General features: G+C 71.8%; 56 protein-coding genes, 1 tRNA gene and 3 pseudogenes (1 of these 60 only partly in view). 26 read left to right on the top strand and 34 right to left on the bottom strand.

Translation table 11 applies throughout. From position 1 onward, the window contains the following. From ACZ7EC_RS05145 to ACZ7EC_RS05130, 4 genes are all read right to left on the bottom strand, one after another. Window positions 1-235, bottom strand: partial view of a fumarylacetoacetate hydrolase family protein gene (locus ACZ7EC_RS05145; RefSeq protein ID WP_471058203.1) — the start only. 623 nt of this gene lie to the left of the window's left edge; the window shows 235 of its 858 coding nt (coding positions 1-235); the start codon lies at window positions 233-235; its stop codon lies off the left edge, out of view. Window positions 236-369: 134 nt separating this feature from the next. Further along, window positions 370-1,089 carry a YidC/Oxa1 family membrane protein insertase gene (locus ACZ7EC_RS05140; RefSeq protein ID WP_471058200.1) on the bottom strand — a complete coding sequence of 240 codons (720 nt, stop codon included), beginning with the start codon at window positions 1,087-1,089 and terminating at the stop codon, window positions 370-372. A gap of 90 nt (window positions 1,090-1,179) precedes the next feature. Then, entirely contained in the window at window positions 1,180-1,494 is a 315-nt protein-coding gene (locus tag ACZ7EC_RS05135; RefSeq protein ID WP_471058197.1) for a DUF6412 domain-containing protein, read from the bottom strand. Between the two features lie 93 nt (window positions 1,495-1,587). Further along, window positions 1,588-2,115: a winged helix-turn-helix transcriptional regulator gene (locus ACZ7EC_RS05130; RefSeq protein WP_471058194.1), complete on the bottom strand. Its 528-nt coding sequence runs from the start codon at window positions 2,113-2,115 to the stop codon at window positions 1,588-1,590. 103 nt (window positions 2,116-2,218) lie between these two features. Between ACZ7EC_RS05130 and ACZ7EC_RS05125 the strand changes: the two genes are divergently transcribed. Beyond that, window positions 2,219-3,745 carry an MFS transporter gene (locus tag ACZ7EC_RS05125; protein WP_471058191.1) on the top strand — a complete coding sequence of 509 codons (1,527 nt, stop codon included), beginning with the start codon at window positions 2,219-2,221 and terminating at the stop codon, window positions 3,743-3,745. Between the two features lie 14 nt (window positions 3,746-3,759). Here the strand turns inward: ACZ7EC_RS05125 and ACZ7EC_RS05120 are convergent. Continuing rightward, a pseudogene (locus tag ACZ7EC_RS05120) lies at window positions 3,760-4,152 on the bottom strand (TIGR03943 family putative permease subunit); the annotation flags it as partial. Between the two features lie 272 nt (window positions 4,153-4,424). Here ACZ7EC_RS05120 and ACZ7EC_RS05115 point away from each other — a divergent pair. Next, the gene (locus ACZ7EC_RS05115; RefSeq protein WP_471058188.1) at window positions 4,425-5,435 is read left to right on the top strand and encodes a hypothetical protein; all 1,011 of its coding nucleotides are present in this window, start codon (window positions 4,425-4,427) and stop codon (window positions 5,433-5,435) included. Between the two features lie 54 nt (window positions 5,436-5,489). After that, window positions 5,490-5,918 (top strand): very short patch repair endonuclease, encoded by a 429-nt coding sequence (locus tag ACZ7EC_RS05110; protein ID WP_471058185.1) that lies wholly within the window; start codon window positions 5,490-5,492, stop codon window positions 5,916-5,918. Between the two features lie 66 nt (window positions 5,919-5,984). Here the strand turns inward: ACZ7EC_RS05110 and ACZ7EC_RS05105 are convergent, their stop codons facing one another. Both ACZ7EC_RS05105 and ACZ7EC_RS05100 read right to left on the bottom strand, forming a co-directional pair. Further along, window positions 5,985-6,488, bottom strand: a complete 504-nt coding sequence (locus ACZ7EC_RS05105) for a DUF2267 domain-containing protein (protein ID WP_471059716.1) — start codon at window positions 6,486-6,488, stop codon at window positions 5,985-5,987. A 299-nt stretch (window positions 6,489-6,787) separates the two neighbouring features. Further along, window positions 6,788-7,213: an Hsp20/alpha crystallin family protein gene (locus ACZ7EC_RS05100; protein ID WP_471058182.1), complete on the bottom strand. Its 426-nt coding sequence runs from the start codon at window positions 7,211-7,213 to the stop codon at window positions 6,788-6,790. A 155-nt stretch (window positions 7,214-7,368) separates the two neighbouring features. Between ACZ7EC_RS05100 and ACZ7EC_RS05095 the strand changes: the two genes are divergently transcribed. After that, a complete protein-coding gene (locus ACZ7EC_RS05095) occupies window positions 7,369-7,671 on the top strand; it encodes a hypothetical protein (RefSeq protein ID WP_471058179.1) in 303 nt (100 codons plus the stop codon). A gap of 93 nt (window positions 7,672-7,764) precedes the next feature. Here the strand turns inward: ACZ7EC_RS05095 and ACZ7EC_RS05090 are convergent, their stop codons facing one another. Next, window positions 7,765-9,246, bottom strand: a complete 1,482-nt coding sequence (locus ACZ7EC_RS05090; protein WP_471058176.1) for an MFS transporter — start codon at window positions 9,244-9,246, stop codon at window positions 7,765-7,767. A gap of 231 nt (window positions 9,247-9,477) precedes the next feature. Then, window positions 9,478-10,833, bottom strand: a complete 1,356-nt coding sequence (locus ACZ7EC_RS05085) for a DUF445 domain-containing protein (protein WP_471058173.1) — start codon at window positions 10,831-10,833, stop codon at window positions 9,478-9,480. A gap of 271 nt (window positions 10,834-11,104) precedes the next feature. Here ACZ7EC_RS05085 and ACZ7EC_RS05080 point away from each other — a divergent pair, with 271 nt between their 5' ends. Both ACZ7EC_RS05080 and rdgB read left to right on the top strand, forming a co-directional pair. Then, window positions 11,105-12,412: an SGNH/GDSL hydrolase family protein gene (locus tag ACZ7EC_RS05080; protein WP_471059714.1), complete on the top strand. Its 1,308-nt coding sequence runs from the start codon at window positions 11,105-11,107 to the stop codon at window positions 12,410-12,412. Window positions 12,413-12,533: 121 nt separating this feature from the next. Continuing rightward, on the top strand, window positions 12,534-13,136 hold the full coding sequence (rdgB, locus tag ACZ7EC_RS05075) for an RdgB/HAM1 family non-canonical purine NTP pyrophosphatase (protein WP_471058171.1): 603 nt from the start codon (window positions 12,534-12,536) through the stop codon (window positions 13,134-13,136). Window positions 13,137-13,191: 55 nt separating this feature from the next. Here the strand turns inward: rdgB and ACZ7EC_RS05070 are convergent. The 4 genes from ACZ7EC_RS05070 to bcp form a co-directional block, all read right to left on the bottom strand. After that, a tRNA-Leu gene (locus ACZ7EC_RS05070) sits at window positions 13,192-13,264 on the bottom strand. A 25-nt stretch (window positions 13,265-13,289) separates the two neighbouring features. Further along, window positions 13,290-13,955: an HNH endonuclease gene (locus tag ACZ7EC_RS05065; protein ID WP_471058168.1), complete on the bottom strand. Its 666-nt coding sequence runs from the start codon at window positions 13,953-13,955 to the stop codon at window positions 13,290-13,292. Then, window positions 13,952-14,611, bottom strand: a complete 660-nt coding sequence (locus ACZ7EC_RS05060; RefSeq protein ID WP_471058165.1) for an HNH endonuclease signature motif containing protein — start codon at window positions 14,609-14,611, stop codon at window positions 13,952-13,954. Before ACZ7EC_RS05060 ends, ACZ7EC_RS05065 begins: the two co-directional genes overlap by 4 nt. Window positions 14,612-14,748: 137 nt before the next feature. After that, window positions 14,749-15,216 (bottom strand): thioredoxin-dependent thiol peroxidase, encoded by a 468-nt coding sequence (gene bcp / locus ACZ7EC_RS05055; protein ID WP_471058162.1) that lies wholly within the window; start codon window positions 15,214-15,216, stop codon window positions 14,749-14,751. 102 nt (window positions 15,217-15,318) lie between these two features. On the opposite strand from bcp, the gene ACZ7EC_RS05050 reads away from it, so the two are divergent. From ACZ7EC_RS05050 to ACZ7EC_RS05040, 3 genes are all read left to right on the top strand, one after another. Beyond that, a complete protein-coding gene (locus ACZ7EC_RS05050) occupies window positions 15,319-15,645 on the top strand; it encodes a DUF3618 domain-containing protein (protein WP_471058159.1) in 327 nt (108 codons plus the stop codon). Window positions 15,646-15,714: 69 nt separating this feature from the next. Continuing rightward, a complete protein-coding gene (locus ACZ7EC_RS05045; RefSeq protein WP_037651486.1) occupies window positions 15,715-16,074 on the top strand; it encodes a GroES family chaperonin in 360 nt (119 codons plus the stop codon). A gap of 189 nt (window positions 16,075-16,263) precedes the next feature. Then, window positions 16,264-16,581: a DMT family transporter gene (locus ACZ7EC_RS05040; RefSeq protein ID WP_471058156.1), complete on the top strand. Its 318-nt coding sequence runs from the start codon at window positions 16,264-16,266 to the stop codon at window positions 16,579-16,581. A gap of 14 nt (window positions 16,582-16,595) precedes the next feature. Here the strand turns inward: ACZ7EC_RS05040 and ACZ7EC_RS05035 are convergent, their stop codons facing one another. Further along, window positions 16,596-19,295 carry a transglycosylase domain-containing protein gene (locus tag ACZ7EC_RS05035; RefSeq protein WP_471059712.1) on the bottom strand — a complete coding sequence of 900 codons (2,700 nt, stop codon included), beginning with the start codon at window positions 19,293-19,295 and terminating at the stop codon, window positions 16,596-16,598. Window positions 19,296-20,248: 953 nt separating this feature from the next. Between ACZ7EC_RS05035 and ACZ7EC_RS05030 the strand changes: the two genes are divergently transcribed. From ACZ7EC_RS05030 to ACZ7EC_RS05015, 4 genes are read left to right on the top strand one after another with little or no spacing between them, the layout of a single operon-like run. Then, window positions 20,249-21,049 (top strand): ABC transporter permease, encoded by an 801-nt coding sequence (locus tag ACZ7EC_RS05030; protein ID WP_471058153.1) that lies wholly within the window; start codon window positions 20,249-20,251, stop codon window positions 21,047-21,049. A gap of 49 nt (window positions 21,050-21,098) precedes the next feature. Continuing rightward, on the top strand, window positions 21,099-21,863 hold the full coding sequence (locus tag ACZ7EC_RS05025) for an ABC transporter permease (RefSeq protein WP_471059710.1): 765 nt from the start codon (window positions 21,099-21,101) through the stop codon (window positions 21,861-21,863). Between the two features lie 6 nt (window positions 21,864-21,869). Then, entirely contained in the window at window positions 21,870-22,841 is a 972-nt protein-coding gene (locus ACZ7EC_RS05020; protein WP_471058150.1) for an ABC transporter ATP-binding protein, read from the top strand. 9 nt (window positions 22,842-22,850) lie between these two features. Continuing rightward, window positions 22,851-23,489, top strand: coding sequence for a DUF1707 SHOCT-like domain-containing protein (locus ACZ7EC_RS05015; RefSeq protein ID WP_471058147.1), 639 nt, complete (start codon window positions 22,851-22,853; stop codon window positions 23,487-23,489). A gap of 18 nt (window positions 23,490-23,507) precedes the next feature. On the opposite strand, the gene ACZ7EC_RS05010 is transcribed toward ACZ7EC_RS05015, so the two are convergent. The 3 genes from ACZ7EC_RS05010 to ACZ7EC_RS05000 all read right to left on the bottom strand — a co-directional run bounded on the left by ACZ7EC_RS05010 (window position 23,508) and on the right by ACZ7EC_RS05000 (window position 25,026). After that, window positions 23,508-23,894 carry a hypothetical protein gene (locus tag ACZ7EC_RS05010; RefSeq protein ID WP_471058144.1) on the bottom strand — a complete coding sequence of 129 codons (387 nt, stop codon included), beginning with the start codon at window positions 23,892-23,894 and terminating at the stop codon, window positions 23,508-23,510. 76 nt (window positions 23,895-23,970) lie between these two features. Next, window positions 23,971-24,705, bottom strand: coding sequence for a ribonuclease PH (gene rph / locus ACZ7EC_RS05005; protein WP_471058141.1), 735 nt, complete (start codon window positions 24,703-24,705; stop codon window positions 23,971-23,973). Window positions 24,706-24,792: 87 nt separating this feature from the next. Then, the gene (locus tag ACZ7EC_RS05000; RefSeq protein WP_361248011.1) at window positions 24,793-25,026 is read right to left on the bottom strand and encodes a PTS sugar transporter subunit IIB; all 234 of its coding nucleotides are present in this window, start codon (window positions 25,024-25,026) and stop codon (window positions 24,793-24,795) included. 195 nt (window positions 25,027-25,221) lie between these two features. Here ACZ7EC_RS05000 and ACZ7EC_RS04995 point away from each other — a divergent pair, with 195 nt between their 5' ends. Continuing rightward, window positions 25,222-26,502, top strand: coding sequence for a PTS transporter subunit EIIC (locus tag ACZ7EC_RS04995; RefSeq protein WP_471058137.1), 1,281 nt, complete (start codon window positions 25,222-25,224; stop codon window positions 26,500-26,502). 179 nt (window positions 26,503-26,681) lie between these two features. Next, window positions 26,682-27,947: a PTS transporter subunit EIIC gene (locus ACZ7EC_RS04990; protein ID WP_471058135.1), complete on the top strand. Its 1,266-nt coding sequence runs from the start codon at window positions 26,682-26,684 to the stop codon at window positions 27,945-27,947. Window positions 27,948-28,012: 65 nt separating this feature from the next. Here the strand turns inward: ACZ7EC_RS04990 and ACZ7EC_RS04985 are convergent, their stop codons facing one another. Next, on the bottom strand, window positions 28,013-28,765 hold the full coding sequence (locus tag ACZ7EC_RS04985) for an MBL fold metallo-hydrolase (RefSeq protein WP_471058132.1): 753 nt from the start codon (window positions 28,763-28,765) through the stop codon (window positions 28,013-28,015). Between the two features lie 243 nt (window positions 28,766-29,008). Between ACZ7EC_RS04985 and ACZ7EC_RS04980 the strand changes: the two genes are divergently transcribed. Next, window positions 29,009-29,482 (top strand): type II toxin-antitoxin system PemK/MazF family toxin, encoded by a 474-nt coding sequence (locus ACZ7EC_RS04980; RefSeq protein WP_471058129.1) that lies wholly within the window; start codon window positions 29,009-29,011, stop codon window positions 29,480-29,482. A 61-nt stretch (window positions 29,483-29,543) separates the two neighbouring features. On the opposite strand, the gene ACZ7EC_RS04975 is transcribed toward ACZ7EC_RS04980, so the two are convergent. The 8 genes from ACZ7EC_RS04975 to clpS form a co-directional block, all read right to left on the bottom strand. Continuing rightward, window positions 29,544-29,978 (bottom strand): hypothetical protein, encoded by a 435-nt coding sequence (locus tag ACZ7EC_RS04975; protein WP_471058126.1) that lies wholly within the window; start codon window positions 29,976-29,978, stop codon window positions 29,544-29,546. A 185-nt stretch (window positions 29,979-30,163) separates the two neighbouring features. Further along, entirely contained in the window at window positions 30,164-32,251 is a 2,088-nt protein-coding gene (locus ACZ7EC_RS04970) for a putative Ig domain-containing protein (RefSeq protein WP_471058123.1), read from the bottom strand. 268 nt (window positions 32,252-32,519) lie between these two features. After that, complete coding sequence (locus ACZ7EC_RS04965) at window positions 32,520-33,470, bottom strand: PLP-dependent cysteine synthase family protein (protein WP_471058120.1); 951 nt, start codon at window positions 33,468-33,470, stop codon at window positions 32,520-32,522. Between the two features lie 16 nt (window positions 33,471-33,486). Continuing rightward, complete coding sequence (locus ACZ7EC_RS04960; protein ID WP_471058117.1) at window positions 33,487-33,765, bottom strand: MoaD/ThiS family protein; 279 nt, start codon at window positions 33,763-33,765, stop codon at window positions 33,487-33,489. 185 nt (window positions 33,766-33,950) lie between these two features. After that, a complete protein-coding gene (locus ACZ7EC_RS04955) occupies window positions 33,951-34,373 on the bottom strand; it encodes a M67 family metallopeptidase (RefSeq protein WP_471058115.1) in 423 nt (140 codons plus the stop codon). A gap of 144 nt (window positions 34,374-34,517) precedes the next feature. Then, on the bottom strand, window positions 34,518-35,951 hold the full coding sequence (locus ACZ7EC_RS04950) for an amino acid permease (RefSeq protein WP_471058112.1): 1,434 nt from the start codon (window positions 35,949-35,951) through the stop codon (window positions 34,518-34,520). A gap of 328 nt (window positions 35,952-36,279) precedes the next feature. Continuing rightward, complete coding sequence (locus ACZ7EC_RS04945) at window positions 36,280-36,885, bottom strand: DUF2017 domain-containing protein (RefSeq protein WP_471058110.1); 606 nt, start codon at window positions 36,883-36,885, stop codon at window positions 36,280-36,282. A 12-nt stretch (window positions 36,886-36,897) separates the two neighbouring features. Continuing rightward, complete coding sequence (gene clpS / locus ACZ7EC_RS04940; RefSeq protein WP_059249785.1) at window positions 36,898-37,215, bottom strand: ATP-dependent Clp protease adapter ClpS; 318 nt, start codon at window positions 37,213-37,215, stop codon at window positions 36,898-36,900. A gap of 56 nt (window positions 37,216-37,271) precedes the next feature. On the opposite strand from clpS, the gene ACZ7EC_RS04935 reads away from it, so the two are divergent. Beyond that, complete coding sequence (locus tag ACZ7EC_RS04935) at window positions 37,272-38,618, top strand: nicotinate phosphoribosyltransferase (protein WP_471058107.1); 1,347 nt, start codon at window positions 37,272-37,274, stop codon at window positions 38,616-38,618. Between the two features lie 84 nt (window positions 38,619-38,702). Next, window positions 38,703-39,296, top strand: coding sequence for a nicotinamidase (locus ACZ7EC_RS04930; protein ID WP_471058105.1), 594 nt, complete (start codon window positions 38,703-38,705; stop codon window positions 39,294-39,296). Between the two features lie 4 nt (window positions 39,297-39,300). On the opposite strand, the gene ACZ7EC_RS04925 is transcribed toward ACZ7EC_RS04930, so the two are convergent. Next, a complete protein-coding gene (locus ACZ7EC_RS04925; RefSeq protein WP_471058102.1) occupies window positions 39,301-39,621 on the bottom strand; it encodes a hypothetical protein in 321 nt (106 codons plus the stop codon). A 121-nt stretch (window positions 39,622-39,742) separates the two neighbouring features. After that, complete coding sequence (locus ACZ7EC_RS04920; RefSeq protein WP_471058099.1) at window positions 39,743-42,100, bottom strand: immune inhibitor A domain-containing protein; 2,358 nt, start codon at window positions 42,098-42,100, stop codon at window positions 39,743-39,745. 317 nt (window positions 42,101-42,417) lie between these two features. Here ACZ7EC_RS04920 and ACZ7EC_RS04915 point away from each other — a divergent pair, with 317 nt between their 5' ends. Next, a complete protein-coding gene (locus ACZ7EC_RS04915) occupies window positions 42,418-42,654 on the top strand; it encodes a hypothetical protein (protein ID WP_471058096.1) in 237 nt (78 codons plus the stop codon). Window positions 42,655-42,664: 10 nt separating this feature from the next. On the opposite strand, the gene ACZ7EC_RS04910 is transcribed toward ACZ7EC_RS04915, so the two are convergent. Next, window positions 42,665-43,438: an RDD family protein gene (locus tag ACZ7EC_RS04910; protein ID WP_471058093.1), complete on the bottom strand. Its 774-nt coding sequence runs from the start codon at window positions 43,436-43,438 to the stop codon at window positions 42,665-42,667. Window positions 43,439-43,533: 95 nt separating this feature from the next. Beyond that, the gene (locus ACZ7EC_RS04905) at window positions 43,534-45,123 is read right to left on the bottom strand and encodes an RDD family protein (RefSeq protein WP_471058090.1); all 1,590 of its coding nucleotides are present in this window, start codon (window positions 45,121-45,123) and stop codon (window positions 43,534-43,536) included. Window positions 45,124-45,358: 235 nt separating this feature from the next. Here ACZ7EC_RS04905 and ACZ7EC_RS04900 point away from each other — a divergent pair, with 235 nt between their 5' ends. Next, entirely contained in the window at window positions 45,359-45,772 is a 414-nt protein-coding gene (locus ACZ7EC_RS04900) for an SsgA family sporulation/cell division regulator (protein ID WP_471058087.1), read from the top strand. Window positions 45,773-45,801: 29 nt separating this feature from the next. Here the strand turns inward: ACZ7EC_RS04900 and ACZ7EC_RS04895 are convergent, their stop codons facing one another. After that, window positions 45,802-47,217 carry an FAD-binding oxidoreductase gene (locus ACZ7EC_RS04895; protein ID WP_471058084.1) on the bottom strand — a complete coding sequence of 472 codons (1,416 nt, stop codon included), beginning with the start codon at window positions 47,215-47,217 and terminating at the stop codon, window positions 45,802-45,804. 92 nt (window positions 47,218-47,309) lie between these two features. Here ACZ7EC_RS04895 and ACZ7EC_RS04890 point away from each other — a divergent pair, with 92 nt between their 5' ends. Next, on the top strand, window positions 47,310-48,800 hold the full coding sequence (locus ACZ7EC_RS04890) for a tetratricopeptide repeat protein (protein WP_471058081.1): 1,491 nt from the start codon (window positions 47,310-47,312) through the stop codon (window positions 48,798-48,800). Between the two features lie 115 nt (window positions 48,801-48,915). On the opposite strand, the gene hppD is transcribed toward ACZ7EC_RS04890, so the two are convergent. Then, complete coding sequence (gene hppD, locus ACZ7EC_RS04885) at window positions 48,916-50,064, bottom strand: 4-hydroxyphenylpyruvate dioxygenase (RefSeq protein ID WP_471058080.1); 1,149 nt, start codon at window positions 50,062-50,064, stop codon at window positions 48,916-48,918. Window positions 50,065-50,186: 122 nt separating this feature from the next. Here hppD and ACZ7EC_RS04880 point away from each other — a divergent pair, with 122 nt between their 5' ends. The 4 genes from ACZ7EC_RS04880 to ACZ7EC_RS04865 all read left to right on the top strand — a co-directional run bounded on the left by ACZ7EC_RS04880 (window position 50,187) and on the right by ACZ7EC_RS04865 (window position 52,033). Then, on the top strand, window positions 50,187-50,654 hold the full coding sequence (locus ACZ7EC_RS04880; RefSeq protein ID WP_046423174.1) for an Lrp/AsnC family transcriptional regulator: 468 nt from the start codon (window positions 50,187-50,189) through the stop codon (window positions 50,652-50,654). 116 nt (window positions 50,655-50,770) lie between these two features. Further along, window positions 50,771-51,352 carry an ArsR/SmtB family transcription factor gene (locus ACZ7EC_RS04875; protein ID WP_471058078.1) on the top strand — a complete coding sequence of 194 codons (582 nt, stop codon included), beginning with the start codon at window positions 50,771-50,773 and terminating at the stop codon, window positions 51,350-51,352. A gap of 41 nt (window positions 51,353-51,393) precedes the next feature. Next, window positions 51,394-51,594 (top strand): hypothetical protein, encoded by a 201-nt coding sequence (locus tag ACZ7EC_RS04870; protein ID WP_471058076.1) that lies wholly within the window; start codon window positions 51,394-51,396, stop codon window positions 51,592-51,594. A 94-nt stretch (window positions 51,595-51,688) separates the two neighbouring features. Beyond that, a complete protein-coding gene (locus ACZ7EC_RS04865) occupies window positions 51,689-52,033 on the top strand; it encodes a hypothetical protein (RefSeq protein ID WP_471058074.1) in 345 nt (114 codons plus the stop codon). A gap of 42 nt (window positions 52,034-52,075) precedes the next feature. On the opposite strand, the gene ACZ7EC_RS04860 is transcribed toward ACZ7EC_RS04865, so the two are convergent. After that, window positions 52,076-52,867, bottom strand: coding sequence for a S16 family serine protease (locus tag ACZ7EC_RS04860; protein WP_471058072.1), 792 nt, complete (start codon window positions 52,865-52,867; stop codon window positions 52,076-52,078). 73 nt (window positions 52,868-52,940) lie between these two features. Here ACZ7EC_RS04860 and ACZ7EC_RS04855 point away from each other — a divergent pair. Further along, window positions 52,941-53,299 (top strand): annotated as a pseudogene (locus ACZ7EC_RS04855) (lipid II flippase MurJ); the annotation flags it as partial. Between the two features lie 119 nt (window positions 53,300-53,418). Here the strand turns inward: ACZ7EC_RS04855 and ACZ7EC_RS04850 are convergent. Then, window positions 53,419-53,708: pseudogene (locus tag ACZ7EC_RS04850) on the bottom strand (hypothetical protein); the annotation flags it as partial.

Raw genomic sequence — 53,708 nt, 5'->3', positions numbered from 1 at the left:
TGCACACGATCTTCCCGATCCGCCCGAGCGGCGGCCCGATCCGGAGCCCCGCCGCGTCCAGGACGGGCAGTTCACCGGCGGCGGCCGCGTCCCGCACCCGCCCGAGCGCGGCGGCGTCGGCGAGCAGCGCCCCGTCGATGTCGCTCACGAGCGGGGACAGGTCGCGCAGGGTTCCGTCGGCGGCGAGCAGCGCGGGCCGCTCGGCCCCCGCCGCACCGACTCGCAGCAGCTTCATGGTCACCATCTCCCTCGATCGCGGGCGCCCGGCGGACGGATGCGGCCGTCGACAGGGCTGGACGATCCTCCAATCACCCCGTCCACCCGGCAAGACCCTGTTCACGTACTGGACCGTAACTCCGGGTCGCCGGGCTACGACTGCCGGTACAGCGCGGCCCGCTCCACCGCGCTCCACGTCGTACTGGTGACGACGTACAACGCGGCGGCGAGCGGTACGACCGCCACGCTGACCAGCGTGAGGAAGGACAGGAACGGCATCACCTTGCCGACCGCCCCGAGCCCCGGCACCTGCTCCCCGCCAGCGGCGGCGGCCATGACCGGGTTCTGCGCCATCTGCCGCTTCGTCCGCAGGTAGTTGGCCGTGGCGACGCCCGCGACCAGGGCGAAGAGGCCCAGGTAGACCAGCCCGGCACCACCGAACACCCCGCCCCCGGCGAGCGCGTCGGCCCAGCGTCCGCCGAGCGGCGCCGCGAACAGCCGGTGGTCGAGCAGCGCGTTGCCGGAGGTGCTGGAGAAGAGGTGGTAGAGGAGGAAGAACGCGGGGAGCTGGAGCAGGCTCGGCAGGATGCCGGACAGCGGCGACACCTGTTCCGCCGTGTGCAGCTCCAGGATCGCCGACCGCAGCCGCTCGGGGTCCTTCGCGTGCCGCTTCCGCAGCTCCGCGATCTTCGGCTGGAGCGCGGCGCGGGCCCGCTGCCCGCGCGCGGCGGCGCGGGAGAGGGGGTGGACGAGGAGTCGTACGAGTGCGGTGAACAGGACGATCGCGGCGGCGGTCGCGGAGCCGTGGCAGAGCGGTGCGAGCAGGTCGGCGAGCCGCTCGACCAGGTGTGCGAAAACGGAGAAGACGGACATGGGTGAGCCCTCCGGGGGTCTCGTCGTGCCGGGAGAAGGAGATTGCGGCAGGACGACCCGCGCGGGGCCGGGAACTACGGGGGTTCGGCCCTACGCGGCGGTCGCCGGAAGGGCCCGTCCGGGCGCCCGCGGCCTGCGGCGGCCGCGCGCGTCGGGATCACGCTGGGGCAGGAAGGCCGTGCGCCGGTCGCGGTCGCGTATCGCCGTACGGATCCGGGTGGGCGGTACGGCGGGGGCGCAGCCGGCGGCGAGCAGGGTGCACAGGGCGAGCGCGGAACCGGCGGCGGCGGTCGCGGCGAGGGCGACGGCGGTGGTCAGGCCGCCGGTGTCGAGGAAAGCGAGGGGGAGCAGAAAGAGCAGGGGGGCCAGCAGGAACGCGACGGCACGGCCGGTTCCGCGGCTCATGGGCCGGCTCATCGTCATCCCCCCTCCCTGCTCGGCGCTTGTCCCGCATTCGGCGGTACCGGCTCGATTATGCCTGTTCGCCGCGCGCCCGTTCTACGCCGGTCCGATCTCCATGGGCTCCAGCAGCCGCTTCGGCTTGAGCAGGGCGCGGCTGACCGGGTCCGCCGGGTCCGGATCGAGTCCGGGGCCCGGCTCCATGACGACGTCGCCGGCCGGCACGATGGTTCCGCACCGGACGCATTCGCCGTACGGCCCGATCTCGGCGCCGCACCCGGCATGCCGGAAGGAGCGCAGCCGGACGCCGACGACATGCTCGCGGCCCCAGGCGGCGAGGGCGCGCAGGGTGGGCCACAGGGCGATGCCGCGCTCGGTGAGCACGTACTCGTCCCGCGGCGGCGACTCCTGGTACCGGCGCTTCTCCAGGATGCCCTCCGCGGTCAGCGTCTGGAGCCGGGCGGCGAGGACGGCGCGCGGGATGCCGAGGTGGACGAGGAAGTCGTTGTAGCGCCGTACGCCGTAGAGCGCGTCCCGGACGACGAGCAGCGTCCAGCGCTCGCCGACGACCTCCAGCGCGCGGGCGATGGCGCACTCCTGTGCCGCGTAGTCCTTGCCCAGTGCCATGCCCCCCACTGTAGCCACTTTCCGACGCTCGGTTCATTCACCGAACCGACGGTGTTACGGTGGCCGGGACAGCTAGGTTCATTGACCGAACTGAGGACGTGCCATGACCGGGCCCGATTCCGCCGCCGTGGGCGAGGCGCGAGAGACGCAGGGAGCGCGAGAGATGGTGCGCGGGGCCCGCGAGGCGCCGGGGGCGAACGACCCCCGCGGGTCACGCGCGGCGCGCACCGGCGGGGCACCGCCCCCGGAAGCCGGCTCCCCCGCACCCCCACCCGCCCGCTCCCGCGCCACCCTCGCCCTCGTCAGCGCGGCGACCGCCGTGACCCTGATGAACTACACGGCCCCGATGGTCACCCTCCCGCAGACGGCGGCCGCCCTGCACACCCCGCTCTCGGGCCAGGCATGGCTCCTGAACGGCACCCCGCTGGGCCTCGCCGCCCTGCTCCTGGTGGCCGGCAGCCTCGCCGACGACTACGGCCGGCGCCGGGTCTTCCTCGCCGGCACCCTGGCCCTCGGCCTGACCACCGCCCTCGGCGCGCTGACCACGTCGACCTGGCAGTTCACCCTGGCCCGCATCGCCCAGGGCGCGGCCGGCGCGGCCGTGCTGGCCAGCGCCCTCGGCCTGATCGTGCACGCCTTCCCCAGTCCGCGCGGCCGGCTGCACGCGGCCGGGGTGTGGGGCGCGTTCGTCAGCGGCGGCATCGCGGCGGGCCCCCTGGTCGCGGCCTCACTGCCCGACTGGCGCGCCGGCTACGGCGTCCTCGGCGCCGGGGCCCTGCTGCTGGCCGCGCTCGGCACCCGCACCCTCGCCGAGTCCCGCGCCCCCCGCGCCGGCCGCCCGGACATACCCGGCGCGCTGACCTTCGGCCTCGCCCTCATCGCCCTGGTGGCGGCGCTGACGCTGGGCCGGGACGGCTGGCTGCGGGCACCGGTGGGGCTGCTCCTGGCGGCGGCCGTGGCGCTGCTGGCCCTCTTCGTCGCCGTCGAACGGCGCTCCCGTACCCCGATGATCGACCTGGGCCTGCTGCGCCACGCCCGTTTCCTGGCCTCTTCGGCGGGCGGCCTGTTCACGGGCCTCGCGGTCATCGGCGTCTTCAGCTATCTGCCCGCGGTGGCCCAGCAGACGATGCGCCTCTCCCCGCTCGCCACGGCCGGTCTGCTGCTGCTCTGGTCCGGTCTGAGCTGCGCGGTCGCCTTCCAGGTCAAGCGCCTGCCCGTCCCCCCGCGCGGCCAACTCGCCCTGGGCTTCGCCCTGCACGCCGCCGGCGCCCTGACCATGCTCGGTGCCATCGGCTCCGGCTCCTGGACCCGGCTGCTCCCCGGTCTGATCATCGGCGGGCTGGGCAGCGGCCTCCTCAACGGCGCCCTCCCGCTCCTCGCCGTCGACTCCGTCCCCCGCGCCCGCGCCGCCATGGGCTCCGGCGCGCAGCAGACCCTGCGCTACATCGGCTCCAGCGTCGGCGTCGCCCTCACCATCGCCCTCGCCACCTCCGGCGGCCACCTCGCCCACGGCATGAACCTCGCCCTGCTGGTCTCGGCGGGCCTGGCGACGACGGCCGCGATCGGGGTGCTGGCGCTGCGGGAGGGGAAGCAGTCCGGCGGGAGGGCCGGAGCGACTCGCCCAGAGTGACGCCTCCCCGGCTTTCAGGGAGTGCGCGTGGTGGGCAGCGGGAGGGCGTCCTGGTAGCCGTTGACGGGCCGGGGCACCTTCTCGACGGTACGGGCGTCCAGCGCGACCGCCGCGGAAGCGGTGCCGAGCGTGCCGCCGGGGTGCCAGGTCCCGGTGACGGTGACCCAGGTGTCGGCGGCCAGCGCGGGCCCGCCGTAGACCCGTACCTTCACCGACTGGGCGTCCGCCGCGCAGAAGTTGATGATGATCCGGGTGAGATCCCAGCCGCCGTTCCGGTGCGGCGTGACGATGCCGGTCATCAGGACGGTGCGCCCCCTGACGGCCCGCGAGCGGTCCTGCCGGACCCGGCTGGTGAAGTCGGACAGGGTCATCGGCAGCGGCGAGCCGGCCGCCAGCGGCGCGAACTCGCAGCCGGGCAGCGCCATCCCGGCCACCCCGGCCACCGGCACCGCGAGCAGGGGCCGCCGGGGCAGCGCACTCGCTCCGGCCTCGCTGCAGGCACAGAAGATAGCGAGCGGTCCTGTGCGACAGGGGGTGAGTGGTCCCTTGGGGCGGGGGCGGGGGCCCGACGGACCCGTATATCCCTCCAGGGCCCGGTATATGCGAGGTGTCCCCCTCAAGCATCACCCCCACCGGACCGCCCTGACGTTTGTCGGCGCCCGGCAGTACGGTGTCCCCCATGCGCCCCGACACGCCTGCCGAGAACGTCGACCACACCGCCGAAGCGGCACGCCTGGAGCGGACCGCCGGCCTGTACCCGGAGGACGCCGAGGCCCTGCTCCTGCGGGCGGCGGCCCACCTGGAGCTGTCCGGCGACCGCCCCGCCGCCACCACCCTCTACGACCGCCTGCTGTCCACCCCGGCCACCCTGGAGGACCCGTCGCTGGTACGGGCCCTGAAGGCGGCCAACCTCTGGGAGTACGGCCACGAGGCCGAGGCACGGGCGATCATCGAGGGCATCCGTACGACGGCCCCGCGCGAGCCCGGCCCCTGGGTGATCATCGCGGAGTCCCTGGAGTCCCACGACGAGCTGGAGTCGGCGGAGGAGACGTTCACGGAGGCGGCACGCCTGCTGCTCCCGGACACCGCGGAACCCCCGGCCCCCCTCCACCCGCTCCTCTACGGCCGCCACCGCGTCCGCCGCATGCGGGGCCTGCCGCACGACGACTGGGACACCCTGGCCGACACCCTGCACACCGCGCCGGTCACCCTGGACGAGCTGCACGACCCCAAGCGCGTCTGGTCCCTCGGCTCGGACAACCCGGCCGAGCTGGAGGCCGAGATCTCCCGCCTGCGCACGGAACTGGGCGCCTACCGCGAGGCCCTCTCCCGCCCCTTCCCGGTCGCCGTCCTCCACTGGCCGGCCCCGGAACTGGCCGAACTCCTCTCGGCCTACCCGGCCCTCGCCGCGGAGTACCCCTCGCACGCCGCCCACCTCGCGACCATAGAGTCCTCCCTCCGCGAACTCTCCACCTCCGGCACCGACAACCTCGGCATCGTCACCGGCACGGTCCCCTCCTACGAAGCCTTCGCCGCCTCCGAAGCAACCACCCCGGACGACCCGGCCCTCCTCCCCCAATACGCCACCACCCTCGCCGCAAGGGGCCGCGCGACGGCGTGGCCGCCGGGGGGTGGGGCGGAGTGCTGGTGCGCCTCGGGCCGGGTGTACGACGCCTGCCACGGCTCGTGAGGGGCGAAGGACCCACGGCGACGTTCCCGATACGACGGAAAGACACGACGGACGGTGGACACCACACCTGAGACCCGCGCCCGGATGAGCCGGCAGAAAAGCCGGAACACGCAGGTGGAAATCGCCCTGCGCCGGGCCCTGTTCGCCGCGGGTCTGCGATACCGGGTACATCGCCGACCCTTGAAGGGCGTGCGCCGCGAGGCCGACGTGGTGTTCGGGCCGGCGAAGGTCGCCGTCTTCGTGGACGGGTGCTTCTGGCACGGCTGCCCGGTGCACGCGACCTGGCCGAAGAACAACTCCGACTTCTGGCGCACGAAGATCGAGACCAACCGTCGGCGGGACCGGGACACGGATCAACGCCTGACATCGGCCGGCTGGCTGCCCGTACGAGTCTGGGAGCACGAAGACCCGGCCGAGGCCGCCGCCCGCGTGCTCGCCTTGGTGACGGCACGCCGGGCACAGGGCGATCCGCTTCGCCCCTGACCGCTGAGCACCTTCATTCGGCACCCGTTCCATGAGCGGGGTTGCGGCGCAGGGGATGTGTCCGGGTCACGCCATAGGCGCCAGTTCCGCCCTGCCGAACAGCAGCGCGTAGCCGGGCGGGAGTTGGGAGAGGATGCGGTCGGTCAGGTCGGGGGTGAGGTGGGTGGAGAGGGTGGTCAGGACCGAGCTGACGTCCCAGCGGGCGGTTGCCGGGGTCGAGTCGGGGATCCGGGTGGACACCGAGTCCACGAACTCGCGGGCCGTCAGGGGGTGGGGGACCGGGATCTGAGCGGCGATCAGGCGGCCGGCCTCGGAGGGCAGGGACTGGGCCAGGGCGACGCGTTCGTCACCGGTGACGTGGCTGCCGAGGGCGGACAGGACGATGCGGGTGATGCGTTCGGCCTCCGCTCGGGTCGGGTAGCGGCCCGCCTCGCGGACGGCCTCGGTCAGGTCCTCCCAGAGCGCCGCGTCGTCCGGGCTCGGGTGAGGCTTCGGCAGGGGCACCGCCGTGGCCCCTGCCGGGGCCGGCGTCGCCGGGGAGGTCGCCGATATCACCGTCGTGGCCGCCATCTTGGTCGTCGTATGCGTCGCCGTCTTCGGTGTCGCGATCGCCGCCGTCTTGTGCGTCGCGTTCGTCGCCTGCTCGGGCGCCGCGGTGGTCGCCGTGGTGGTCATCGTCAAGGCTCCTTCTCGGGGACACGTCGGACGGGTGCCGGGTGTCCGGTTGATCCAGAGGTTCGGTACCCCGTCGCGGGGCGGGCAGGCCGGGACGGGTGGGCAGGATTCCGGGCCGGACGGCCCGGCGCGGGGCGGGACGTCCGGGCCTCCGGGGTTCCGGAGGTCCGGGTCCCGCCCCGCGTCGGGGGGGGTCAGCCGGCGATCTGCTTGCGGGAGGGGGACCCGCCGGTGATCTGGATACGGCGCGGCTTCGCCTGCTCGGCGACCGGGATGCGCAGTGTCAGGACGCCGGACTCGTAGGAGGCGTCGATGCGGTCCGTGTCGAGGGTGTCACCGAGGAAAAGCTGGCGGGTGAAGGTACCTGTCGGCCGCTCCGCGACCAGCGTCTCCGCGTTCTCCGGGGCGGGACTGCGGCGCTCGGCGCGGACATTGAGGACGTTGCGCTCGACGTCCAGCTCGATGGTCTCCGGATCGACGCCGGGGAGGTCGAAGTGGACCAGGAAGTCGTCACCGGCACGGTAGGCGTCCATCGGCATCGCGGACGGACGGGCGGTGCTGCCGAGGACCTGCTGCGCGAGTCGGTCGAATTCGCGGAACGGGTCGGTGCGCATGAGCATCACGGGTCACTCCCTTCTTTCAGGTGCTGGGTGCGATGCCCTATGGCTATTTATATAGCTCGGAGACGGAAAGTTGACAACCCTCGACTCAGGTTAGGTAAGCGTCTCCGCCTGCGCGTTAGCCTCGGCACCCTCTACGACATTCGGAGGCATGCATGGCCAGGATCCCCAGCGCTGTCGTCGCCGCGAGCGGACTCGTCGGCGGGTACGGAGTCGCCCGGTGGACGAAGAGGCGGCCGCTCGGCGGGGCCGTGCTCGCCGTCGCCGGTGCCGCCGCCGCGCAGCAGTGGCGCAAGCAGGCCGGGAACGCCGCCGCCGGCGCGCTCACCGCCGCCTACGTCGGCGCCTTCGCCGGCTCCCACCCGCTCGCGAAGAAGGTCGGCGCCTGGCCCTCCGTCCTCGGCGTCGCCGGTGCCGTCGCCCTCGCCTCCTGGGCCGTCGCCGACCGCAACGCCTGAGCCGGGGGACGGGGCCGTAGGCGCAGCCCCTCTGCCCTTCCCAGCGCCCGGCCCCTCCGCCGTCACCCCGCCCCCACCGTCACTCCCCCAAGTTCACCCCTCCACCGCCGTCAGCGGCGTCGCCACGTCCTCCAGCGACCGCCGCTCCGCCCGTACCGCCAGCGCCGCCGCCACCAGCCCGGCCGCGCACATCAGCGCCGCTCCGATGGAGAAGGCCAGGACCGTGTCGCCGACCCTGCCGGTGCCGGTGAGATCGGCGAACAGCAGCGGGCCGCTGATGCCGCCGGCCGCCGTGCCCAGGGCGTAGAAGAAGGCGATGGACATCGCCCGCGTCTCCATCGGGAAGATCTCCGAGACCGTCAGGTACGCGCTGGACGCGCCCGCCGAGGCGAAGAAGAGGACCACGCACCAGCACGCCGTCAGCGTCGTCGCGTCGAGCGCGCCCCGGCCGAACAGCCATGCCGTGCCGAACAGCAGCAGGCCCGACAGCAGGTAGGTCGAGGAGATCATCACCCGGCGGCCGACCGTGTCGAACAGCTTGCCCAGCAGCAGCGGGCCGAAGAAGTTTCCGACGGCGATGACCGCGAAGTAGTAGCCCGTACGGTCCGTCGGCACCCCGAAGAACTTCGTCAGGATCGCGCCGAAGCCGAAGGTGATCGCGTTGTACAGGAACGCCTGCCCGATGAAGAGGGAGAAGCCGAGCACCGCGCGCTTGCGGTACTGGCCGAAGACCGTGCGGGCGATCTCCCCGAAGGTGACGCTCTTGCGCTGGTGGATGCTCAGGTGCGCGTCCACCGTCGGCAGCCGGGTGCCCTTCTCCGCCTCCACCTGCTGTTCGATGCCGGCGACGATTTCCTCCGCCTCCTCGTCCCGGCCGTGGATCAGCAGCCACCTCGGGCTCTCCGGGACGTGCCGGCGTACGAGCAGGATCACCAGCGCGAGTACGGCGCCCAGCGCGAAGGTCAGCCGCCAGCCCACGTTCGCCGGCAGCAGGCCGGTGTTCAGCACGACGACGGACAGCAGCGAGCCGCCCACCGCGCCCAGCCAGAAGCTGCCGTTGATGACCAGGTCGACGCGGCCGCGGTAGTGGGCCGGGATCAGCTCGTCGATCGCGGAGTTGATCGCCGCGTACTCGCCGCCGATGCCGAAGCCGGTCAGGAAGCGGAAGAGGAAGAACCACCAGGCTTCCCAGGAGACGGCGGTCAGGGCCGTCGCCACCAGGTACACCCCGAGGGTGATCATGAACAGCTTCTTGCGGCCGTAACGGTCGGTCAGCCGGCCCCAGAACAGGGCGCCCAGGCACGCGCCCGCGACGTACAGCGCGGCGGCCACGCCGGTGATCTGGCCGGAGGTGATCGGCAGGCCACTGCCCGGCTCGGCCAGACGGCTGGCGATGTTGCCGACGACCGTGACCTCCAGACCGTCCAGGATCCATACGGTGCCCAGGCCGATCACGATCGTCCAGTGCCAGCGGGACCAGGGAAGGCGGTCGAGGCGGGCCGGGATGTCGGTGCTGATGGTCCGGCCACCGCCACCCGCCCGGTCACCGCCACCCGCCTGGTCACCGCCACCCACTCGGCCGCGGTCACCCGCCGGAACGCCGCCGGTACCCGACCGGCCACCCTCGCCCGCCGGAACGCCACCGTCACCCGTCCGGCCGGTCCCACCCGGCTCACCGAGTCCCCGCGACGCCTTCTCGGCTCCTGTCATCGGCTCCCTCCTCGTCGAGGACGCCCCCCGAAGCGGAGGGACGGCAGGACGACGGATACCCCCGCGCCGCGGTTCCAGGCGCCGGACGGCGCCGCGTCAGCCGCCCACCGCCCGCGACACGGTGAAGATCAGCAGTCCCGCCAGTGATCCCACCACCGTGCCATTGATCCGGATGAACTGCAGATCACGCCCGATGTGCGCCTCGATCTTCCGGGTGGTGTGCTCGGCGTCCCAGCCCGCCACCGTGTCCGTGATCAGCGAGGTGATCTCCGCCCGGTAGGTCGTCACGACGTGCACCGCCGCGCCCTCCAGCCAGCTGTCCACCTTCTCCTGCATCTTCGGCTCGTTCGCCATCCGCGTGCCCAGGGACAGCAGCGCCGACCGCAGCCGCGTGCGCAGCTCGCTGCGCTCGTCCTCCGCCGCCGCGACGATCATCGACCGTACGGCCGTCCACGCGGACGCGATCAGATCCTGCACCTCCCCGCGGCCCAGCACCTCTCCCTTGAGCCGCTCCACCCGCGCACGGGTCTCCGTGTCCGACTGGAGATCGGAGGCGAAGTCGGTGAGGAAACGGTCCAGCGCACCGCGCGCCGGATGGGACGGCATGTCCCGCATTTCCGCGCAGAAGCGCAGCAGTTCCTTGTAGACCCGCTCGCCGACCTTGCGGTCCACGAACCGCGGGGTCCAGCCGGGCGCCCCGCCCTGCACGGCGCCCATCACGTTGTCGCCGTGCAGCACCAGCCAGTCGTGGGCCCGCGAGACCACCAGGTCCACGGCCCGCTTGTGTCCGCCGTCCGCGACGACCTTCTCCAGCATCTTGCCGAGCCCCGGCGCGATCTCCCGCGCCCCGGCCCGCCGGGTGACCGCCTCCCCCACCACCGCCTGCACATCCGAGTCCCGCAGCACCGTGAGTGCCCCGCGCAGCGCGGTCGCCAGCTCCGCCGTCACCCGGTCCGCGTGCTCCGGCTCGGCCAGCCACGCGCCGAGCCGGGCGCCGATGCCGACCGCGCGCAGCCGCTGCCGTACGACGTCCTGGGAGAGGAAGTTCTCGCCCACGAACTCGCCCAGCGAGACGCCCAACTGGTCCTTCTTGGTCGGGATGATCGCGGTGTGCGGGATCGGCAGCCCGAGGGGGTGCCGGAAGAGTGCGGTGACCGCGAACCAGTCCGCCAGCGCGCCCACCATGCCGGCCTCCGCCGCCGCGGAGACGTAGTCCGCCCAGGCCCCGGCGCCCGCGTTCCCGGCCAGCTTGGACAGGACGTAGACCACGGCCACGAACAGCAGCAGGCCCGTCGCGGTGAGCTTCATGCGCCGCACCCCGCGCCGGCGCTCCTCGTCGGCCGGGGTGAAGGCCGTCATCGTCCGGTACGACGCGGCCGGCCCGGCGGTCTCGGTCTCGGTCTCGGTCTCGGTCTGTTCCATCAGCTCCACCCGTTCGGTGATCCCGCGCACAATTGTCCTCTCCTGACCGACTCCCGGAACGGAACAGGAGTTCCCGGCGTCTGTTCCGGCGGGGGCTCACGCCCGGATGGCCGGGGGTGCCCGGCCCGGCCCATGAAGCATCATGGACTCATCAAGACCGGAGCCCGGAGCTCCCTCGCCCGAGGAGAACGGCACCAGCGTGAGCAGCCGGCAGGACGGGAGCCCCGAAAAGCCCCGCGCACCGCATCCCAGCACACCGCCCCCCAGCGCACCGCGCCCGCACCGCGCGACGTACCTCGCCCTGCTCGGCGGACTCGTCGCGCTGGTGGTGGCCGTCAGCGCCGGGATCTACGTCACCGCCGCGGCCGGCGACCGCGGCGCCGACGGCACCCTCGCCGACGACCGCCCGCACCACGGCTCGGCCGCGCCCGTCTCCGCCGGCACCTGGGTCGGTTCCTGGGCGAGCGCCCCCGTCGGCGGCGAGCCGGGCACCGAGACGGCCGGCCTCGCGGGCCGCTCCGTGCGCAACGTCGTCCACGCGGACGCCGGGGGTACGAGTGCCCGCATCACGCTGTCCAACCTCTACGGCCAGACACCGCTGGACATCACCCACGCCACGATCGCGCTGTCCGCGGGGGACGCCACCGCGGCGGCCGACGCGGACACCATGCGGCGGCTCACCTTCGGCGGCGCCACCGGCGTCGTCATACCCGCGGGCGAACAGGTCGTCAGCGACGCGGTGCGCCTGGTCGTACAACACGACACGGACGTCCTCGTCACCACCTACTCCCCCACCCCGTCCGGGCCGGTCACCTACCACCCGCACGCGCAGCAGACCTCGTACCTCGCCACCGGGGACCGCACCGAGGACTCCACCGGTGCCCCCTACACCCGGCAGACGCCGTACTGGCGGTATCTGACCGCGCTGGACGTGCTCGGCGACGAGGCGGACGGCACGGTCGTCGTCTTCGGCGACTCCATCACCGACGGCATCACCTCCACCGTCGACGCCAACCGCCGCTGGCCCGACGTCCTCGGCGACCGGCTGCGCTCGGCGCTCGCCGGCGGGGAGCGGCTGCCGCGCTACAGCGTCGTCAACGAGGGCATCAGCGGCAACCAGGTCCTCGCCGACGGGCTCGGCCGCCCCGCGGAGAACCAGAGCGGGCTCGGCCGCTTCGGGCGCGACGCGCTCTCCCGGCCCGGCGTCCGGGTGGTCGTCATCGACCTCGGCATCAACGACATCCTGCGCGACCCGCACCTCGACGGCCCCGACCGCATCCTCACCGGCCTGCGCACCCTGGTCCGCGAGGCGCACGCGCGCGGGCTGAAGGTCGTCGGGGCGACCCTGACGCCCTTCCGGGGCCACCGGGGCTGGACGCCCGCGCGGGAGGCCGTACGGCAGCAGATCAACGCGCAGATCCGCGCGGGCCGGGTGTACGACGCGGTGGCCGACTTCGACAAGGCCCTGCGCGACCCGTACGACCCCCGCCGCCTGCGCCCCGACTACGACTCCGGCGACCATCTGCACCCCAGCGACCTCGGCTTCGCCACGATGGCCGGGGTCTTCGACCTGCGCGCCCTGAAGGGCGGCGGGCAGACGGAGCTGTGAGGGGCGGGCACGGCGGGCGTCGGTGCCCGGCGGCCGGAGGAAGGTGTCCGTGACGGGCGGCCCGCGGCGGTGCGGGGAGGCCGGCGGCGGTGCGAGGTGGCCGGGAGGAATACTGGGCGGCATGACCCGCCTGATCCTCGCCACCCGCAACGCCGGAAAGATCACCGAGCTGAGGGCCATCCTGGCCGACGCCGGGCTGCCCCATGAACTGGTCGGCGCCGACGCCTACCCCGAGATCCCCGACGTCAAGGAGACCGGCGTCACCTTCGCCGAGAACGCCCTGCTCAAGGCGCACGCCCTGGCACAGGCCACCGGGCTGCCCGCGGTCGCCGACGACTCCGGCCTGTGCGTCGACGTCCTGAACGGCGCGCCCGGCATCTTCTCCGCCCGCTGGGCCGGCCGGCACGGCGACGACAAGGCCAACCTCGATCTGCTCCTCGCCCAGCTCTCCGACATCGCCGCCGAACACCGCGCGGCCCACTTCGCCTGCGCCGCCGCCCTGGCCCTGCCGGACGGCACGGAGCGCGTGGTGGAGGGCCGACTGCGCGGCACCCTGCGGCACGAGCCCGCCGGCACGAACGGCTTCGGCTACGACCCGATCCTCCAGCCCGAGGGCGACACCCGCACCTGCGCCGAACTGACCGCCGCCGAGAAGAACGCCATCAGCCACCGCGGCAAGGCGTTCCGCGCGCTGGTACCGGCGGTGCGGGAGCTGGTCGGCTGATCTCACGCGGCGGCCCCGCACCTTTGGAATGAAGGTGCGGGGCCGCCTCTGCCTGTGCGCCCGGTCGGATTCGAACCGACAAACACGACCACCTAAAGATCGCCGCTCGGCCGTTGGCGTACGGGCGCTTGAGTCGGGCCCCACTCTACTGTGCTAGGCCGTTCGGCGTCCGCCCCCTCTGCACCAGGTGCTGGTCGTTGCGTGGCAATTGGGGCACAGCAACCGCAGGTTCTCCCGCCGATCGTCGCTCCAGTCACCGTCGATGTGGTCCACCTCCAGTGTCATGGGATCTCCCAGCCACTCGGAACTGACGCCGCATTCGGCGCATCGCTCCGGTACGCCCGTCTCGCGCAGCGCGCGGCGTAGCAGACGGGTTCGGGTCCGGTATCGGCCGTCGTGCCGGACCAGGATGTCCTCGGGGCGCTTCGCTCGGATCGTGCCGGTCTTGCCCCGGTGGTGCGCCCGCCCCAGGAAGTGTGCGGTGGAGATGTCCGCATCGGCGATCCACCTGCGCAGCAGCGCGCGCTGTGAGCTGGTGTCGGGGCGCTGAAGACGGCGCAGCGTTCCCGCGATGGACGTCGACTCGGCCACCGCGGCGCGCAGTTCCGAGGCGGCAGGGCGGCCTTTGCGCCCGGTCGGGGCGCCGCAGTGGTCGAAGTGCGAGATGTCGATGCCGAAGTGAGCGAATCGCTTGGCGAGGTGACGGCCCGCATTGGCATACGGCCGGGTGCCGAAGAAGGCCATCACTTCGTCCAAGTTCGCGCACTGCTCGGCGGCTTCCGTCAACCGCTCACGCGTGTACCGCATGCCGCTGCTCATCGGGCGCTCGGCGGCGTATGGCACCGTCTCTTGCCACGTCCGCGGTAATTGTCTGTTACCGAATGGCAGTTGGGGCAGAGGAACCGGAGGTTCCCGATGCGGTTGTTCCGCCAGTTGCCGTCGATGTGGTCCACCTCCAGCGGCAACGGGCGACCCCGCCACACCGGCTCCGTGCCGCAGCGGGCGCAGCGTTCCGGTACGCCCAGGCCCGTCATCGCTCGCTTGAGTCGGTCGCCGGGGATGCGCCGGGCCCGGCCCGCAGGCTGCTCGACGAGCAGGGACTCCGGAGTACGGGCGCGCACGGTCCGCCCCTGCTGTGTGGACACCCGGAAGTGCGCGGTATCAATGCCGTACGCCTTGATCCTGCGGCTGATGTGGGTGTGGTGGCCGCCGACGACCTCCAGACCGAGGTGACGCAGCACCTCGCACATGTTCGTAGAGGCGGACACGGCTTTCTCGAGCAGCTCCTTCGTCCACTTCACTCCCTCCCGGTCGAAGTGGGAGACATCCACCCCGAGCTTCTTCATCCGCCCCAGGAGGTACCGACGCGTCGAGCTCCTCGGATCCACCCCCAGCCTCTCCAACGCCTCCGACAACGTCCGTGCCCCGCGGGCCGCCTCTTGCAGCCGCTCCTCGGTGTACGCGCTGGCTCCCATCGAGCCCCTCCGGTCCGGGCACGTGTTCGCACCCCGGACGGACTAACGACCCGAATGGCGGACGGTCACGCAGGGCAAAAAAAGGAGTGGCCCGCACAGGAACAACCTGTGCGGGCCGCCGGCGGATGGTGCGGGGATCAGATGCCCAGATCCTTGATGATCTTCGCTACATGGCCGGTGGCGCGGACGTTGTAGAAGGCGTGGGAGACCTTGCCGTCCTCGTCGACCACGATCGTGGAGCGGATGATGCCCAGGTAGGTCTTGCCGTAGTTCTTCTTCTCGCCGTAGGCGGCGTAGGACTCGGCGACCTTCTTGTCGGGGTCGGCGACGAGGGTGACCCTGAGGGACTCCTTCTCGCGGAACGCGGCCAGTTTCTCCGGGGCGTCCGGGGAGATGCCGATGACGTCGTAGCCGGCGCCGGCCAGCAGGTCGAGGTTGTCGGTGAAGTCGCAGGCCTGCTTGGTGCAGCCGGGGGTAAGCGCCGCGGGGTAGAAGTACACGATGACCTTGCGGCCCTTGTGGTCCGCGAGGGAGACCTCGTTACCGTCGGCGTCCGGGAGGGTGAAGGCGGGGGCCACGTCCCCCGGCTGGAGTCGCTCGCTCATCGGACCAGCGTAACCGGGGCCCCTTGCGGTGCGGCTCGGGCCGGAGCTGACAGACTGTCCGGAACAGGACAGCAGATTTCGGCAGACTTCGGAGGCCGTACGGTGGCGGACACGGCGGACACCAGAACCCCGGCGCAGATCGAGGCGGACATCAGGCGCCGCCGCGAAGTGCTGGCCGAGACGCTCGACGAGATCGGGGTGCGGGTGCACCCGAAGACGATCGTCGGAGACGTGAAGGCCAAGGCCGCAGCGAACATCGATCACACCGTGGGACGTGCGTATGTGCAGGTCAACCGGGTGGTGAGCGAGGTCAGGGCGCAGTTCACGGACGAATACGGCCGGCCCCGCGCGGAGCGGGTCGTGCCGGTCGCGCTCCTGGTGGTCGGGGTGGTGGGCCTCGTCGCCCTGTCCCGCAAGCGCGGGCGCTGAGCCGGAAGCACCGGGCAGGACGGCCACCCAGCGGGTCACGGACGCGTCGAAGGCAGGTAGGTTCGAGGCGTGAGCGCCAAGAGACACGAGCAGAGCACCCCGCAGCACGACAAGCTGCCCATCCGGATGCTGCACGACCGGGTGCTGGTCAAGCAGGAGACCGGTGAGGGCGAGCGGCGGTCGGGCGGCGGCATTCTGATTCCGGCCACCGCGGCGGTTGGACGCCGGCTGGCCTGGGCCGAGGTCGTCGCGGTCGGCCAGAACGTACGGACCGTGGAGCCCGGCGACCGCGTCCTGTTCGACCCGGAGGACCGGGCCGAGGTCGAGGTGCGGGGCGTGGCGTACGTCCTGATGCGCGAGCGCGACCTGCACGCCGTGGCCGCGGACCGCTTCGAGGGGTCCGAAGACTCGACCGGGCTGTATCTGTGAGGCCGTAGCGGGCCCGAAAACGCGGAAAACCCGGAAAACGCGGAGGGGGGGGGGGGGGGGGGGGCCCCCCCCCCCCCCCCCCGGGGGTTTTCTCGGGTTTCAAGCTAGCCCCACAAGAAACACCCTCCCCAGATGCAGGCAAAAACAAAACCCCCCAAGAGAGACAACCCACATCTCGGAGGTGCCGTCGTGGCCTGGGTTCTGCTTGTCGTGGCCGGTCTGCTGGAAGTGGGCTGGTCGATCGGGATGAAGTACAGCGAGGGTTTCACCCGGCCGCTGCCCAGTGTGCTCACCGGTGCCGGGATCGTCGCCAGCATGCTGCTGCTGTCCTGCGCCGCCCGCTCTCTGCCCATCGGTACCGCCTACGGGGTGTGGGTCGGTATCGGCGCGGCCGGGGCGGCGGTGCTCGGCATGGTGGTGCTCGGTGAGCCGGTCACCGCCGCCCGGATCTTCTTCGTGTGTCTGCTGCTGGTCGCCGTCGTGGGGCTGAAGGCGACCAGCAGCTAGCGCGGACCGGAGGGTCAGGTGCCGGGGCCCCCGCCGGGGCCGCCCCCGGCGGCGGTGCCGGGGCCGCCGCCCGTGGCCGTACCGCCGCCACCGGTGGCCGTACCGCCGCCGGGTGCGCCGCCCGCCGCGGTACCGCCGCCGCCCGTGGTGGGATCGCCGCCCGTGCCGCCGCCGACGGTGGCCGGGTCGGGGCCGGTCGTGCCGCCGCCCGTGCCGGCGCCGCCCGTGGTGCCGCCGGTGGTGTCACCGCCGGTCGTCGCGCCGCCGTCGGTGGTGGTACCGGTGGTGCCGCCGTCGGTGGGACCCCCGGTCGTGCTGTCGCCCGGCTGGGTGGAGGCGCCGGTGTCGCCGCCCGTGGTGGCGGAGGCGCTGGGGTCGCCGGGAGCGGGCGGCTGCGTCTGGTCGGCGCCCTCCTGGAGCTGGAGGTCGAAGGACGAGGCCGGGGTGTTCTTCAGCGCGTCGTGGGTGTACTGGGCCCAGATCTGGGTGGGCGGGCCGCCACCGTTCATCCGGGCCTGGCCGAGCGCGCCGTACAGCGGCATGTGCTTGGCGGTCACCGGGTCCTGGCCCATCACGGAGACCACCGTGGCGAGGTCGGGGGTGTAGCCGGCGAACCAGGCGGCGGTGTCGTTCTCCGCGGTACCGGTCTTGCCGGCCGCCGGACGGCCCGCGGCCTGCGCGGCGGTGGCGGTGCCGCCCTGGACCACGCTCTTGAGCATGCTGGTGGTGGTGTCGGCGGCGCTGCGGCTGACGGCCTGCTTGACGGGCGCGTCGGGCAGCTTGACCTCGTCGGTGCCGTTGCGGGTGATCTTCTTGACCATGGTGTACGTGCCGTGCTTGCCGTGGTTGGCGAGCGTGGCGTACCCCTCCGCCATGTCCAGGACGCTGGCGGTGGCGGGGCCGAGCGCGATGGACGGGTACGGCTGGAGGTCCGGGGTGTCCGCGGGGATGCCCAGGTCGATCGCGGTCTGCTTGACCTTGGACGGGCCGACGTCGACCGCCATCTGCGCGTACACCGCGTTCACCGACAGGTCGGTGGCCTTGGTGACGGTGATCTGGCCGTACGACTTCTGGTCCTCGTTCTGCGGGGCGTAGGCGCCGCCGTTCCAGCCCTGGACGGGGCGCTCGTTGGTGCCGTCGTACTGGGTGTTCGGGGTGATGCGGCGGCCGTCCTGGGTGGTGGACCCGTTCTCCACCGCGGAGGTGAAGACGAACGGCTTGAAGGTGGAGCCGACCTGGAAGTCACCGCGGGTCGCGCCGTTGGTGTACTGCTTCACGTAGTCGATGCCGCCGTACATCGCGACGACCTGGCCGGTCTTCGGGTCGACGGAGGCGCCGCCGGCCCGGACGTAGCTGTCGACCTTGTTGTTCTTCCTGTCCAGCTTGGAGACGAGCTGGTCGTCCACCGCCTTGACGAAGGCGTCCTGCTTGTCCTTCTGGATGGTGGTGGTGATGCGGTAGCCGCCGGCCTCCAACTGGTCGGAGTCGAGGATGTGGTTGGCGATCAGGTAGTGCTTGACGGCGTCCACGAGGTAGCCGCGCTGGCCGGACATGCCGGTGGACAGCGTCTGCTCCTTCGGCATCGGGAACTTCATCCCGGCGCGCTTGGACTGGCTGAGCCAGCCCTGCTTGACCATGCCGTCCAGGACGTAGTTCCAGCGGGCCACGGCCGCGGACTTGTTCTCCGGGTGCGCGACGACGTCGTACTCGCTGGGCGCGTTGACGAGCGCGGCGAGGTAGGCGGCGCGGGCCGGGTCGAGGTCCTTGGCGTCGCGGCCGTAGTAGGCCTGGGCGGCGGCCTGGATGCCGTAGGCGTTGCGGCCGAAGTAGCTGGTGTTGAGGTAGCCCTCCAGGATCTCGTCCTTGGACTTGTTCCGGTCGAGCTTGATCGAGATGAAGAATTCCTTGGCCTTGCGGGTGACCGTCTGCTCCTGGCCCAGGTAGTAGTTCTTCACGTACTGCTGGGTGATCGTGGAGCCGGACTGCTTGCCCTTGCCGGTCGCGGTGTTCCAGGCGGCGCGGAGCATCGCCTTGGGGTCGACGGCGGACTCGGTGTAGAAGTCGCGGTCCTCGGCGGCCAGTACGGCGTGCTGGGCGTCCTTGGAGACCTCGGAGAGGGTGACCTTCTCCCGGTTGACCTGGCTGTCGCGGGTGTCGCGGGCGATCTGGGAGCCGTCGGCGTAGAGGTAGACGTTCGCCTGCTTGGTGGCGAGGGCGTTGGCGGGCGGGATGTCGACGAGGGAGTAGCCCACGAGGAACAGCCCGATGACCGCGAGCACGACGAAGACGAAGCCGCCGAGCACCATCTTCCAGGTCGGCAGGAGGCGTCGCCAGCCGGTGCGCTTGGGTTTCTTGGCCTTCTTCTTGCCCTTGCCGTCGTCCGCGCCGGTGGCGGTGGTGGTGTCCGCGGCGGCGGGGGGCGTCGGGCCGGAGCCGGTTCCGGTACGGGGGCCGGAGGCGGCGGCGTCGGCGGTGGTCGCGGAGTTCGCGGCACCGGCGAAGCCCGCGGCGCCCGCGGCTCCGGCCGTGCCCGCCGCGCCCGCCGCCTTGGCGGTGCCGGCGGCGGCTGCGGCACCGGCGGCGGCCGCGCCTGCCGCGCGGGCGCCGCCCGGCCGGGAACCGGTCGTGTGGGAGGTGGCGCCGGTCGCGGCCGTAGCCGCCGTGGCGGGGCCGCCCGGTTCGCCCTTGCGCGGGGCGCTGACGCGGCGGAGCACCTGGGTGGTCTCGGGCGCCGGCGCGTCCTGGCCGGACGTGCCGGGCTGACCGGGCTTGCCGGGCTTGCCGGAGTCCTTCGCGGAGCCCTTTCCGGCGTCCCGGGGCGCCCGCGGGGGCGTGACGCGGCGCAGCACCTGGGTGCTCTCGGCCGGCTGCTCGGGCGTACGGGCGCCGGGCACCTGCGGCTTGCCGGTGCCAGACGGTTTGCCGGTGCCGGACGGCTTGCCGGAGTCGCCGCGCCCGGCGGTGTCCTCGCCCCCGGCGGCCGTGGCCCCGCCCTTGTCGGTGCGGGCGTCCTGCGCCGCCTGCCGGGCACGGGCGATGGAGGCCGTACGGTCCTGGGGCGCGGGCACGGAACGCCGCGCCGTGTCGGACGCCGCTGCTTCCGCGTCGCGGGCGGCCCCGCGGTCACCGGCGGGCGTGTCCTCACCCGCGGCCACGCCCTGGCTCCTGCCCGCGCCTCGGGACTCGCCGGCGCCCTGCGCCTTCCCGGCGGCCCCGGCCTTGCCGGCGCCCCCGGTCTCGCGGGCACCCCCGGCCCGCCCCCCGGACCTTCCGGTCCTCGCGGCCCCCTCGGCCTGCCCGGTCTTCCCGGACTCCTCGGGCGTCTCCGGCTCCTCGGTGTCCTTCACTCGTCCGGCCCCCTCCGAAGGGGTGGCGGGGGATCCCGGCGTCGGGCTGCCGGGCCTCGCAGCCGGCAGCGGCTTATCCGGTGCCACGCCTTCCTTCGGCTGCTGCGGCTGTGGCTCGTCGCTCATTCGTGCACGGACTCCTGTTTCGCGTCGTACGTTCCCGTACGCCTTCTGCGGCCCCCCAGTTTGAAGACTCTCGCACCTGGCGTTCCGTTCCCGGATTCCGGCACGCTTCGGCCACAAAATGCGTGGCAGGCCGCCGGGCCTCCGGACTAGGCTCCTGCGCTTCGGTGTCGAGCGGTCCGAGGAGGTCGACTGACGTGGGCGCGGGACGGTTGTACGCGGCCGTGGCGTTAGGGGGATTCAGACGGTACGCGACGTATCGGGCCGCCACTGCGGCAGGGGTCTTCACCAATACGGTCTTCGGGCTCATTCTCGTCTACACCTACAAGGCCCTGTGGGACCTGAAACCGCATCTGGGGGGATACGACCAGGCGCAGGCCGTCACCTATGTGTGGCTGGGGCAGGCCTTCCTGTCGACGCTCGCGATCAGCGGCGGGGGCGTCGAGGACGAACTGATGGAACGCATCCGCACGGGGGACGTGGCGATCGATCTGTACCGGCCGGCCGACCTCCAGCTGTGGTGGCTGGCCGCCGACCTCGGCCGGGCGTTCTTCCAGCTACTGGGGCGGGGCGTGGTGCCGTTCGTCTTCGGCACGCTGGTCTTCCCCGCGTACCTGCCGCGGGATCCGGGCACCTGGGCCGCGTTCCTGCTGGCCGTACTGCTGGCGATGCTGGTCGGCTTCGGCCTGCGCTATCTGGTGGCGCTGAGCGCGTTCTGGCTGCTGGACGGCACGGGGGTGGGCCAGATGACGTGGCTGCTCGGCTACTTCTGCTCGGGGATGCTGCTGCCGCTGAACGTGTTTCCGGGGGCGCTCGGCACCGTCGTACGCGCCCTGCCCTGGTCCTCGCTCCTCCAGGCGCCGGCGGACATCCTGCTCGGGCACGGGGACCCGGCGCGCACCTATCTGTTCCAGGGGGCGTGGGCCGTGGTGCTGCTCGGTGCCGGGCGGCTGCTCCAGTCGGTGGCGACGCGGCGGGTGGTGGTGCAGGGTGGCTGAGCGCGGGCGGCTCACGGAGGGCGCGCGGGCGTACGGGCTGATCGCCGGGATGTGGATCCGGTCCACGATGGCGTACCGGGCGTCGTTCGCGATGACCACGTTCGGGAGTTTCGCGGCGACCTTCTTCGATTTCGTCGCGATCATGCTGATGTTCTCGCGGGTGCGTGCCCTCGGCGGCTGGTCGCTGCCGGAGGTGGCGTTCCTGTACGGCCTGTCGGCGGTCTCCTTCGGCCTGGCGGACCTGGTGATCGGCTCGATGGACCGGCTGGGGCGGCGGCTGCGGGACGGCACGCTGGACGCGCTGCTGGTGCGGCCCGCGCCGATACTGGCGCAGGTGGCGGCGGACCGGTTCGCGCTGCGGCGCCTGGGCCGGCTGGCCCAGGGCTCGCTGGTGCTGGGCTGGGCGCTGACCCGGCTGGACGTCGACTGGAGCGCGGACCGGGTGCTGCTGATGCCGCTGGCGGTGCTCGCCGGCTGCGGGATCTTCTGCGCGGTGTTCGTGGCGGGGGCGGCCTTCCAGTTCGTGGCGCAGGACGCGGCCGAGGTGCAGAACGCCTTCACGTACGGCGGGACGACGCTGCTCCAGTACCCGCCGACGGTGTTCGGGAAGGACCTGGTGCGCGGGGTGACGTTCGTGCTGCCGCTGGCCTTCGTCAACTGGCTGCCCGCGAGCTACATCCTCGGGCGGCCCTATCCGCTGGACCTGCCGGGCTGGCTGGCCTGGACGACCCCGCTGGTGTCGGCGGGCTGCTGCGCGCTGGCCGGGCTGGCCTGGCGGGCGGGACTTCGTTCGTACCGGAGCACAGGGAGCTAGGACCTCATGGACGTCATGGACGACTTCATCGCGCTGGAGGGGGTGGAGAAGGTCTTCTCGGTGCGCCGCAAGACCGGTTTCCTCCAGCGGGAGCGGCACGAGGTGCGGGCGGTGGACTCGCTGTCGTTCACCGTGGCGCGCGGGGAGATGGTGGGCTATATCGGGCCGAACGGCGCGGGCAAGTCGACCACGATCAAGATGCTGACCGGCATCCTGACGCCGAGCGGGGGCCGGCTGCGGGTCGCGGGTATCGACCCCTCGCGCGAGCGCCGCCGGCTCGCGCACCGGATCGGGGTGGTGTTCGGGCAGCGCACCACGCTGTGGTGGGACCTGCCGCTGCTCGATTCCTACCGGCTCGCGCACCGCATGTACCGCATCCCGGACGCCCGCTACCGGGAGAACCTGGACCGGCTGGTCGAACTCCTGGAGCTGCGCACCCTGTTGGACACCCCGGTGCGCCAGCTCTCGCTGGGGCAGCGGATGCGCGGGGACATCGCGGCGGCACTGCTGCACGACCCGGAGGTGCTGTACCTGGACGAGCCGACGATCGGCCTGGACGTCGTCTCCAAGGCCAAGGTGCGGGGCTTCCTGCGGGAGCTGAACGCCGCGAGCGGTACGACCGTGCTGCTGACCACGCACGACCTCCAGGACATCGAGCAGCTGTGCTCACGGGTGATGGTGATCGACCACGGCCGGCTGATGTACGACGGTCCGCTCACCGGGCTGCACGAGGCCGGGGAGAGCGAGCGGACCCTGGTGGTGGACCTGGAGCGGGAGCTGCCGCCGGTGGATGTGCCGTCGGCGCGGGTGGTGCGGGTGGAGGGGCCCCGGCAGTGGCTGGCGTTCCCGGCGGGGCGGTCGGCGGCGCCGCTGGTCGCCGATCTCGCGGCGCGCTATCCGCTGGTGGACCTGTCGGTGCGGGAGCCGGACATCGAGGCCGTCATCGCCAAGATGTACGCGGAGAAGGCGGTCTCGTAGGCTGCTGCCATGACCGACGACGCACGTCCGGAACTCCGCGCCTCCGACGCCGACCGGGATCGGGTCGCCGGGGTGCTGCGCGACGCCCTCGCCGAAGGGCGCCTTGACATGGGCGAGTTCGAGGAACGGCTGGAGGCGGCGTACCGGGCGCGTACGTACGGCGAGCTGGCCCCGCTCACCCGCGATCTGCCCGCGAGCGCGGCCGCGGCGCCGGTCTCCTTCACCAAGCAGCCGGTGGCCGGCGGCAGTTGGGCCTCCCGCATCGTCGGCGGCGAGGGCACCTCCTCGGGCGGCGTCGCCATCCTGTCCGGCTTCGAGCGCAAGGGCCGCTGGACCGTGCCCAGGCGTTTCAAGTGCCTGGCGTTCCTGGGCGGCGCCGAACTCGACCTGCGGGACGCGAACTTCGCCGCGGGTGAGGTGGAGATCGACATCGTGGCGGTCATGGGCGGTGTCCAGGTGACCGTGCCGCCGGGCGTCGAGGTCGTCGTACGGGGCCTCGGGATCATGGGCGCGTTCGAGCAGCCGGACGACGACGGCCCACCGGAGCCGGGCGCCCCGAGGGTGGTCATCGGGGGCTTCGCGTTCTGGGGCGGTGTGGGGGTGGAGCGCAAACGCGCCCCGAGGAGACGCGGAGAAGTGCGCGACTAGCCACGCACCCGCACCCGATTACTTCGCGCACCCCTTCGTCAGCTCTCCCGCCGCATCCGTCACCGGCCCCACATCCGGTGTCCGGTCCCCGTTGCGGATGGCCGTGCGCACCCGGCCCACCGCCTTGTCGAGATCGTCCACGGCCTTGTCGACGTCGGCGTCGGCCGTCTTGTCCCCGATCTTGCGCACGTTCCTCTCGATCGCGTCGAGCGCGGAATCGGCCTGCTTCGGATCGTGCGCGGCGTTCTCCACCGCCTGCTGCAGACGCGTCACGCCGTCGGCGATGGTGTCGGCGGTGTGCACGCAGTCCATCGCCTGGTGCGCGGTGTCGCAGCCGCCGACGAGAGGGGCGGCGAGTACGGCGGTCACCGCGATGACGGCGAGACGGCCTCGGCTGGCGGCCATGATGATGTTCCCCTCCCCAGGGATGTCGCTGCGCTGCGTAGAGGTAGGACGCGGGGAGGGGCCACCGGGTTGCCCGTTACGCGAGCGTGGCCGCCAGCGCCGCCCGCTGGTGCGCGGCCAGCGCGTCGCAGCCGCCGACCGCGAGGTCGAGCAGCGCGTTCAGCTCGTCGCGGGCGAACGGCTCCGCCTCCGCCGTGCCCTGGACCTCGACGAAGCGGCCGTCGCCGGTGCAGACGACGTTCATGTCGGTCTCGGCGCGCACGTCCTCCTCGTAGCACAGGTCGAGGAGGGGGACGCCGCCGACGATGCCGACGGAGACCGCGCTCACCGTGCCGGTCAGCGGCTGCCGGCCGGCCTTGATCAGCTTCTTGCCGCGTGCCCAGGTGACGGCGTCGGCGAGGGCGACGTACGCGCCGGTGATGGCCGCCGTGCGGGTGCCGCCGTCGGCCTGGAGGACGTCGCAGTCGAGGACGATGGTGTTCTCGCCGAGCGCCTTGTAGTCGATGACGGCGCGCAGCGAGCGGCCGATGAGCCGGGAGATCTCGTGGGTGCGGCCGCCGATGCGGCCCTTGACCGACTCGCGGTCGCCGCGGGTGTTGGTGGCGCGGGGCAGCATGGAGTATTCCGCGGTGACCCAGCCCTCACCGCTGCCCTTGCGCCAGCGCGGGACGCCCTCGGTGACGGAGGCGGTGCAGAAGACCCTGGTGTCGCCGAAGGAGACGAGGACGGAGCCCTCGGCGTGCTTGCTCCATCCGCGTTCGATGGTGACCGGGCGGAGCTGATCGGGGGTACGGCCGTCGATGCGAGACATGGCATGGAGCCTAGCCGTAGATGCGGAAGGGGCTCCTCCCGCGTCGGAAGGAGCCCCTCACCGGTGAATCCCGGCCCGGTCCGGGTCTCACATCATGTCTTCGATCTCCGCGGCGATCGGGTCGGCGTCGGTGCCGATGACGACCTGGACGGCGGTACCCATCTTGACGACGCCGTGGGCGCCGGCGGCCTTCAGGGCGGCGTCGTCCACCAGCGAGGGGTCGGACACCTCGGTGCGCAGCCGGGTGATGCAGCCCTCGATCTCCTCGATGTTGTCGATCCCGCCGAGGCCGGCGACGATCTTCTCAGCCTTGCTGGCCATGTTGCTTCTCCCTGATCCGAACCGCTTAGTCGCAGTAACCCACAGTTGGCCCATCTTCGCGAGCGGTCATGCCGTCCGTGCCGAAGGATGGCGATCACGACAGCGGAACCGTCCGGGCAACTGGTCTACACCAGCGGAGGGACGGTCGCCAAACCGCGCCGAGTCGAGTGGCCGTCGAGCGGCCGGAGGACGCCCATGAGCGAGGGGAGCGTGGCGCGGGAGCGCTGGGGCCGGCTGTTCCAGGGCATGCAGAAGATGGGGCGCAGTCTTCAGCTGCCGATCGCGGTGCTGCCGGCCGCGGGTCTGCTGATCGGGCTCGGGCAGCCGGGTGTGGTCGGCGCGGACGGGCTGGGCTGGACGACGGTCGCGCAGGTGATGCGGGGAGCGGGCGGGGCGCTGCTGGACGGTTCGCTGGGGCTGCCGCTGCTGTTCTGCGTGGGCGTGGCGATCGGCATGGCGAAGAAGTCGGACGGCTCCACGGCGCTCGCGGCGGTCGCGGGCTTCCTCGTCTACTACGGGGTGCTGCACCAGTTCCCGGCGGACTGCCCGGCCGGTTCGAGGGAGCTGCCGGGGATCGGCTGCCGGGCCGGGGACGGGACGGTGGCGGCGTTCACCTTCCAGAATCCGGGGGTCTTCGGCGGGATCGTGCTGGGTCTGCTGGCCGCGTTCCTGTGGGCGCGGTTCCACCGGACGCGGCTGGTGGACTGGCTCGGCTTCTTCAACGGGCGCCGCCTGGTCCCGATCCTCATGGCGTTCGCGGCCATCCTGTTCGCGGCGCTGTGCCTGTGGGTGTGGCCGCCGATCGGCGCGGGGCTGGAGAGCTTCAGCCGCTGGCTGCACGCGGCCGGGGCGTGGGGGGCCGGGCTGTTCGGCGTCACCAACCGGGCGCTGCTGGTGGTGGGCCTGCACCAGTTCCTGAACGTGCCCATCTGGTTCCAGTTCGGCAGTTACCGGCAGCCGGACGGGACGGTGGTGCACGGTGACATCAGCATGTTCCTGGCGGGCGATCCGCACGCGGGCCAGTTCACCTCCGGGTTCTTCCCGATCATGATGTTCGCGCTGCCGGCCGCGGCGCTGGCGATCACGCACTGCGCGAAGCCGCACCGCCGAAAGGAGGTGGGCGGGCTGATGCTGTCGGTGGCGCTGACGTCGTTCGTCACGGGGATCACCGAGCCGATCGAGTACTCGTTCATGTTCATCGCGCCGGCCCTGTACGCGGTCCACGCGGTGCTCACCGGGGTGTCCATGGCGGTGACGTGGGCGCTCGGGGTGCACGACGGCTTCAGCTTCTCGGCGGGGCTGATCGAATACGTCATCAACTGGCACCTGGCGACCAGGCCCTGGCTGATCATCCCGATCGGCCTGTGCTTCGCGGTGGTCTACTACGCCGTCTTCCGCTTCGCGATCACCCGGTTCGACCTCAGGACGCCGGGCCGTGAGCCGGAGGCCGAGGCCGAGGACGCGGCGGAACTCTGACACCGCCCGGCCGCCCGCCCGGCGGCCACCGCGCGTAGCGTTCCCGTCGCGGAATTCGCGGTTCCTTACGGCACCTTCATCGTGCTACAACAGGTCTACACCAGTAAGTGGTGTAGACCAGAGACGCTGCCGTCCCCTTCCATGGTTCCCGGGCGGCGCCTTGCCTACTGGAGGAACACGTGACCACGGCGACCACCGCTCCGGCGGCCGAGAAGAAGAAGGGCGCCGGCGTGATGGCCGTGCTGCAGCGCATCGGCCGCAGCCTGATGCTGCCGGTGGCGGTACTGCCGGCCGCCGCCCTCCTGGTCCGCCTCGGCAACACCGACATGCTGGGCCGCCCGGACTTCCCGGCGTTCCTGACGAAGATCGCGTCCTTCATGGCCGCGGGCGGCAACGCCATCCTCGACAACATGCCGCTGCTGTTCGCGGTCGGCATCGCGATCGGCTTCGCGAAGAAGTCGGACGGCTCGACGGGGCTCGCCGCGGTCGTCGGCTACCTGGTCTTCAAGAACGTCCTGGGCACGTTCACCGACAAGAGCCTGCCGAAGGTGGCCACCGCCGTCGACGGCAAGGTCGTCATGGTCAACGCCGCGGCGGACGCCAAGGTCCTCGGCGGCGTGGTGATGGGCCTCGTCGTCGCCCTGATCTACCAGCGGTTCTACCGCACCAAGCTGCCCGACTGGGCGGGCTTCTTCGGCGGTCGCCGGCTCGTCCCGATCCTCTCGGCCTTCGCCGGGCTGGTGCTCGGCATCGTCTTCGGCTACATATGGCCGATCCTCGGCACGGGTCTGCACAACTTCGGCGAGTGGCTGGTCGGCTCGGGCGCGGTCGGCGCGGGCATCTTCGGTGTCGCCAACCGCGCGCTGCTCCCGATCGGCATGCACCACCTGCTGAACTCCTTCCCCTGGCTGCAGGCCGGCGAGTACCACGGCAAGAGCGGCGACATCGCCCGCTTCCTGGCCGGTGACCCGACCGCGGGCCAGTTCATGACCGGCTTCTTCCCGATCATGATGTTCGGCCTGCCGGCCGCCTGCCTCGCCATCGTGCACTGCGCCCGCCCCGAGCGCCGCAAGGTCGTCGGCGGCATGATGCTCTCGCTCGCGCTGACGTCCTTCGTCACCGGTGTCACGGAGCCCATCGAGTTCACGTTCATGTTCATCGCACCGGCCCTGTACGCGATCCACGCGGTGCTCACCGGTGTCTCGCTGGCGCTGACCTGGGCGCTGGGCATGAAGGACGGCTTCGGCTTCTCCGCCGGCGCGATCGACTTCCTGCTGAACCTGGGCATCGCGAGCAACCCGTGGGGCCTGGCCCTGGTCGGCGTGTGCTTCGGCGCCGTGTACTACGTCGTCTTCCGCTTCGCCATCACCAAGTTCAACCTGCCCACTCCGGGCCGTGAGTCCGACGAGGAACTCGCCGAACTCCAGAAGGCCGAGGCCAAGTAGTACCCGCGCAGGACGAGGGCCCCGGAACCATCGAGGTTCCGGGGCCTTCGTGCGCGTACCGTCCCTCAGACCTCGTACACCGCGCCCTGTACCGCCAGTTCCACCGGACCGGCGAAGGCCTCGCGGGCGTCGCGGAGGTTGACCTCCGCGTCGGTCCAGGGGGCGATGTGGGTCAGGACCAGGCGGCGGGCGCCGGCGCGGGTGGCGGTCTCGCCGGCCTCGCGGCCGTTGAGATGGAGATCGGGGATGTCCTCCTTGCCGTACGTGAACGCCGCCTCGCACAGGAACAGGTCGGCGTCGCGGGCCAGCTCGTCCAGTACGGGGGTGACCCCGGTGTCCCCGGAGTACGTGAGGGACCTGCCCCCGTGCTCGATGCGGATGCCGAACGCTTCCACGGGGTGGCGGACCCGGTCGGTGTGCACCGTGAAGGGGCCGATCTCGAACGTGGCCGGCTTGACGGTGCGGAAGTCGAAGACCTCGCCCATCGAGGAGGCGGCGGGCGTGTCGCCGTGCGCCGTGGTCAGACGGTGCTCGGTGCGCTCGGGTCCGTAGACCGGCAGCGCGGGGCAGCGGCCACCGTCGTGGCGGTAGTAGCGCGCCACGAAGTACCCGAGCATGTCGATGCAGTGATCGGCGTGCAGATGGCTGAGGAAGATCGCGTCGAGGTCGTAGAGACCGCAGTGGCGCTGCAGCTCGCCCAGGGCGCCGTTGCCCATGTCGAGAAGCAGCCGGAAGCCGTCGGCCTCGACGAGGTAGCTCGAACAGGCCGATTCCGCGGACGGGAACGACCCCGAGCAGCCGACGACGGTGAGCTTCATGAAGCAGAAACCTCCGTAGGCGAGGACAGGTGGGCCGAGGGTCCCCGGAGACAGGGAACCCCGAAAGGGCTGACGGGGGTCGTGCGGTCCGTCGAGCGTACGGCGCCCGGAGGCGGGTCGCTCCTTCGCCAGGGGCCGTTGTGGGCGAACTCACCTGTGCTGTCACCGGTTCGGCTGGCCTGGGGGCGCACGGGATCCGGACAAGGGCGCGCGTCTCGGGCCGCGCGCCGGTAACGTCGTCGTATGGACACGTCCTGGTGGCTGGCGCTCGCCGCGGTGGTGCTGCTCGCGCTGGTGGCCACGGTCATCGACGGCTGGGGCCGCGGGCGCCGGCCCGGCGGCCGGCGGCTGCGGCCGCCAGGCCGGGCCGGCACCAGGGAGCGGCACGCGCCGCCGGCGCACGGCAGGCTTCCCTCCCCCGGTGACATCTGGTGGGCGAACGTGCCGTACGAGGGCCGCGCGGAGGTCAAGGACCGGCCCTGCCTGGTGCTGGCGGTGCGCGGGGACCGGGCCACGGTCGCGAAGATCACCACCAAGTACCACGACGAGCGCGCCGGGGTGATCCCGCTGCCGCCCGGCGCGGTGGGCGACGCGCGGGGCCGCCCGAGCTTCCTCCAGACCGACGAGCTGCGCGAGGTACCGGTGGGCGACTTCCGCCGCCGGGTGGGAGTGGTCGACCCGGTCCTGTGGGACCAGGTGCGCCACCTCGCCCGCTAGGGCCTTCCGCGTGGATCATGTCGGGCCCGGCATGATCCGCACGAGAGGCCCTGGCGGCGCGTCAGTTGCTTTTCACCGTCACGGTGACCGTCCACTCCTGGATGCCCTTGCAGGACATCCGGCCGGGGTCGGTGGCGCACATCGGGCGGGAGGACGTGAGCTTTCCGGTGCCGGGCGCGCTCGCCTGGTAGGCGGCCTCGGCGTCGCCGGGCCGGATGACGAGGCCGGAGTTGACCGCCTTGAGGGCGCCGCCGGTGACGGTGACCGGCTTCCAGGGGCGCTCCTTGGTGCCGCCGAGGCTGAGCCGTATCTCTCCGCCCTTGGCCACGCAGAGGGTACGGCCGCTGTCGGCGGCCGTCAGCCGCACCTGGTCGCGGCAGACCGGGCCGCCGGGGACCGGGGTGACCTTCGCACTGCCGGTGGAAGCGGTGTGGGTGCCGCAGCCCGCGAGGAGCAGCGGGGTGGCCGCGAGGGCGAGAAGTGTCGTACGGCGCATGGGGGACCGCCTTTCCGCGGGGCCGCCGGTCGGCCCGCCTGGTACGGATGGGACGTACCGCGGCCCCGGACGGATCCCGCCGCCGGGCGAAGAACCGGCCGACGAACGGATCCCGCACGCGGAATTCCGCGTGCGGGATCGCAGGGTGGTCCAGGTGGTTCAGGTGGCCTGAGCGGCGCGGGTGATCAGCTGGTGGTCAGGGACGTGTCGTCCACGACGAAGCTGGTCTGCAGCGAGGAGTCCTCCACGCCGTTGAACTTCAGGGTGACCGTCTGGCCCGCCAGCGAGGACAGGTCGAAGGTCTTCTGCACGTAGCCCGTGGACGCGTTCAGGTTCGAGTACGAGGCCAGGGTGGTCGAACCGGCGGTGACCGTCAGCTTGTCGTACGCGGTGCTGGTGCTGGTCTCCGCGGTGTCGACGTGCAGGTAGAAGGACAGGGTGGCCTTGCAGCCCGCGGGGATCGTCACCGACTGGGACACGGAGTCGGTGTGCGAGGTGCCGTAGCCGTCCAGCCATGCCTTGTACGAACCGCCGTGGGCCGCCTCACCGCTGTCGTTGGTGATGACGCCGCTGGAGGCGGTCCAGCCGGTGTTGCCCGACTCGAAGCCGGGGTTCGCCAGAAGCTGCGTCGAGGAGCAGCCGCCGCCACCGCTGGTGCTCACCGTCCAGGTGAAGGAGGTGGAGCCGGTGGCGCCGGTGGAGTCGGTCGCCGTGACGGTGACCTGGTAGGTGCCCGCGGTGGACGCGGTGCCGGAGATCACGCCGGTGGAGCTGTTGATCGACAGGCCGGCCGGCAGGCCGGAGGCGCTGTAGGTCAGGGCCGCGCCGGCGCTGTCCGACGCCTTGATCGAGAGGCTGACGGAGCTGCCGGTCGTGGTCGACTGGTTGCCCGGATTGGTGACGGAGACGGTGTTGCCGCCGGTGCTGCCGCCCGCGGTGAAGGCGGTGGTGCCGTTCGGGGTGCCCCAGCCGGTCGGGCCGTCGTAGCCGGTCTGCGCCTTGCAGTAGTACGCCGTGGAGCAGGAGCCGTTGGAGCCGCTCGTCACGTCGTTCAGGTTGCCGGTGTGGCTGTAGGGGTACTTCGCCGGGTAGTCGCCGGAGCCCGGCGTGCCCGCGAGCGCGTAGACGCTGGCGATGATCGGCGAGGAGGCGCTGGTGCCGCCGTAGACCGCCCAGCCGCTGCCGCCGTAGGTGTCGTAGACCGCCACACCGGTGGCCGGGTCGGCGACCGCGGAGACGTCGGACTCCATGCGCTTGGAGCAGCCGGAGTCGGTCTGCCAGCTCGGCTTCGGGTCGTACGCCGAGCAGCCGGAGCCGGTGCCCTCGGTGGAGCTGGTGTTCCACACCGACTCGCTCCAGCCACGGGAGTTGGAGGCGGTGCTGAGGGCGGTGCCGCCCACGGCGGTCACGTACTGGGAGGTCGCCGGGTACTCGGCACCGTAGCCGGAGTCACCCGCGGAGACGGTGATCGCGACGCCGGGATGCTTGAAGTACTGGCTGTCCTCGCTGGTCTGCGAGGAGCTCTCGGAGCCGCCCCAGCTGTTGGAGACGAACTTGGCGCCCAGCGCGACGGCCTCGTTCTCGGCCGCGCCCAGGTCCGCGTCGGTGGCCGAGTTGGCCTCCACGAGGACGATGTTGCAGTTCGGGCAGACCGCGCTGACCATGTCGATGTCGAGCATCTCTTCGCCGGCCCAGCCGCTGTCGTTGGTCGGCAGCGAGGTGGTGGAGCCGGTCTGGCTGACCTGCTTGAAGCAGCCGTTGGCCTTGGTGCAGGCGGAGAGGCCGTACTGGGACCGGTAAGTGGCCAGGTCCGACTCGGCGTTGGGGTCGTTGAAGGCGTCGACGATGCCCACGGTCATGCCCGAACCGGCCGTGGTGGGCAGGTTGTAGGCGCTGTGCAGGTTGGCCGGGGAGAGGCCGGACGGCGTGGCGTTCGGCGTGATCGCCGCGGCCAGCTTCTGCTTGATGTCCGTGCGGCGCTGGGCGAAGCAGGACACGTGGCCCGGCGTGTGGTCCGCGGCGCACAGATGGGTCGTGGGGACCTTCTGCCCGGCCTTGCCGGTCGAGTGGAAGGTCTGCCGCTGGGGGGCGGTCAGCGCCTGGTTGTTCGTGGTGACCTTGCTGGTCGCCGGGTGGGCCGCGACGGCGGGCTGGGCCGCGCCGGCCGTCGGCGCGGCGGCGAATCCGGCGACGGTCAGGGAGAGAGCGGGAAAGGCGACGGCCAGAAGTCTTCGCGCACTTCGGGTGCGCCCGCTCGGGCGTGACTCACGCATGTGGGTACTGCCTCCATCGGGAAGTGGGGTTTCTCGCACTGGTTGGCAGCCCGTGACGCGCGTAGCGGCGACCACGCAGTCATGAGCATGACACCTCAGACACTCGCCGTGTCCGCTGAACGTGACATGACAGGGTGCGGGAGGAACCTAGCCCCGGCTGCCGACTACCGGGCAGTACCGGACGGAATTCTTTGCTCGTCCATAGGAACGGCTTAGCCCCCTCGTGAGAGGGGGCTGGTGAGCGCTTGAGACGTAATCCGGCCGGAACTCAGGCCCAGAGCTGGCCCTGGAGGGTGTCGATGGCCGCCTCCGTGGTGGCGGCCGTGTAGACGCCGGTGGAGAGGTACTTCCAGCCGCCGTCGGCCACGACGAAGACGATGTCGGCGCACTCGCCCGCCTTGACCGCCTTGCGGCCGACGCCGATGGCCGCGTGCAGGGCGGCGCCGGTGGAGATGCCCGCGAAGATGCCCTCCTGCTGGAGGAGTTCACGGGTGCGGGTGACCGCGTCGGCGGAGCCCACGGAGAAGCGGGTGGTGAGCACGGAGGCGTCGTACAGCTCGGGGACGAAGCCCTCGTCCAGATTGCGCAGGCCGTAGACCAGGTCGTCGTAGCGCGGCTCGGCAGCCACGATACGCACGTCCGGCTTGTGCTCGCGCAGATAGCGGCCGACGCCCATCAGGGTGCCGGTGGTGCCGAGGCCCGCGACGAAGTGGGTGACCGAGGGCAGGTCGGCGAGGATCTCCGGGCCGGTGGTGGCGTAGTGCGCGCCCGCGTTGTCCGGGTTGCCGTACTGATAGAGCATCACCCAGTCGGGGTGCTCGGCCGACAGCTCCTTGGCCACCCGTACCGCGGTGTTCGAGCCGCCCGCGGCCGGCGAGGAGATGATCTCGGCGCCCCACATGCCGAGCAGGTCCCGGCGCTCCTGGGAGGTGTTCTCCGGCATCACGCACACCATCCGGTACCCCTTGAGCTTGGCCGCCATGGCCAGCGAGATGCCGGTGTTGCCGGAGGTCGGCTCCAGGATGGTGCAGCCGGGGGTGAGCCGGCCGTCCTTCTCCGCCTGCTCGATCATGTGCAGCGCCGGCCGGTCCTTGACCGAGCCGGTGGGGTTGCGGTCCTCCAGCTTCGCCCAGATGCGGACCTCGGGGGACGGCGACAGCCGCGGCAGGCGCACCAGAGGGGTGTTGCCCACCGCGGCCAGCGGGGAGTCGTAGCGCATGCTGCTCAGCGGCCGATCAGCGCATCCCGCCGGCGACGGCCGGCAGGATCGTGACGTTGTCGCCGTCGGACAGCTTGGTGTTGATGCCGTCCAGGAAGCGGACGTCCTCGTCGTTCAGGTAGACGTTGACGAACCGGCGCAGCTGGTCGCCGTCCACGATGCGGGCCTGGATGCCCGGGTACCGGCTCTCCAGGTCGGTGAACAGCTCGGCGAGGGTGTTCCCGCTGCCCTCCACGGCCTTCTGGCCGTCGGTGTACGTGCGGAGGATGGTCGGGATGCGGACCTCGATGGCCATGGTTGCGGGCTCCTGTCGGAAGGGTCTTCGGGGCTGCGGGCTCGGTACGCCAGCCGAGGAGCGCACCTCCTCAGAGGCCGAGGGCGCGCACCACAGTCGTAACCATGGGCTCATCGTATCGATTCCCGGTCACTGGACCCGAATGTGATCCCATCTGGCGGACGAATCTCGCTCGCATTCTGAGATCAGTAGGTTTCGACGACCCTGACCTCCTCCTCGGTGACCTCTCCGTCCACGATCCGGAAGGACCGGAACTGGAACTCGCCGAGGCCGTCGGTGTCCGCGGTGGAGACCAGGACGTAGTGGGCGCCGGGCTCGTTGGCGTACGAGATGTCCGTGCGGGAGGGGTACGCCTCGGTCGCGGTGTGCGAGTGGTAGATGACCACCGGCTCCTCGTCGCGGTCGTCCAGTTCCCGGTAGAGCTTGAGCAGATCGCCGGAGTCGAACTCGTAGAAGGTCGGCGACATGGCCGCGTTCAGCATCGCGACGAACCGCTCGGGGCGGTCCGCGCCGGCCGGCCCCGCGACGACGCCGCACGCCTCGTCGGGGTGGTCCTTGCGGGCATGGGCGACGATCTGGTCGTAGAGGGCGCGGGTGATGGTCAGCATGGTGGCCAGGATAGACAGAGGGCCGTCTCGTACCGAGGGATGGTACGAGACGGCCCGCATGCTGGACGTCCTGAGCGGCGGCCGCCGGGGGCGCCACGAGTGCTCCCGGCGGCCGGACGTCCCGGTGGGGGTCCGGCGGTGGCGTCAGCGCTTGGCGAAGGCCGCGGCCTGCGGGTTGCGGCGCTTGAGCACCGCGTACGAGACACCGAGGATCGCGCCCCACAGCGGCGCGCAGTACAGCGAGACCCTGGCGTCCTTGTCGATGCCCATCAGCACGATCACCATGCCGATGAACAGCAGCGCGAGGACGCTGGCGTACGGGGCGCCGGGGGCCCGGAACTCCGAGCGGGGCAGCAGCCCGCGGTCGGACGCCCTGCGGTAGCGGATGTGGCAGATGAGGATGACGATCCACGCCCACATGCCGGAGATGGTCGCGAAGGAGACCACGTAGTCGAACGCCTTGCCCGGCCACTGGTAGTTGATCCAGACGCCGACGAGCATCAGCGCGGCGGAGAACGTGGTGCCGACGAGGGGGGTTCCGCTCGGCGTCAGCTTGGTGAACAGCTTGGGGCCCTGGCTGTTGAGCGCCAGGTCACGCAGCATCCGGCCGGTGGAGTACATGCCCGAGTTGCAGGAGGACAGCGCGGCCGTCAGGACCACGAAGTTGACGATGCCGGCACCGACCGACAGGCCCATCTTCTGGAAGGCGGCCACGAAGGGGCTCACCCCGGCGTGGAACTCGGTCCACGGCACCACCGACAGGATCATGATCAGCGCGCCGACGTAGAAGACGGCGATCCGCCACGGCACGGTGTTGATCGCCTTGGGCAGCACCTTCTTGGGGTCCTTGGACTCGCCCGCGGTCACCCCGACCAGTTCGACGGCGAGGAAGGCGAACATGACCATCTGGAGCGTCATCAGGGTGCCGCCGACGCCGTGCGGGAAGAAGCCGCCCTCGTTCCACAGGTGGCTCACCGAGGCGGTGTCGCCGGCGTCGGAGAAGCCGATCGTCAGGATGCCCGCGCAGATCAGGATCATGCCGATGATCGCGGTCACCTTGACCATGGAGAACCAGAACTCCAGTTCGCCGAAAAGCTTCACGGAGATCAGGTTGGCGGTGTAGAGCACGATCGTGAAGATCAGCGCCGAGGCCCATTGCGGGATGCTGAACCAGTACGTCATGTAGGCGGCCGCGGCCGTGACCTCGGTGATGCCGGTGACCACCCAGAACAGCCAGTACGTCCAGCCGGTGACAAAGCCCGCGAAGGGACCGATGAACTCGCGCGCGTACTCCGAGAAGGAGCCGGAGACCGGGCGGTACATCAGCAGTTCGCCGAGCGCGCGCATGATGAAGAAGATGACGAGGCCCGCGATGGCGTACGCCAGGATCAGGCTGGGTCCCGCCTTGGAAATGCCCTTGCCCGCGCCGAGGAACAGACCGGTGCCGATGGCACCGCCGATGGCGATCATCTGGATCTGGCGGGAGCCGAGCCCGCGCTGATAACCCTCGCCCTCGCCGCCCTCCGCCCGCGCGGACTCGGTGCCGTCGGAACGCTGGTCGACCTGCGCTGAGGTCATGGTGGTGCGCCTTTCTCCATTCCGGTCCCGGCCTTTCGTCGGCCGCGGACCGGGTTTCGAATCCCCCCGGATTGATGGAGTCGTTGCCTGGCCGACGGTCGTCGGCTCGGTGGCGCACCCGGCCGAACAAGGGTGGTGTTCGCCGGGCGGTCGTGAAGATTTATCACGACCGCAATATTGATCGCGGGGTGGGAATGTGGCGCGCTTCACAGGGAAAAGCGGACAAAGAGCGAGTGAATACGGCAAATCAGGCCGCAACGGTGACGGGATCGTTATCCGGATTTGAGCGTCCGCTGAGCGAACGCCCAAATCCCCGAAGTCGCCGGAATCACGGCATAAGGGTCGACACCAGGGTCTCCTGGAGGCCGCCGAGCCACAGATAGGCCATCACCATCGGCTTGCGCGGGTCCTCGTCGGGGAGCCGGTAGAGCAGCTCGGTGTCGTCGTCGTCCGCGATCTCCAGCCGGGAGCCGATCGCGAGGCGCAGATCGTTCAGCGAGCCGAGCCAGCGCCGGGACTCCTCGGGGGACAGCTTCAGCACGGCGCCGCCCTCGTCCACCGGGGCGAGGGCGTCCAGGCTGCGGATCACCGCGAGCGCGTTCTCCCGCTTGCCGGCCCTCAGGTCGTTCTCCGTGAAGCGGCGGAACTCGGCGGAGTGCGCGCGCCGCTCCTCGGCGCGGGCGGGCGAGTCCGGGGCCTGCTCCGGGTCGCAGTAGGCGTCCGGGAAGAGGCGGCGCAGCACCGGGTCGGCGGGCGGCTCGCTCGGCCCCTGTGCGAACAGCTCGGCGAGCGGGTCGCTGGGGGCGTCCGCGCCGGGGCCCGGTCCGATCAGCTCCAGGAGCTGGACGGCGAGCGAGCGGATGATGGAGATCTCGACGTCGTCGAGTGCGACGGCCGCGCCGCCGCCGGGGAGCGGTTCGAAGTGTCCGGGCATGTGATCGGGTCGCTACTTCCGGTCCTGCTGGAGGGTGGCCCACAGACCGTAGCCGTGCATCGCCTGCACGTCGCGCTCCATCTCCTCGCGGCTTCCGCTGGAGACGACCGCCCGGCCCTTGTGGTGGACGTCGAGCATGAGCTTGGTGGCCTTGTCCTTGGAGTAGCCGAAGTACGTCTGGAAGACGTACGTCACGTAGCTCATGAGGTTGACCGGGTCGTTGTGCACGATGGTGACCCAGGGGACGTCGGGCTCGGGTACGGCGAAGACCTCCTCCGCCGACTCGGTGCGTTCGATCTCTACGGGCGCGGGTGACGTCACAGTGCCCATGCTGCCACGGGCCCCGGAAATCGTCACACTGACGAATAGGGGTTACCATTCTCGCCATGGACACAGCGGACCTTCGGCTGCCGGTGGATGTTCCCTCGACGGCACTCTTCACGGACCAGTACGAGCTGACGATGTTGCAGGCCGCGCTGAAGGCCGGTACGGCCGAGCGGCGCAGCGTGTTCGAGGTCTTCACCCGGCGGCTGCCGGAGGGCCGGCGCTACGGCGTGGTCGCGGGCACCGGGCGCGTCCTGGACGCGGTGGAGAACTTCCGCTTCGACGAGGACCTCCTCGGCTTCCTGCGCGAGCAGCGGATCGTCGACGAGGAGACGCTGGAGTGGCTGGCCGGATACCGGTTCACCGGGGACATCTGGGGCTACCCCGAGGGCGAGGTGTACTTCCCCGGCTCCCCGATCCTGCGGGTGGAGGGCAGCTTCGCCGAGTGCGTGCTGCTGGAGACGGTGATCCTCTCCATCCTCAACCACGACTCGGCGATCGCGGCCGCCGCCTCCCGGATGGCCTCCGCCGCGGGGGACCGCCCGCTGATCGAGATGGGCGCCCGCCGCACCCACGAGCTGGCGGCCGTCGCCGCCGCCCGCGCCGCCTACGTGGGCGGTTTCGCCACCACCTCCGACCTCGCGGCCGGCTTCCGCTACGGCATCCCGACCGTCGGCACCTCGGCGCACGCCTTCACCCTGCTGCACGACCGCGAGCGGGACGCCTTCCAGGCCCAGGTGGACAGCCTGGGCCCCGGCACCACGCTGCTGGTGGACACGTACGACGTCGCCGAGGCGGTCCGTGCGGCGGTCGAGGTGGCCGGGCCCGAGCTGGGCGCGGTGCGCATCGACTCCGGCGACCTGCTCCTGGTCGCGCACCGGGTCCGCCAGCAGCTCGACGAGCTGGGCGCGACCGAGACCAAAATCGTGGTCACCTCCGACCTGGACGAGTACGCCATCGCCTCGCTGGCCGCGGCCCCCGTGGACGCGTACGGCGTGGGCACCCAGCTGGTCACCGGCTCCGGGCATCCGACCGCCTCCATGGTCTACAAGCTGGTCGCGCGGGCCGAGACCGCGGACCCGCGGGCGCCGCTGGTGCCGGTCGCGAAGAAGTCCAGCGGCGGCAAGGCGTCCGTCGGCGGCCGCAAGTGGGCGGCGCGGCGGCTGGACGCGGACGGGGTGGCCGAGGCGGAGGTCGTGGGCACCGGACCGGTGCCGGCGGACCTCGCGGACCGGCAGCTGCTGGTCCGGCTGGTGGAGGACGGCCGGGTCGTGGCGCGCGAGCCGCTGGACGTGCCGCGCGCGCGGCACATCGCCGCGCGGGCGAACCTCCCGCTGTCCGCGACGCAGCTGTCGCGGGGCGAACCGGTGCTCCCGACGGAGTACGTGCACGAACGCTCGGGTAGCTAGAGCGGGACCGTTGCCCGCCCCCTCCCCTAAAGGCCCGGAATTCTCTAGGCTCGGGTACTTCACCACCAGGAGAAGGACACCATCATGCGTCGCGCCTTGATCGTCGTGGATGTGCAGAACGACTTCTGCGAGGGCGGCAGCCTCGCGGTGGCCGGGGGCGCGGACGTGGCCGCCGCGATCACCGAGCTGATCGGGCAGGCAGGCGGCACCGGGTACCGCCATGTGGTGGCCACACGGGACTGCCATATCGCGCCCGGCGGCCACTTCGCGGACGACCCGGACTACGTGCGCTCCTGGCCGGCGCACTGCGTCGCCGGCACGGAGGGGGTCGGCTTCCACCCCAACTTCGCCCCCGCGGTCGCCTCCGGCGCGATCGACGCCGTCTTCGACAAGGGCGCCTACTCCGCCGCCTACAGCGGCTTCGAGGGCACCGACGAGAACGACACCCCGCTCGCCGACTGGCTGCGCGTCCGCGAGATCGACGAGGTGGACGTGGTGGGCATCGCCACCGACCACTGCGTCCGCGCGACCGCCCTGGACGCCGTCCGGGAAGGCTTCCGCACCCAGGTCCTGCTGGACCTGACGGCGGGCGTCTCCCCGGAGACGACGGAGAGGGCCCTGGAGGAGCTGAGGGAAGCGGGCGTGGAGCTGGCGGGAAAGCCGGTCCTGAGCGGCTGATCCGCTACTGCGCCACGGCCGTCCTGCGCAGAAGGGCCCGGATCGGATGCCACAGCTCCGGCGGCAGGACACCGTTGTCCGCGGGCGCCGTCCGCCATATGAGGCCGTCTGGATGGTGCAGGACCGCCGTGATCTCGTCCGGTGTCGGAGGCGCGGTGTTGCCCCGCAGGTAGATCGCCCGCAGTCCCAGGTTGCGCAGCCGGGTCAGCGCGCGGGCGCGGTTGCGGGCGTGCACCAGGACGCGCACGCCGGCGGCGTCGTACGGCAGGTTCAGCGCGACGACGACCATGCCGTTCGGCAGTTTGCAGAAGCCTCCAGCGGCCATGCGGTCACATCCCCGTTCCGGTCGGTGTCAATAAGCGAGTCACAGGACGCACCTAAACACGATCGGCGGCGACCCGCCAAGGGGTTGCCGCCGATACGCGTCTGACCTGCGAGGATGCGAGCTACTTCACCGCGGGCCCGACCTTGACCGAGATCGTCGAGCCGTCCTTGGCCTCGTGCGTGATCGAGATCTTGGTGTTGGTGTCAGTTACCTTCACGGCGCCGGACGGGTTCGCCGGGTCGTAGTAGTCGCTGGTGTGGTCGTTGAAGACCGGGACACCCCGCGAGGACTTGATCTTCGTGGCGACGTCCGCCTTGTGCAGCGTGATGCCGTCCGTGCGGTACAGGCTGAACGGGGAGTCGTACGCCTGCATCCGGTTGCGCATCAGCGTGCCGTCGCTCCAGCGCAGCGCGGTCGGGTGCGAGTCGATCGGCAGGATCTGGCCGGCACCAGGATGGTCCTTGGCGTTGGTGTTGTTGTCCGCCTGGGACAGGTCCCACTTCCAGATCAACAGGCCGTTCTGGTACGGGTAGTGCTCCACCCAGTCGGGCCGCGCCGCCGAACCGAAGTTGTACGGGCCGGTCTTGAGCGTGGTGTCGTACGACACGTACTGCCGGTTCTCGGCGATGTAGTACTGCTTGTAGTCCTTGGTGAAGGACGCCCCGATGCGGGAGAAGCCGCTGGAGGTCCACGCGTTGTCCGCCGACTCGGCGTTGTCCGAGAAGACGGGCGCGCCGTCGGCGGTCACCGTGATCTCGTCCGCGGTGAAGCCGTTCTCCGCGACGCCGCCGTCCGTGAGGTAGCGGAAGCGCAGCTGGATCTTCTGTCCCGCGTAGGCGTCCAGGGAGTACGACAGCTTCTTGTTCGTCTCCGAGAAGCCGGTCAGCGCGGGCTTGCCGCCGCCGTCCCGCGGGATGGGCTGACCGTCCGCGGTGCCGTCCAGGGCGGTCCAGTTCGCGCCGCCGTCGGTGGACACCTCGGTGTAGAGGAAGTCGTAGTTGTTCTCGATCGCCCACCAGCCGTCCAGGCTCAGCGTGGCCGAGGACTTGCCGGTGAGGTCGACGGACCGGGTCAGCGTGTTCTTCAGGTCGTTGCCGCTGCCGCTCCACCACTGGCTGGCGCCCTGCGCCGGCTCGGTGATGGTGGTGGTGACCGCCTTGTCGGGCAGGCTGACCACCAGGGCCTGCTTGTTCCTGGTGTTGTACTCGGCGACGCCCAGCTTGTGCGAGGACTTGGTGCCGGCCTTGGCGGTGTCGTAGTTCAGCCAGCCCAGCTGGAGCTTGTCCCAGGCGTTCATGTCGCCGGGCAGGTCGCCGATGGCCTCCTTGCCGGTGCCCAGCCAGGAGCCGGAGGACATCAGGGTCCAGAAGCCGGTGGAGTTGTCGCCGCCGTCGGTGTCGTACTCGTCCGGCAGGCCGAGGTCGTGGCCGTACTCGTGGGCGAAGACGCCGAGTCCGCCGTTCTCCGGCTGGATGGTGTAGTCGCCGACCCAGATCCCGGTGTCGCCGATCTGCGCGCCGCCGAGCTTGTTGGTGGCGGGGCCGGTGGAGCCGGTGTCGGTGCCGAAGGCGTACCAGCGGTGGGCCCAGATGGCGTCCGTGCCCTGGGCGCCGCCGCCCGCGGACTCGTCCTCACCGGCGTGCACCAGCTGGAAGTGGTCTATGTAGCCGTCGGGCTCGTTGAAGTCGCCGTCGCCGTCGTAGTCGTAGCGGTCCCACTGGTCGTACTTGGCGAGGTCCTTCTTGATGTCGGCCTCGGACTTGCCGGCCGCCTTCTGCTGGGCGACCCAGGCGTTCAGGCCGTCGCGGACGACGTTCCAGACGCTGGTGCAGTTGGTCGAGCCGCACGCGTTGTTGCCGTAGCGGGCCTCGTTGTAGGGGACCTTGACCCAGTCGGAGACCTCGCCGTCCACGGAGTAGCGGCCCGAGGACTGCTTCTCGTAGTACTTCTTCAGCGACTCGGTCTTCTTGCCGGTGCCGAAGTAGAGGTTCTGGAAGTGCTTCTGGTCGTAGTCCTTCTGCCAGGCCGTGGAGTTGTCCTTCGCGCGGTCCGGCGCGGCGATCTGGTTGTGCAGCGGGCCGGGGGTCCCGCCGTACTTGGGGTCGGTCTTGTCGCCGAACTCCACCAGGATGGTGAAGATCTTGTCGGTCTTCTCGCGGCTGAGCTCGACGTACTTGCTCTTGCCCTTGCCGCTCTTGAGCTTGACGACCTGGGAGCCGTCGCGCTTCTGCGGGCTCGTCTTGCCCGCGATGAGCTGGTTGAGTGCCTCTTCGCGCTGGGCCTTGCGGGTCTTGCTCAGCGGGCCGTCGAGGTCGTGCGTCTTCTGCCGCACCGGGGCCGGGTCGTGCCGGTGTACGGCACCGGCCGGGCCTCGCTGGGTGCTCGCCTCCGCCACGGCGAAGGTGGCGAACGTGGCGGAGGCCGCCGCGAGCGTCACACCGATCGCGGCCGCTCTGAACGTCCAGGATCTGCTGGTCACTTGAGTTCCTCCCCCGCGCCCCGCGCGCGGACAGGGGGTTCCCGTGATCGGAAGTCCGTGCGCGCATGACAAGCGCGTGTTCAAGTGACGTAATTTGACTAGAGGTTTAGAAGAAAAGACAGATCTTGACTCGGTAAGGTCTGGTGCACTATGCGGAGTTGACGCCCGCTTTAGGCACGGCGTGCTTCCTGTGCGCCCCCCATGCTTCGGCGGCGTGGGTGAGGTCACGCTTACCTGGACGCACGTTCGGGCATGCAGGCGGGGAGAGCGTCGAACGGCCACCCCGACACCCGAAGACCTCCGAGGACACGATTGCCATGCCTCGTCCGACCGTCGCCCAGCTCGCCTACGGCGCGAGCACCGTGATCTTCTCGACCATCGCCATGCTGCTGCTGTCGCAGACGGGTTCGGGGGTCGGGATCGCCGTCATCGCCCTCGCGGCGCTCGCACTCGGACTGCTGGTCGCGATGACGGTGCCGGCCGGGCCCCGCGGCACACCGCAGGAGGCCGCCGGGACGGCCCCGGAGGGGGAGCGCGTCCCGACTGCCATGTGAGGTCGTCCGGTCAGCGGCGCGGTTCGGTCCCGGTGCTGACCACGACCGTCTTGGCGGCCTTGTCGTGCAGGCCCTGCTTGTAGGGCTTGTCGAAGAAGCTCCAGCCGCCGCAGATCACGGTCCACACGCAGGCGCAGCAGAAGGCGAACGGCAGCCACAGCACGAGGGCGCGGAGGAGCGAGGTCTGGGCGCTGGGGGTGGCCCCGTCGGAGAGGTTGGCCACCCGCATGCCCAGCCACTTCTTGCCGAGGGTCTGGCCCGTCCTGTGGATGAAGAAGGTGTCGTAGGCGATGTAGAGCACGGCGGCGATGACGGACTGTCCCAGGGAGCGCGCGGCGTTGATCTGGTCGCCGTTCACGTCGTACTCGCGCACGTTGAACGCCCAGGTGAGCAGGTAGACGACGATGCCGACCAGGATCATGTCGATGATGCGGGCGAGGGTCCGCTTGGCACTGTCGGCGAGCGGGGGCATGCCGGCGAGGGGGTCGGCGGGGTAGCCGCCGGCGCCGTGCGGACCGCCCCCGTAGGGGCCGCCGCCGTACGGGCCGCCGCCGGGCGGGGGCTGGTCGCCCCCGTAGGGCCCGCCCCCGTACGGGCCGCCGGAGGGCGGGGGCTGCGGGCCTCCGTAAGGGGGCGGCTGCTGACCCCCGTAAGGGGGCTGCTCGCCGCCCGGCGGCGGGGAGTCGTACGGCGAGCCCTGCCCCTGCTGCGGCGGGGGCGGCTTCCTGAACGGGTCGTCCTCGGGTGGCTGCTCTCCGGAGCCGGGGGGCGGTGCGCTGCTCATGGCCCGAGTGGATCGCGAACGCCCCGGCTCCGCACCCGGCGGACGGCCGACCGGGGTACGGCCGTCCGGAGCACCGGCGGGTCCGCTCCTGCCGGTCAGCCCGCCACGAAGGTGTGCGCCGCCTTGTCGTGCAGGCACTGGTGCCAGGGCCGGTCGAACAGGCACCACAGCACGCCCACGATCCCGATGCCGAGCACCCCCGGAACGCTGTACACCAGCCAGCGGCGCAGTGCGGGGGCGAAGGCCGGGGGTTCGTGGCCCTCGATGTCGCGCACGTCGAGGCCGCACAGCTTCTTGCCGAGGGTGCGGCCCCACTTGACGGTGGGCAGCACCTCGTAGCCCACGCCGAGGAGGAGCAGCACGGCGAGGACGATGCCGAGGCTGGTGCCGGTGGTGCCGTCGAGCAGCCAGACGGTGACCTCGTGCCCCGACTGCCGGGCCGCGTCGACCTTCTGCTGGATGTGGTCGGCGGCCCGGATGCCGAGCGGGACGGCCGCGACTGCGGTCACGGCGCCCACCACCACGGTGTCGATCAGCCGGGCCGCGAGCCGCTTGCCCAGTCCGGCGGGGCGGGCGGCGGCCTGTCTGCGCGCCGCCGCCTGGAAGGGGTCCTCCACCGGCGGCTTCCACGGCGCGACGGGCTGCTCCTGTGCCGCTCCCCCGGCCAGCTGGTGCACCTGCTGCGCCCAGGACCCCCCTGCGGGGCCGCCCTGCTGCGGCACCTGCGGGGCGGCGGGCGCGGGCTGCCGGTTCTGCGGCGGCTGCACGGCGCCGAAGCCGGGCTGCGGGGAGGAGGGGACCGCGGGGGCGGCGGGCGCCGGGGGCGTCGCGGGGGTGGGCGCGGCGACCGGGCCCTGGGTGCCGAGGCCGGGCACGTCGGTCTGCTTCGGCGGCACCGGGCGGATGGTCATCGTGCCGTCGTCCGTACGACCGGTGACCGGCCGCCGGAAGACGAAGGTGCCGGGGTCGGGGGCGTCGTGCCCGGCCGGCGGGATCGTCGCGGTGCCGTCGCCGCGCTCCGCCCGCCCCTCGGGCTGCGCGGAACCCTCGGCGGGCAGCCGGGGGTCGGATACCCAGGGGGCACCGGATTGCGCGGGCACCGCTGCCTGGCGCGGATCGGGGTGCCCGCTGCGGGGCGCGCCCTGCTGTCCGGAGGAGGCCCGCTGGTCCCATGAACCGCCCGGTCCCGGACGGCCCGGCCCGCCCGGCGCACCCGAGGGGTGGCCCGACTGGCCTGCCGGGCCTTCCTGTTGGCCGGGTACGCCCGCGCCCGCCGGTCCGGACCGCCCCGGCCGGTCCGCCCCCGCCTGTCCGCCGAAAGCACCCGCCTGGCCCCCTTGACCGGGCACGCCCGCCCGGCCCGGAGCACCGGCCCCGTCCGCCGGGGGCCACTGCCCGGCCGCCCCCGAACCGCCCGCCGCGGGGGCGGAGTTGCCCGTGACCGCCGGTCCGGAGGCCGCCGGCCCGTCGGGTTCCTCGTCGAAGAAGTGCGGACCCGTCTCCTCCACGGCCGGGGTGGCGCCGGGGGGTGGGGCGAGCGATTCGCCGTCCTTCGGCGCCGGGCGGCTGGTGCCGGGCACCCAGGCGGCGCCGTTCCAGTACCGGACGTAGCCGGGGATGGACGGGTCCGGGTAGTAGCCCTCGCGGGGCCGGTCGTCACCGGGGGCCGGGGTTGGGGCGCTCATGTCCGTCGTCCCGTATCTGCTCGTGGGTGGGATGGGGCCACCCACATCTATCAGACGCGGGCACGCGCCACCGCCACTCCCGCGGGTCCCACCCCATCCGGGCAATGCCGTGTCCGCTCCCCGGTCCGATCCGAAAAAAATTTCTCCCGACCCGCGTAATGCCCGGCCCGCCACCCGCTCTCCTCCGGTACGGGCCCGCACCGAGCGGTCCCCGGCCCGAAAGGAAGTCCAGGTCATGCAGCACACCGTGGTGGAGCGGGAGATCGAACTCAAGCTGATCCTGTCGCCCGAGCGGAGCATCCCGGTCCCGGCCCGGCTCGCCTACCGCTCCGACGACCCCTACGCCGTCCACGTCGTCTTCCACATCGACTCCGAGTTCCCGGTGCACTGGACCTTCGCCCGCGATCTGCTGGTGGAGGGCGTGTTCCGGCCGTGCGGGCACGGGGACGTGCGGGTGTGGCCGACGAAGTCGCAGGGGCGCAGGGTCGTCCTGATGGCGCTCAGCTCACCCGACGGCGACGCGCTCCTGGAGGCGCCGGTCCCGCAGGTCTCCGCCTGGCTGGAGCGGACCCTGCGCGCGGTCCCGCCGGGCGCGGAGGGCGGCCGGCTCGGCATCGACGACGCCCTCGACCAGCTCCTCGCCCGGTGAACCCGCCCGGTGCGCCGGGCCCGGTGGCCTCAGAGGACCTTGCCCGGATTGAGGATGCCGAGCGGGTCGAAGACCTGCTTCACCGACCGCTGCATCTCCACCCCCACCGGCCCGATCTCCCGTGCCAGCCACTCCTTCTTCAGTACTCCGACGCCGTGTTCGCCGGTGATGGTGCCGCCCAGTTCCAGGCCGAGGGCCATGATCTCGTCGAAGGACTCGCGGGCCCGGCGGGACTCGTCCTCGTCCCCGGCGTCGAAACAGACGGTCGGATGGGTGTTGCCGTCGCCCGCGTGGGCGCAGACGCCGATCGTCAGGCCGTACTTGGCGGCGATCGCCTCGACGCCCTCCAGCATGGCGCCCAGCTTGGAGCGGGGTACGCACACGTCGTCGATCATCGTCGTGCCCTTGACCGCCTCCAGCGCGGTCAGCGAGAGCCGCCGGGCCTTGAGGAGCAGCTCGGACTCGGCCGCGTCCTCCGCCGGGACGACCTCGGTGGCACCGGCGGCCTCGCACAGCGCGCCGAGGGCGGCGAGGTCGGCGGCCGGGTCCGGGGTGTCGAAGGCGGCGAGCAGCAGCGCCTCGGTGGTCTCCGGCAGGCCCATGTGGGCCATGTCGTTGACCGCCTTGACGGTCGTATGGTCCATCAGTTCGAGGAGCGACGGGAGGTGACCGCCCGCCATGATCCGGCAGACGGCGTCGCAGGCGCTCGCGGCGGAGGGGAACTCGGCGGCCAGCACCAGCTGCGCGGGCGGCTTGGGCTTCAGGGCGAGCACCGCGCGTACGACGATGCCGAGGGAGCCCTCGGAGCCGACGAAGAGGCGGGTGAGGTCGTAGCCCGCGACGCCCTTGGCGGTACGCCGTCCGGTGGTCATCAGGCGGCCGTCGGCGAGGACGACGTCCAGACCGAGGACGTACTCGGCGGTCACGCCGTACTTCACACAGCACAGCCCGCCGGAGCCGGTGCCGATGTTGCCGCCGATGGTGCACATCTCCCAGCTGGAGGGGTCCGGCGGGTAGTACAGGCCGTGTTCCTCGACGGCGCGGGAGAGATCCGCGTTGATCACGCCCGGTTCGACCACGGCGACCCGGTCGACGGGGCTGATCTCCAGGATGCGGTTCATCTTGGTGAGGGACAGCACGATGCAGCCGTCCGACGCGTTGGCCGCGCCGGACAGGCCGCTGCGGGCGCCCTGGGGGACGACGGGGACGCGCAGTTCGGTGGCGGTGCGCATGACGTGCTGCACCTGTTCCACGGTGCGCGGCAGGACCACGACGGCGGGGGCTCCGGCGGGGCAGAAGCTCGCCATGTCGTGGGCGTAGGCGGCCGTGACATCGGGGTCGGTCAGCACGGCCTCGGGGGGCAGGCCGGCCAGGAGCCGGTCGGTGAGGTTGCCGGCTGCTGCGGTGGCTTCATCGCGACGTGCTTCGATGCGGCTCATGATCACAGGTTCGCACTCACGGCCACCGGTGTGAACCCCGTCAGCCTCTCGCCACACTCGGCGCGATCTTCTTGTCGTATTGACGCACAGTGAGCGCCATGGACTACAGAGTGAGCGAGCCGGGAACGTCCCTGCCCAGCGGGCCGCCCGCGCCGCGCCGTTCCGCGCGGCTGCTGCGGCGGGTACTGGTCACCGCGCTGAGCGGCGGTGTGGTCGCGGGCGCGGTCCTTGCCATCTGGCCGGGGCTGAGAACCGGGGCCGCGAGTCCGCCCGCGCCGGGGCCGCGGGCCCACCGGGCGCAGCTGCGCGCCCCCGCGCAGGCGGCGCAGGCGCTGACCGCGGTGACCACCGGGATGCCGGCGACGCTGCCCGCCCTGACGGCGCTGATCGGGCAGCAGGAGCAGCGGGTGCGGGCCCAGCCGCGGGACGCGAAGGCGTGGGCGGTGCTGGGGACGGCGTACGTCGAGCGGGGGCGCGCCGCGGCCGCGGCGGCGGACTTCCCGCGGGCCGAGCGGGCGCTGGAGACCTCGCTCCAGGTGGTGGACGAGGAGCAGAACCTCCCGGCGCTGGACGGCATGGCCGCGCTGTCCCTGGCGCGCCGCGACTTCACCGAGGCGAAACGTTACGCCGAGGAGGCGCAGGAGCTGGCGCCGGCGCGGTGGTCGTCGTACGCCCGGCTGATCGACGCGGACACCGGGCTCGGCGACTACGAGGCGGTCGGCAAGTCCCTGGAGAAGCTGATGGCGCTCAAGCCGGGGGCGGCCGAGCGGCCCGCGGTGATGGCGCAGGCGGCCGCGGTGTACCGGAACCGGGGCTGGCGCGAGGACGCGGTGGCCCAGCTCTCCGACGCGGCCGCCGCCGCCCGCACCCCGGCCGAACAGGCCGCCTATCTCACCCAGCTCGGTCAACTGGCCTTCGAGCGCGGGGACTTGCCGGACGCGCTGCGCCACTACGACGCGGCGCTGCGCCAGGACGCCGACCAGCCGGCGGCACCGGCGGGGCGGGCGCGGGTGCTGGCGGCGCTGGGCCGCACGACGGAGGCGGTCACCGCGTACCGCAGCGCGCTGGCCCGCCGGCCGGACCCGCGCGACGCGCTCGACCTGGGCGAGCTGTACGAGTCGCTGGGCATGGCCAAGCAGGCCCGCGAGAGCTACGACCGGGTGCGGGAGCTGGCACGGCGGGAGGCGTCGGACGGGGTGGACGACGAGCTGGTGCTCGGCCGGCTGGAGGCCGACCACGGGGACGCCCAGCAGGCCGTGGAGCGGCTGCGCGCCGAGTACGACCGCCAGCCCGGAATCGAGGTGGCCGACGCGCTCGGCTGGGCGCTGCACCGGGTCGGGGAGGACGACGAGGCCCTGGAGTACGCCACGACGGCCACGGACGGCACGAAGGGCGGCGGGGTGCGCAGCGCGCTGTACGCCTACCACCGGGGCGCGATCGAATCCGCGCTGGAACTGGACGGCCCCGCCCGCCGCAGCCTCCAGGAGTCCCTCCAGATCAGTCCGGTCTTCTCCCCCCTGTGGTCGCGCGAGGCGAGGTCGGCCCTCGCGGCGCTGGGGAACCCGCCGGACGTGGCGGTGCCGGGGTGAGGCGTCCGGGCGGACGCGCGACGGGGACCGGCCGGTGGTACGGCACCGGCCGGTCCCCGTCACGGGGGCGGCAGTCGCTCTCTTCGGAGGGCAGCCTCTCCAGAGGTTGCCGCGTCTAGAGGTTGCCGCGCTTGGCCTGCTCGCGCTCGATCGCCTCGAACAGGGCCTTGAAGTTGCCCTTGCCGAAGCCCATGGAGCCGTGCCGCTCGATGAGTTCGAAGAACACCGTCGGCCGGTCCTGGACGGGCTTGGTGAAGATCTGCAGCAGGTAGCCGTCCTCGTCCCGGTCGACGAGGATCTTCAGCTCGCGCAGCGTCTCCACGGGCACCCGCGTCTCGCCGGCCCACTCGCCGAGGGTCTCGTAGTACGAGTCCGGGGTGTTGAGGAACTCGACGCCGGCCGCGCGCATGGTGCGCACGGTCTGCACGATGTCGTTGGTGTTCAGCGCGATGTGCTGGACGCCGGGACCGCCGTAGAACTCCAGGTACTCGTCGATCTGGGACTTCTTCTTGGCGATGGCCGGCTCGTTGAGCGGGAACTTCACCTTCAGGGTGCCGTCCGCGACGACCTTCGACATCAGCGCGCTGTACTCGGTGGCGATGTCGTCGCCCACGAACTCCTTCATGTTCGTGAAGCCCATGACCTTGTTGTAGAACCCGACCCACTCGTCCATCTTGCCGAGTTCGACGTTGCCGACGCAGTGGTCGATCGCCTGGAAGGTGCGGTGCTCGGGCTGCGCGACCATCGGCTCGGTGGCCACGAAGCCGGGGAGGTAGGGGCCCTCGTAACCGGAGCGCTCCACCAGGGTGTGGCGGGTCTCGCCGTAGGTGGCGATGGCCGCGAGGACGACGGTGCCGTGCTCGTCCTTGACCTCGTACGGCTCGTCGATCGAGCGGGCGCCCTGCGCGACGGCGTACTCGTACGCGGCGCGGGCGTCCGGGACCTCGATGGCCAGGTCGATGACGCCGTCACCGTGCTCGGCGACGTGCTGCTCGATGAACCGGCCCCAGTCGCTGGACTGCTTGATCACCGAGGTGAAGACGAACCGGGCCGAGCCGTTCTCCAGGACGTAACTGGCGGTCTCGCGGCTGCCGTTCTCCGGTCCGGAGTAGGCGACCAGCTTCATGCCGAAGGCGGAGGAGTAGTAGTGCGCCGCCTGCTTGGCGTTGCCCACGGCGAAGACGACCGCGTCCATTCCCTTGACCGGGAAGGGGTCGGCCTGCCGGGCGGTCGCGTCGGGAGTGTGCTGTGTGGTCTGCGTCATAGCCGAAGGGTGACCGGACTCTGCAAGGTGCGCAATAGTTCGCGTATTCACTGGGCAATTTGTTAGGTGATAAGGCCCAGTGGCCGGACTTTCTGTACAGGATGACCATCCCAGGAGGGACTGTGGCGATCGATCATCTGGACGGGCGGATCATCGTGCTGCTGGCACGCGAGCCGCGCATCGGCGTCCTGGAGATGTCCCGGCGGCTCGGGGTCGCGCGGGGCACGGTGCAGGCGCGGCTCGACCGGCTCCAGTCGAACGGCGTGATCCGCGGCTTCGGCCCCCAGGTGGACCCGGCGGCCCTCGGATACCCGGTCACCGCCTTCGCCACGCTCCAGATCCGGCAAGGCCAGGGGGCGGACGTACGCGCCTATCTGGCGACGGTGCCGGAGGTGCTGGAGCTGCTGACCACGACCGGCAGCGGGGACATGCTGTGCCGTCTCGTGGCCCGCTCGAACGCCGATCTGCAGCGGGTGATCGACCGGGTCGTCGGCTTCGAGGGCATCGTGCGGGCGTCCACGGCGATCGTGATGGAGAACCCGGTGCCGCTGCGGGTGATTCCGCTGGTGGAGCAGGCGGCGGAGGAGTGACCGGCCCCGGTGGCGCCGGCTTCGGCACCGACAGGCCGTCACCATGACCCGTATGCAAAGGAGTTGATGCAAAAGAGGCGTTGCAAAGAAGGCTTTGCATAGCTATCTTTGTATGCATGACGGAGCACGAGGACTACAAACCGCGCAGGCTGGACGCCCGCTCGCTGCGCGGGCTCGCCCACCCCCTGCGGATGCAGCTGCTGGACACTCTGCGGCGGCACGGCCCCGCCACCGCGTCCCAGCTGGGCGAGCGCCTCGGCGAGTCCAGCGGCGCGACCAGCTATCACCTGCGCCAGCTCGCCGAGCACGGCTTCGTCGAGGACGCCCCGGAGCGCGGCAAGGGCCGGGAGCGCTGGTGGCGGGCGGTGGACCAGGGACTGGCGTTCGACAGCGCGGACTTCGAGGACGCGAGTCCCGAGGTGCGGGGGCTGACGGAGATGTTCTTCCAGGAGAGCGCGGCACGGCACGCCCGCGAGCTGGCCACCTGGATCGGCACCCGCGACCAGTGGTCCGCGGAGTGGTCCCGGTCCACCGACATGAGCGACATGACGCTGCGGCTCACGCCCGAGCTCGCGAGCGAACTCATCGAGAAGATGCACGACTTGGTGGACGACTACCGCAACAGGGCCGGCGCGCGGACACCCGGAGCCGAGCAAGTGCGCGTCCACACGCACCTGTTCCCGATCGAATCGCAGTGACCCACACCGCGGTGAACCGACTCGCGGTGCACCGAACCGACATGAGAGGCCACGTCATGGACATCAACGCCCAGCTCGCCCGGCAGCACCGTGCGGACCTCCACACGGGAGCCGCCGCCGACCGCCTCGCCGCCGCGGTGAAGCCGCCGACGGAGCTGCGGACCCGTGTCGGCTGGACCCTGATCGGACTGGGCCTGCGCCTCGCGGCCGGCCCCCGCCGGACCGTGGCGCTCGCGGGCTAGGGCTGCCGCGCGAAGCCACGCACGCGGGCTTGGAGGCGCTCGAACGCCGGCCCTCCTGGCGTGACCGCCGCACGCACCCGGTCGTTCAACCGGCGTGATCACGCTTCGCACCACTGCCGCAAAGGTCGGACTTGCGGGCCTGGCACTCGGATCAGGCATCACCTCCGCAGCGCCCGCATCGGCCGGAGGCATCGGCGACTTCCTTTCACCCGCCTTCGGCACCTCGTGCGCCAACCTGCATACCGGCGCCCAGGCCCATGGCCGCACGACGCACGAGACCGGAGCCCTCGACAGCAACCTCGCCGGTCTCCCGCTCGGCGGCGCCCTGAACCAGTGCGGTGGAGCGGACATGCCACTGAACACATCGCACTACAGGGCGCAGACGGCTTGGCTCACCGGCAACATCAACTGGACGGAATCAGCAGAGCTCGAGGACTGAGCGAGCGCAGAGCGCATGACGACGGGAGTCGTCGGACAGGACCTAGCAGCTCGGTACCGAGCCCTTCCCGGTCTCCAGGGCGCGCAGCGCGTCGACCGTGCCCTTCAGGGTGGTCACCGGCACCAGGCGCAGGCCCTTGGGCAGACCGCCGCGGGCATCGGCGCACTCGGCCTTCGGGACCAGGAAGACCGTGGCACCGTCCCGGCGGGCCGCCTGCGTCTTGAGGCCCACGCCGCCGACCGCGCCGACCCGGCCCGCCGCGTCGATCGTGCCCGTACCGGCGATGGTGCGGCCCCCGGTCAGATCGCCGCCGTGGCCGTCGCCGCGCAGCTTGTCGATGATCCCCAATGTGAACAGCAGGCCCGCGCTCGGACCGCCCACGTCGGCCAGCTTCAGCGTGACCTTGACCTTCTCGGGGCTCAGGTCCAGATACGTCAGCGCCGCGCTGGTCGCCGCGTCCTGCGACTGCCGCATCTGTGCCGTGTTGTGCTGCTCGATCTCCTTGAGCGTGTTGCCGCTCGGGTACACCGCGTCGCGCGGCATCACGGCCCGGTCGGTGCGGAACCAGTCACCGGCGAGGTCGGAGAAGGTGAGCCGGGCGTCCGGGCCGGTCGCCTCGATGGTGACCATCCTCAGCTGCCCGCTCGTCCGGCGGGTGTCGGTTCCCTTGACGGTGATCACCTGCGCACCCCGGTTCGCGCCCAGCACGTTCGCCGTCAGGCCGGGCTGCGCCACGGAGAACGGCAGCGGCGCGAACAGCGCGGTGGCGATCAGCGCGACGACGGGAAGCGCGCACAGGGCGAGGGCCTGGGGGCGCGTGAGACGTGAGAGCACGGGTTCAATTTACGTGACGGGTGCCGTCCGGCGGCCCGGCGGTGACCGACCGGTGACCGGGCGGACCGGGATCACGCTGCTCGGGTGGGGCACCAAGGCAGGGGCCGCCGCGCAGACGGCGGTGCTGGTCCCGGTGCTGCGCGGAGCCGGCTTCCGCTGGCGGCCCCGCTTCGACTGGCGGGGCAGCGGACTGCCCCGCCCGCTGCGATCGGTCGGCTGGCTGGCTGGTGCTGCTGGTCCTCGCCAACCAGGCCGCCTACGCCGTCGCGACCCGGCTCGCCACGGACGGGCCTGCACCGGGGCCCCGGCTACAGCGCCTACACCGGCGCCCACGCCCTGCGGGTCGTACCGCACGGCATCATCACGGTCTCCCTCGTCACCGCGCTGCTGCCGCGGAGGAGCGCGGCCGCCGTCGACGCGGACACCCGCGCGACAACCGTTTCCGGCCACCGCCGGGTGGCGGGCCGGTCGTGCCCCGCGGCGGGGTCGCCGACACCCTCACGGGGCGCGGCAACAGCCGTCGGCTCCGGCGCGCACCGCGGCCCCGTGGCTCAGCGCAGCGCCTCCGCCACTTCCCGAGCCGCCTCCACCACCCTGGGCCCGACGCGTTCCGGGACGGAGTCCGCGAGCATCACGACGCCCACGCTGCCCTCCACTCCGGTCACCCCCAGCAGCGGCGCGGCCGCCCCGCACGCCCCGGTCTCCAGTTCGCCTCGCGTCAGGGTGTACGCCTGCTGGCCCGCCGGGGGGGGGGGGGGGGGGGGGGGGGGGGGGGGGGGGGGGGGGGGGGGGGGGGGGGGGGGGGGGGGGGGGAGGGGAGGGGGGGGGGAGGGGGCGGGGC

It is taken from the genome of Streptomyces sp. NPDC037203, from assembly GCF_055605065.1.
The sequence above is the reverse complement of the archived record's forward strand: the minus strand, read 5'-3'. Positions and strand labels throughout refer to the sequence as shown.

Bases quoted from the DNA above. Each gene is read 5' to 3' on its own strand.
- rph (WP_471058141.1), bottom strand. From the start codon at position 24,705: ATGTCTCGCATCGACGGCCGTACCCCCGATCAGCTCCGCCCGGTCACC.
- ACZ7EC_RS04945 (WP_471058110.1), bottom strand. From the start codon at position 36,885: ATGCCCGGACACTTCGAACCGCTCCCCGGCGGCGGCGCGGCCGTCGCA.
- ACZ7EC_RS05065 (WP_471058168.1), bottom strand. From the start codon at position 13,955: ATGAGCAGCGGCATGCGGTACACGCGTGAGCGGTTGACGGAAGCCGCC.
- ACZ7EC_RS05000 (WP_361248011.1), bottom strand. From the start codon at position 25,026: ATGGCCAGCAAGGCTGAGAAGATCGTCGCCGGCCTCGGCGGGATCGAC.
- hppD (WP_471058080.1), bottom strand. From the start codon at position 50,064: ATGACGCAGACCACACAGCACACTCCCGACGCGACCGCCCGGCAGGCC.
- ACZ7EC_RS04970 (WP_471058123.1), bottom strand. From the start codon at position 32,251: ATGCGTGAGTCACGCCCGAGCGGGCGCACCCGAAGTGCGCGAAGACTT.
- ACZ7EC_RS04960 (WP_471058117.1), bottom strand. From the start codon at position 33,765: ATGGCCATCGAGGTCCGCATCCCGACCATCCTCCGCACGTACACCGAC.
- ACZ7EC_RS05025 (WP_471059710.1), top strand. From the start codon at position 21,099: ATGTGGATCCGGTCCACGATGGCGTACCGGGCGTCGTTCGCGATGACC.
- ACZ7EC_RS04975 (WP_471058126.1), bottom strand. From the start codon at position 29,978: ATGCGCCGTACGACACTTCTCGCCCTCGCGGCCACCCCGCTGCTCCTC.
- ACZ7EC_RS05060 (WP_471058165.1), bottom strand. From the start codon at position 14,611: ATGGGAGCCAGCGCGTACACCGAGGAGCGGCTGCAAGAGGCGGCCCGC.
- ACZ7EC_RS04935 (WP_471058107.1), top strand. From the start codon at position 37,272: ATGGACACAGCGGACCTTCGGCTGCCGGTGGATGTTCCCTCGACGGCA.
- ACZ7EC_RS04870 (WP_471058076.1), top strand. From the start codon at position 51,394: ATGAGAGGCCACGTCATGGACATCAACGCCCAGCTCGCCCGGCAGCAC.
- ACZ7EC_RS05105 (WP_471059716.1), bottom strand. From the start codon at position 6,488: ATGGCGGCCACGACGGTGATATCGGCGACCTCCCCGGCGACGCCGGCC.
- ACZ7EC_RS04905 (WP_471058090.1), bottom strand. From the start codon at position 45,123: ATGAGCGCCCCAACCCCGGCCCCCGGTGACGACCGGCCCCGCGAGGGC.
- rdgB (WP_471058171.1), top strand. From the start codon at position 12,534: ATGACCCGCCTGATCCTCGCCACCCGCAACGCCGGAAAGATCACCGAG.
- ACZ7EC_RS05130 (WP_471058194.1), bottom strand. From the start codon at position 2,115: ATGGCACTGGGCAAGGACTACGCGGCACAGGAGTGCGCCATCGCCCGC.
- ACZ7EC_RS04955 (WP_471058115.1), bottom strand. From the start codon at position 34,373: ATGCTGACCATCACCCGCGCCCTCTACGACCAGATCGTCGCCCATGCC.
- ACZ7EC_RS04930 (WP_471058105.1), top strand. From the start codon at position 38,703: ATGCGTCGCGCCTTGATCGTCGTGGATGTGCAGAACGACTTCTGCGAG.
- ACZ7EC_RS04925 (WP_471058102.1), bottom strand. From the start codon at position 39,621: ATGGCCGCTGGAGGCTTCTGCAAACTGCCGAACGGCATGGTCGTCGTC.
- ACZ7EC_RS05095 (WP_471058179.1), top strand. From the start codon at position 7,369: ATGGCCAGGATCCCCAGCGCTGTCGTCGCCGCGAGCGGACTCGTCGGC.
- ACZ7EC_RS04965 (WP_471058120.1), bottom strand. From the start codon at position 33,470: ATGCGCTACGACTCCCCGCTGGCCGCGGTGGGCAACACCCCTCTGGTG.
- ACZ7EC_RS04900 (WP_471058087.1), top strand. From the start codon at position 45,359: ATGCAGCACACCGTGGTGGAGCGGGAGATCGAACTCAAGCTGATCCTG.
- ACZ7EC_RS04915 (WP_471058096.1), top strand. From the start codon at position 42,418: ATGCCTCGTCCGACCGTCGCCCAGCTCGCCTACGGCGCGAGCACCGTG.
- ACZ7EC_RS04890 (WP_471058081.1), top strand. From the start codon at position 47,310: ATGGACTACAGAGTGAGCGAGCCGGGAACGTCCCTGCCCAGCGGGCCG.
- ACZ7EC_RS04985 (WP_471058132.1), bottom strand. From the start codon at position 28,765: ATGAAGCTCACCGTCGTCGGCTGCTCGGGGTCGTTCCCGTCCGCGGAA.
- ACZ7EC_RS05015 (WP_471058147.1), top strand. From the start codon at position 22,851: ATGACCGACGACGCACGTCCGGAACTCCGCGCCTCCGACGCCGACCGG.
- ACZ7EC_RS05100 (WP_471058182.1), bottom strand. From the start codon at position 7,213: ATGCTCATGCGCACCGACCCGTTCCGCGAATTCGACCGACTCGCGCAG.
- clpS (WP_059249785.1), bottom strand. From the start codon at position 37,215: ATGGGCACTGTGACGTCACCCGCGCCCGTAGAGATCGAACGCACCGAG.
- ACZ7EC_RS04950 (WP_471058112.1), bottom strand. From the start codon at position 35,951: ATGACCTCAGCGCAGGTCGACCAGCGTTCCGACGGCACCGAGTCCGCG.
- ACZ7EC_RS05140 (WP_471058200.1), bottom strand. From the start codon at position 1,089: ATGTCCGTCTTCTCCGTTTTCGCACACCTGGTCGAGCGGCTCGCCGAC.
- ACZ7EC_RS04980 (WP_471058129.1), top strand. From the start codon at position 29,009: ATGGACACGTCCTGGTGGCTGGCGCTCGCCGCGGTGGTGCTGCTCGCG.
- ACZ7EC_RS04875 (WP_471058078.1), top strand. From the start codon at position 50,771: ATGACGGAGCACGAGGACTACAAACCGCGCAGGCTGGACGCCCGCTCG.
- ACZ7EC_RS05125 (WP_471058191.1), top strand. From the start codon at position 2,219: ATGACCGGGCCCGATTCCGCCGCCGTGGGCGAGGCGCGAGAGACGCAG.
- ACZ7EC_RS04995 (WP_471058137.1), top strand. From the start codon at position 25,222: ATGAGCGAGGGGAGCGTGGCGCGGGAGCGCTGGGGCCGGCTGTTCCAG.
- ACZ7EC_RS05010 (WP_471058144.1), bottom strand. From the start codon at position 23,894: ATGGCCGCCAGCCGAGGCCGTCTCGCCGTCATCGCGGTGACCGCCGTA.
- ACZ7EC_RS05115 (WP_471058188.1), top strand. From the start codon at position 4,425: ATGCGCCCCGACACGCCTGCCGAGAACGTCGACCACACCGCCGAAGCG.
- ACZ7EC_RS05020 (WP_471058150.1), top strand. From the start codon at position 21,870: ATGGACGTCATGGACGACTTCATCGCGCTGGAGGGGGTGGAGAAGGTC.
- bcp (WP_471058162.1), bottom strand. From the start codon at position 15,216: ATGAGCGAGCGACTCCAGCCGGGGGACGTGGCCCCCGCCTTCACCCTC.
- ACZ7EC_RS05135 (WP_471058197.1), bottom strand. From the start codon at position 1,494: ATGAGCCGCGGAACCGGCCGTGCCGTCGCGTTCCTGCTGGCCCCCCTG.
- ACZ7EC_RS04910 (WP_471058093.1), bottom strand. From the start codon at position 43,438: ATGAGCAGCGCACCGCCCCCCGGCTCCGGAGAGCAGCCACCCGAGGAC.